At 48.5% G+C, this 56,912-nt stretch carries 58 protein-coding genes and 1 riboswitch (2 of these 59 cut by a window edge); of the genes, 30 read left to right on the forward strand and 28 right to left on the reverse strand.

The window, feature by feature from the left end:
- The 3 genes from AC0L4K_RS02620 to AC0L4K_RS02630 all read left to right on the forward strand — a co-directional run.
- Positions 1-379 carry the 3' portion of a Maf family protein gene (locus tag AC0L4K_RS02620; RefSeq protein WP_417224790.1) on the forward strand. Its footprint begins 251 nt before the window's first position, so the window shows 379 of its 630 coding nt (coding positions 252-630); the start codon falls outside the window, past its left edge; the stop codon is at positions 377-379.
- A gap of 182 nt (positions 380-561) precedes the next feature.
- A complete protein-coding gene (gene rng, locus AC0L4K_RS02625) occupies positions 562-2,043 on the forward strand; it encodes a ribonuclease G (RefSeq protein ID WP_417224788.1) in 1,482 nt (493 codons plus the stop codon).
- 2 nt (positions 2,044-2,045) lie between these two features.
- The gene (locus tag AC0L4K_RS02630; protein ID WP_473268085.1) at positions 2,046-6,110 is read left to right on the forward strand and encodes a YhdP family phospholipid transporter; all 4,065 of its coding nucleotides are present in this window, start codon (positions 2,046-2,048) and stop codon (positions 6,108-6,110) included.
- A 122-nt stretch (positions 6,111-6,232) separates the two neighbouring features.
- Here AC0L4K_RS02630 and yjgA read toward each other — a convergent pair whose 3' ends face one another.
- From yjgA to AC0L4K_RS02695, 13 genes are all read right to left on the reverse strand, one after another.
- Positions 6,233-6,763, reverse strand: coding sequence for a ribosome biogenesis factor YjgA (yjgA, locus tag AC0L4K_RS02635; RefSeq protein ID WP_417224784.1), 531 nt, complete (start codon positions 6,761-6,763; stop codon positions 6,233-6,235).
- Positions 6,764-6,786: 23 nt separating this feature from the next.
- The gene (mgtE, locus tag AC0L4K_RS02640; protein ID WP_417224782.1) at positions 6,787-8,136 is read right to left on the reverse strand and encodes a magnesium transporter; all 1,350 of its coding nucleotides are present in this window, start codon (positions 8,134-8,136) and stop codon (positions 6,787-6,789) included.
- 127 nt (positions 8,137-8,263) lie between these two features.
- The gene (locus AC0L4K_RS02645; protein ID WP_417224780.1) at positions 8,264-8,533 is read right to left on the reverse strand and encodes an HPr family phosphocarrier protein; all 270 of its coding nucleotides are present in this window, start codon (positions 8,531-8,533) and stop codon (positions 8,264-8,266) included.
- Positions 8,534-8,549: 16 nt separating this feature from the next.
- Positions 8,550-9,407, reverse strand: a complete 858-nt coding sequence (gene rapZ / locus AC0L4K_RS02650; RefSeq protein WP_417224778.1) for an RNase adapter RapZ — start codon at positions 9,405-9,407, stop codon at positions 8,550-8,552.
- A gap of 4 nt (positions 9,408-9,411) precedes the next feature.
- On the reverse strand, positions 9,412-9,855 hold the full coding sequence (ptsN, locus tag AC0L4K_RS02655) for a PTS IIA-like nitrogen regulatory protein PtsN (RefSeq protein WP_473269198.1): 444 nt from the start codon (positions 9,853-9,855) through the stop codon (positions 9,412-9,414).
- A gap of 24 nt (positions 9,856-9,879) precedes the next feature.
- Positions 9,880-10,170 (reverse strand): ribosome hibernation promoting factor, encoded by a 291-nt coding sequence (hpf, locus tag AC0L4K_RS02660; RefSeq protein WP_417224774.1) that lies wholly within the window; start codon positions 10,168-10,170, stop codon positions 9,880-9,882.
- Positions 10,171-10,230: 60 nt separating this feature from the next.
- A complete protein-coding gene (locus AC0L4K_RS02665; protein WP_473268086.1) occupies positions 10,231-11,742 on the reverse strand; it encodes an RNA polymerase factor sigma-54 in 1,512 nt (503 codons plus the stop codon).
- Between the two features lie 21 nt (positions 11,743-11,763).
- On the reverse strand, positions 11,764-12,489 hold the full coding sequence (lptB, locus tag AC0L4K_RS02670) for an LPS export ABC transporter ATP-binding protein (protein WP_417224769.1): 726 nt from the start codon (positions 12,487-12,489) through the stop codon (positions 11,764-11,766).
- Positions 12,489-13,037 carry a lipopolysaccharide transport periplasmic protein LptA gene (gene lptA / locus AC0L4K_RS02675; protein WP_417224766.1) on the reverse strand — a complete coding sequence of 183 codons (549 nt, stop codon included), beginning with the start codon at positions 13,035-13,037 and terminating at the stop codon, positions 12,489-12,491. Before lptA ends, lptB begins: the two co-directional genes overlap by 1 nt.
- Complete coding sequence (lptC, locus tag AC0L4K_RS02680) at positions 13,027-13,596, reverse strand: LPS export ABC transporter periplasmic protein LptC (protein ID WP_417224763.1); 570 nt, start codon at positions 13,594-13,596, stop codon at positions 13,027-13,029. Before lptC ends, lptA begins: the two co-directional genes overlap by 11 nt.
- On the reverse strand, positions 13,597-14,157 hold the full coding sequence (locus tag AC0L4K_RS02685; protein ID WP_417224760.1) for a KdsC family phosphatase: 561 nt from the start codon (positions 14,155-14,157) through the stop codon (positions 13,597-13,599).
- Positions 14,157-15,134, reverse strand: a complete 978-nt coding sequence (locus AC0L4K_RS02690) for a KpsF/GutQ family sugar-phosphate isomerase (RefSeq protein WP_417224758.1) — start codon at positions 15,132-15,134, stop codon at positions 14,157-14,159. The genes AC0L4K_RS02685 and AC0L4K_RS02690 overlap by 1 nt, the downstream gene beginning before the upstream one ends.
- 53 nt (positions 15,135-15,187) lie before the next feature.
- Positions 15,188-16,141: a calcium/sodium antiporter gene (locus AC0L4K_RS02695; protein WP_417224756.1), complete on the reverse strand. Its 954-nt coding sequence runs from the start codon at positions 16,139-16,141 to the stop codon at positions 15,188-15,190.
- A 272-nt stretch (positions 16,142-16,413) separates the two neighbouring features.
- Between AC0L4K_RS02695 and AC0L4K_RS02700 the strand changes: the two genes are divergently transcribed.
- The 9 genes from AC0L4K_RS02700 (at position 16,414) to hisD (ending at position 23,189) form a co-directional block, all read left to right on the forward strand.
- Positions 16,414-17,223 (forward strand): ATP-binding cassette domain-containing protein, encoded by an 810-nt coding sequence (locus AC0L4K_RS02700; protein ID WP_417224754.1) that lies wholly within the window; start codon positions 16,414-16,416, stop codon positions 17,221-17,223.
- Positions 17,223-18,014 carry a lipid asymmetry maintenance ABC transporter permease subunit MlaE gene (mlaE, locus tag AC0L4K_RS02705; RefSeq protein WP_417224752.1) on the forward strand — a complete coding sequence of 264 codons (792 nt, stop codon included), beginning with the start codon at positions 17,223-17,225 and terminating at the stop codon, positions 18,012-18,014. The genes AC0L4K_RS02700 and mlaE overlap by 1 nt, the downstream gene beginning before the upstream one ends.
- Positions 18,015-18,017: 3 nt before the next feature.
- Positions 18,018-18,479, forward strand: a complete 462-nt coding sequence (gene mlaD / locus AC0L4K_RS02710; protein ID WP_417224751.1) for an outer membrane lipid asymmetry maintenance protein MlaD — start codon at positions 18,018-18,020, stop codon at positions 18,477-18,479.
- A gap of 153 nt (positions 18,480-18,632) precedes the next feature.
- Positions 18,633-19,151 carry an MlaC/ttg2D family ABC transporter substrate-binding protein gene (locus AC0L4K_RS02715; protein ID WP_473268087.1) on the forward strand — a complete coding sequence of 173 codons (519 nt, stop codon included), beginning with the start codon at positions 18,633-18,635 and terminating at the stop codon, positions 19,149-19,151.
- A complete protein-coding gene (locus AC0L4K_RS02720; RefSeq protein WP_473268088.1) occupies positions 19,151-19,447 on the forward strand; it encodes an STAS domain-containing protein in 297 nt (98 codons plus the stop codon). Before AC0L4K_RS02715 ends, AC0L4K_RS02720 begins: the two co-directional genes overlap by 1 nt.
- Before the next feature lie 121 nt (positions 19,448-19,568).
- Complete coding sequence (locus AC0L4K_RS02725; RefSeq protein ID WP_417224745.1) at positions 19,569-19,808, forward strand: BolA family protein; 240 nt, start codon at positions 19,569-19,571, stop codon at positions 19,806-19,808.
- A gap of 22 nt (positions 19,809-19,830) precedes the next feature.
- Positions 19,831-21,120, forward strand: coding sequence for a UDP-N-acetylglucosamine 1-carboxyvinyltransferase (murA, locus tag AC0L4K_RS02730; RefSeq protein ID WP_417224743.1), 1,290 nt, complete (start codon positions 19,831-19,833; stop codon positions 21,118-21,120).
- A 108-nt stretch (positions 21,121-21,228) separates the two neighbouring features.
- Positions 21,229-21,879, forward strand: a complete 651-nt coding sequence (hisG, locus tag AC0L4K_RS02735) for an ATP phosphoribosyltransferase (protein ID WP_417224741.1) — start codon at positions 21,229-21,231, stop codon at positions 21,877-21,879.
- 2 nt (positions 21,880-21,881) lie between these two features.
- Positions 21,882-23,189: a histidinol dehydrogenase gene (hisD, locus tag AC0L4K_RS02740; protein WP_417224739.1), complete on the forward strand. Its 1,308-nt coding sequence runs from the start codon at positions 21,882-21,884 to the stop codon at positions 23,187-23,189.
- Between the two features lie 88 nt (positions 23,190-23,277).
- Here the strand turns inward: hisD and AC0L4K_RS02745 are convergent, their stop codons facing one another.
- Positions 23,278-24,468, reverse strand: coding sequence for a S1C family serine protease (locus AC0L4K_RS02745; RefSeq protein ID WP_473269199.1), 1,191 nt, complete (start codon positions 24,466-24,468; stop codon positions 23,278-23,280).
- A gap of 96 nt (positions 24,469-24,564) precedes the next feature.
- On the opposite strand from AC0L4K_RS02745, the gene AC0L4K_RS02750 reads away from it, so the two are divergent.
- Entirely contained in the window at positions 24,565-25,326 is a 762-nt protein-coding gene (locus AC0L4K_RS02750; RefSeq protein ID WP_473268089.1) for a Nif3-like dinuclear metal center hexameric protein, read from the forward strand.
- A gap of 68 nt (positions 25,327-25,394) precedes the next feature.
- Here AC0L4K_RS02750 and AC0L4K_RS02755 read toward each other — a convergent pair whose 3' ends face one another.
- The 4 genes from AC0L4K_RS02755 to AC0L4K_RS02770 form a co-directional block, all read right to left on the reverse strand.
- Entirely contained in the window at positions 25,395-25,988 is a 594-nt protein-coding gene (locus tag AC0L4K_RS02755; protein WP_417224736.1) for a Z-ring associated ZapG family protein, read from the reverse strand.
- A gap of 90 nt (positions 25,989-26,078) precedes the next feature.
- Positions 26,079-26,807: a FadR/GntR family transcriptional regulator gene (locus AC0L4K_RS02760; RefSeq protein ID WP_417224734.1), complete on the reverse strand. Its 729-nt coding sequence runs from the start codon at positions 26,805-26,807 to the stop codon at positions 26,079-26,081.
- A 371-nt stretch (positions 26,808-27,178) separates the two neighbouring features.
- A complete protein-coding gene (locus AC0L4K_RS02765) occupies positions 27,179-28,132 on the reverse strand; it encodes a c-type cytochrome (protein WP_417224733.1) in 954 nt (317 codons plus the stop codon).
- 17 nt (positions 28,133-28,149) lie between these two features.
- Complete coding sequence (locus AC0L4K_RS02770; RefSeq protein WP_473268091.1) at positions 28,150-28,794, reverse strand: c-type cytochrome; 645 nt, start codon at positions 28,792-28,794, stop codon at positions 28,150-28,152.
- Between the two features lie 387 nt (positions 28,795-29,181).
- Between AC0L4K_RS02770 and acuI the strand changes: the two genes are divergently transcribed.
- The gene (gene acuI / locus AC0L4K_RS02775) at positions 29,182-30,165 is read left to right on the forward strand and encodes an acrylyl-CoA reductase (NADPH) (protein ID WP_473268093.1); all 984 of its coding nucleotides are present in this window, start codon (positions 29,182-29,184) and stop codon (positions 30,163-30,165) included.
- 209 nt (positions 30,166-30,374) lie between these two features.
- Here acuI and AC0L4K_RS02780 read toward each other — a convergent pair whose 3' ends face one another.
- Entirely contained in the window at positions 30,375-32,231 is a 1,857-nt protein-coding gene (locus AC0L4K_RS02780) for a methyl-accepting chemotaxis protein (protein ID WP_473268094.1), read from the reverse strand.
- Positions 32,232-32,507: 276 nt separating this feature from the next.
- Positions 32,508-33,695, reverse strand: coding sequence for an NnrS family protein (locus tag AC0L4K_RS02785; RefSeq protein ID WP_473268095.1), 1,188 nt, complete (start codon positions 33,693-33,695; stop codon positions 32,508-32,510).
- Between the two features lie 222 nt (positions 33,696-33,917).
- Here AC0L4K_RS02785 and AC0L4K_RS02790 point away from each other — a divergent pair, with 222 nt between their 5' ends.
- Entirely contained in the window at positions 33,918-34,727 is an 810-nt protein-coding gene (locus AC0L4K_RS02790; RefSeq protein ID WP_473268096.1) for a cobalamin-binding protein, read from the forward strand.
- 82 nt (positions 34,728-34,809) lie between these two features.
- Here AC0L4K_RS02790 and AC0L4K_RS02795 read toward each other — a convergent pair whose 3' ends face one another.
- The 5 genes from AC0L4K_RS02795 to AC0L4K_RS02815 all read right to left on the reverse strand — a co-directional run bounded on the left by AC0L4K_RS02795 (position 34,810) and on the right by AC0L4K_RS02815 (position 39,761).
- Positions 34,810-35,082 (reverse strand): hypothetical protein, encoded by a 273-nt coding sequence (locus AC0L4K_RS02795; RefSeq protein ID WP_417224722.1) that lies wholly within the window; start codon positions 35,080-35,082, stop codon positions 34,810-34,812.
- A 66-nt stretch (positions 35,083-35,148) separates the two neighbouring features.
- Complete coding sequence (locus tag AC0L4K_RS02800; RefSeq protein ID WP_473268097.1) at positions 35,149-35,712, reverse strand: cob(I)yrinic acid a,c-diamide adenosyltransferase; 564 nt, start codon at positions 35,710-35,712, stop codon at positions 35,149-35,151.
- A gap of 71 nt (positions 35,713-35,783) precedes the next feature.
- Entirely contained in the window at positions 35,784-37,610 is a 1,827-nt protein-coding gene (locus AC0L4K_RS02805; protein ID WP_473268098.1) for a TonB-dependent receptor domain-containing protein, read from the reverse strand.
- A gap of 36 nt (positions 37,611-37,646) precedes the next feature.
- A riboswitch (cobalamin riboswitch) is annotated at positions 37,647-37,872 on the reverse strand.
- Positions 37,873-37,948: 76 nt separating this feature from the next.
- On the reverse strand, positions 37,949-38,806 hold the full coding sequence (gene ppk2 / locus AC0L4K_RS02810; protein ID WP_473268099.1) for a polyphosphate kinase 2: 858 nt from the start codon (positions 38,804-38,806) through the stop codon (positions 37,949-37,951).
- A 43-nt stretch (positions 38,807-38,849) separates the two neighbouring features.
- Complete coding sequence (locus AC0L4K_RS02815) at positions 38,850-39,761, reverse strand: ketopantoate reductase family protein (protein ID WP_417224715.1); 912 nt, start codon at positions 39,759-39,761, stop codon at positions 38,850-38,852.
- A 118-nt stretch (positions 39,762-39,879) separates the two neighbouring features.
- Here AC0L4K_RS02815 and AC0L4K_RS02820 point away from each other — a divergent pair, with 118 nt between their 5' ends.
- The 3 genes from AC0L4K_RS02820 (at position 39,880) to AC0L4K_RS02830 (ending at position 42,914) form a co-directional block, all read left to right on the forward strand.
- Positions 39,880-40,362: a YajQ family cyclic di-GMP-binding protein gene (locus AC0L4K_RS02820; protein WP_417224713.1), complete on the forward strand. Its 483-nt coding sequence runs from the start codon at positions 39,880-39,882 to the stop codon at positions 40,360-40,362.
- A gap of 87 nt (positions 40,363-40,449) precedes the next feature.
- Positions 40,450-41,730, forward strand: coding sequence for an AmpG family muropeptide MFS transporter (locus tag AC0L4K_RS02825; RefSeq protein ID WP_473268101.1), 1,281 nt, complete (start codon positions 40,450-40,452; stop codon positions 41,728-41,730).
- Between the two features lie 179 nt (positions 41,731-41,909).
- The gene (locus tag AC0L4K_RS02830; protein ID WP_473268102.1) at positions 41,910-42,914 is read left to right on the forward strand and encodes an adenosine deaminase; all 1,005 of its coding nucleotides are present in this window, start codon (positions 41,910-41,912) and stop codon (positions 42,912-42,914) included.
- A 20-nt stretch (positions 42,915-42,934) separates the two neighbouring features.
- On the opposite strand, the gene AC0L4K_RS02835 is transcribed toward AC0L4K_RS02830, so the two are convergent.
- Positions 42,935-43,786 (reverse strand): alpha/beta fold hydrolase, encoded by an 852-nt coding sequence (locus AC0L4K_RS02835; RefSeq protein WP_473268104.1) that lies wholly within the window; start codon positions 43,784-43,786, stop codon positions 42,935-42,937.
- A 199-nt stretch (positions 43,787-43,985) separates the two neighbouring features.
- The gene (locus AC0L4K_RS02840) at positions 43,986-44,747 is read right to left on the reverse strand and encodes an SDR family oxidoreductase (protein WP_417224668.1); all 762 of its coding nucleotides are present in this window, start codon (positions 44,745-44,747) and stop codon (positions 43,986-43,988) included.
- A 486-nt stretch (positions 44,748-45,233) separates the two neighbouring features.
- Between AC0L4K_RS02840 and AC0L4K_RS02845 the strand changes: the two genes are divergently transcribed.
- The 10 genes from AC0L4K_RS02845 to AC0L4K_RS02890 all read left to right on the forward strand — a co-directional run bounded on the left by AC0L4K_RS02845 (position 45,234) and on the right by AC0L4K_RS02890 (position 54,783).
- Entirely contained in the window at positions 45,234-45,716 is a 483-nt protein-coding gene (locus tag AC0L4K_RS02845) for an FxsA family protein (protein WP_417224666.1), read from the forward strand.
- 142 nt (positions 45,717-45,858) lie between these two features.
- Positions 45,859-46,152, forward strand: coding sequence for a co-chaperone GroES (locus tag AC0L4K_RS02850; protein ID WP_126158479.1), 294 nt, complete (start codon positions 45,859-45,861; stop codon positions 46,150-46,152).
- A 57-nt stretch (positions 46,153-46,209) separates the two neighbouring features.
- Entirely contained in the window at positions 46,210-47,856 is a 1,647-nt protein-coding gene (gene groL, locus AC0L4K_RS02855; RefSeq protein ID WP_473268105.1) for a chaperonin GroEL, read from the forward strand.
- 134 nt (positions 47,857-47,990) lie between these two features.
- Positions 47,991-48,866, forward strand: a complete 876-nt coding sequence (locus tag AC0L4K_RS02860; RefSeq protein ID WP_417224662.1) for a coiled-coil domain-containing protein — start codon at positions 47,991-47,993, stop codon at positions 48,864-48,866.
- A gap of 30 nt (positions 48,867-48,896) precedes the next feature.
- Positions 48,897-49,505 carry a glutathione S-transferase family protein gene (locus AC0L4K_RS02865; protein WP_473268106.1) on the forward strand — a complete coding sequence of 203 codons (609 nt, stop codon included), beginning with the start codon at positions 48,897-48,899 and terminating at the stop codon, positions 49,503-49,505.
- A gap of 100 nt (positions 49,506-49,605) precedes the next feature.
- On the forward strand, positions 49,606-50,166 hold the full coding sequence (gene thpR / locus AC0L4K_RS02870; protein ID WP_417224658.1) for an RNA 2',3'-cyclic phosphodiesterase: 561 nt from the start codon (positions 49,606-49,608) through the stop codon (positions 50,164-50,166).
- Positions 50,167-50,203: 37 nt separating this feature from the next.
- On the forward strand, positions 50,204-51,568 hold the full coding sequence (gene trhP / locus AC0L4K_RS02875; protein WP_473268107.1) for a prephenate-dependent tRNA uridine(34) hydroxylase TrhP: 1,365 nt from the start codon (positions 50,204-50,206) through the stop codon (positions 51,566-51,568).
- Between the two features lie 99 nt (positions 51,569-51,667).
- The gene (locus tag AC0L4K_RS02880) at positions 51,668-52,495 is read left to right on the forward strand and encodes a UbiA family prenyltransferase (protein WP_473268108.1); all 828 of its coding nucleotides are present in this window, start codon (positions 51,668-51,670) and stop codon (positions 52,493-52,495) included.
- A 233-nt stretch (positions 52,496-52,728) separates the two neighbouring features.
- Complete coding sequence (locus AC0L4K_RS02885; RefSeq protein WP_473268109.1) at positions 52,729-54,234, forward strand: fumarate hydratase; 1,506 nt, start codon at positions 52,729-52,731, stop codon at positions 54,232-54,234.
- A gap of 165 nt (positions 54,235-54,399) precedes the next feature.
- Positions 54,400-54,783, forward strand: a complete 384-nt coding sequence (locus AC0L4K_RS02890; protein WP_417224651.1) for a c-type cytochrome — start codon at positions 54,400-54,402, stop codon at positions 54,781-54,783.
- A gap of 66 nt (positions 54,784-54,849) precedes the next feature.
- Here AC0L4K_RS02890 and AC0L4K_RS02895 read toward each other — a convergent pair whose 3' ends face one another.
- Positions 54,850-55,179 carry a hypothetical protein gene (locus tag AC0L4K_RS02895; protein ID WP_417224649.1) on the reverse strand — a complete coding sequence of 110 codons (330 nt, stop codon included), beginning with the start codon at positions 55,177-55,179 and terminating at the stop codon, positions 54,850-54,852.
- Positions 55,180-55,824: 645 nt separating this feature from the next.
- Between AC0L4K_RS02895 and AC0L4K_RS02900 the strand changes: the two genes are divergently transcribed.
- Entirely contained in the window at positions 55,825-56,700 is an 876-nt protein-coding gene (locus AC0L4K_RS02900) for a PhnD/SsuA/transferrin family substrate-binding protein (protein WP_417224647.1), read from the forward strand.
- A gap of 20 nt (positions 56,701-56,720) precedes the next feature.
- On the forward strand, positions 56,721-56,912 hold the 5' end (the start) of the coding sequence (locus AC0L4K_RS02905) for an EAL domain-containing protein (protein WP_473268110.1). It continues 2,262 nt past the right edge of the window; the window shows 192 of its 2,454 coding nt (coding positions 1-192); it begins with the start codon at positions 56,721-56,723; its stop codon lies beyond the right edge, outside the window.

Consider the following 56,912-nt stretch of genomic DNA (forward strand, 5'->3'; position numbering starts at 1 on the left):
GCAGATTTTGGGTAAGCCTGCCAATAGAGAAGATGCGTTACGTATGCTACAGCAGCTTTCGGGTGCCGAGCATCAAGTAATGACCGCTGTTGCGGTGACAAATCGGGAACGAATTCTCTGTCAGGTAGTCACTACAGATGTACGCTTTCAAATATTAAGCCAAGCTCAATGTGAGCAGTATTGGGATACCGGTGAACCCTGCGATAAGGCAGGAGCCTATGGTATTCAGGGGTTAGGCGCGGTGTTTGTTGCTGCGATTAAGGGGAGTTACTCGGCCGTTGTTGGGTTGCCTTTGACAGAAACAGCCGCATTATTAGCTGCGTTTAGAATTCCGGTGTGGCAGCGCAGCAGTTTAGCGTCTAAAGATGAGTCACTTTAGGTGGGCTGCTGATGTTGATGGTTCGAGTTATTGATCGCTTTTACAACTTATAGCTTTTAGTATTTATATGATGATTTTATAAAGTGTACGGTACTTACCGCTCGAAAAGAGCGTCTATCGCGTTAACGTACCAAGACAGATAATACTACGGAGCCAACTTAACGGTCTCCTAGGGATGGATTATGAGTGAAGAGATTCTGATTAACTTTACCCCGATTGAGACCCGTGTTGCGGTTATCGAGAATGGTATGCCGCAGGAGATCTACGTCGAGCGAGCTGAACGACGTGGTATTGTTGGCAATATCTATAAGGGTAAAGTGGTACGTGTGTTGCCGGGGATGCAGGCAGCCTTTGTTGATATTGGCCTTGAACGGGCCGCGTTTATTCATGTAGATGAACTGCAGCACCCGGATGAAGAGAGTGGTACATCCGGTAAATCAAACCTGACTATTAATCGCTTGTTGCGTGAGGGGCAATCCCTAACGGTGCAAGTTACCAAAGACCCTCTGGGCACTAAAGGCGCTCGCCTGACCACCAACCTTTCTATTCCTTCTCGTTACTTGGTGTATATGCCGGGTAATGAGCATATCGGTATCTCTCAGCGAATCGAAGATAACGAAGAGCGAGAGCGGCTTCGCGCGGCGGTTGAAGAAGTGGTTGCCGGCATGGAAGATCAGAATGCCAAGGTGGGGGGCTTTATTTTACGTACCGTCTCTGAGGGCGTTTCAGAGCCAGAATTGAAGCAAGATATTCTTTTTCTATGCCGGTTATGGGAATCGATCGCCCGTAAAGTGGAAGAATTCGGCGCGCCATCCTGTATTTATGAAGACCTACCTTTGAATATGCGAGCCCTGCGGGATATGGCCCATGCCGGAATCGAGCGTATCCGGGTTGATTCCAAAGAGACCTTTCAACGTTCGCAGCAGTTTGCCGAAGCCTTAGTGCCGGAAATTAGCAGTATTCTTGAATACTACCCCGGTGAACGGCCTATTTTCGATCTCTACAATATCGAAGAGGAGATTCAAAAAGCGCTGGGGCGTAAAGTTGAGTTGAAGTCCGGTGGGTATCTAATTTTTGATCAAACTGAAGCGATGACCACGGTAGATATCAATACCGGGGCATATGTTGGGCATCGAAACTTAGAAGAAACGATTTTTAAAACCAATCTAGAAGCCGCCACGGCGATTGGTCGCCAGCTACGGCTGCGCAATCTAGGCGGCATCATTATTATCGACTTTATCGATATGCTGGATGAAGATCACCAACGCCAAGTGCTACGAACCTTAGAACGGGTGTTGGAAAAAGATCATGTTAAGTGCAAACTAACAGGTGTTTCTGAGTTGGGCTTAGTGGAAATGACCCGCAAACGCACCCGCGAGAGTTTAGAGCATATTCTCTGTGAACCTTGTGAGCATTGTCAGGGCCGGGGATCAGTAAAAACCCCTGAAACTGTCTGTTATGAGATTTTTCGGGAAATTCTGCGACAACATCGGGCCTATGATACCGATTCTTATCTGGTGTTGGCATCCGATCGTGTCGTGGCAATGTTGCTCGATGAGGCATCCGACCATGTGGCTGAACTGGAAGCCTTCATCGCAAAAACAATCCGTTTTCAGGTTGAGCCGATGTATGGTCCTGAACAGTATGATGTGGTGTTAAGATAATAGTGTCATCCATTGTTTGGCTATTAAAGGCGCTGAATCGCTGGTTAGGTTGGGTTGTTGTTATCTCAATACTGGCGATAGCCTTACTCACCGTGGTGGTGCGTTTGTTGCTGCCTGCGGTATGGGATTATCGAGCTGATATTGAACAATATCTGAGTGAACGCTTACGCACTGAAGTGACCATTCGAGCTATTAACGCCAGTTGGGAGGGTAAATTTCCCCGCTTGCTGTTACAAGATGTGGTGATTGCTGATCATCGCTCGCAGAATATTGGTCGGATAGAATTAGGTCAGCTGGTGTTGGGCTTTAACCCCGTTAGTAGCTTGTTACAGTGGCAACCGGTGTTAAGTAAAGTTGAGCTCTGGTCGCTGCATACCCAGGCGAAGCTGGTCAGTTGGCCCCACGCGGCAAAAACGAATACGACGGACGCTACCACAGAAACTTCATCGTCGGATCCATTAGCGACCCTATGGTTGCAACCTCATATATTTTTCTACGATACACAGATCGACCTAACCTTACCCTCTGGTAAGCAAATGTTGTTGCAGAGTGAACGGTTTAATCTAGAAAATAGCTCACATCAGCATCACTTCGCCGGTGAGCTACAGATAACCTATGAACAACGTGAAGCCGCGGCAACCTTAAGAATTGAATCCGATAGCCATCTTATTAATCCTGATACTAATTTTGATTTTTACCTTAAGTTAGCGGGCATCGATACACCGTTAATGGATGCCGCACGGGAGCTGTTCCCGGTTCCTGCGTCACTCGAGCAGTTGGAGTTAAATAGTGAGATCTGGGGTAATTGGTCACAAGGGCGGTTGACGCGGATATTTGGCGATGTGGCCGGAGGGCGGTTACAGTTGCAGACGGATCAGCCATCCTTGGCGGAGCTGTCTATTCAAGACTTAGCCACCGGTTTTGCTTTGCTTCAGCCAGAGAAAGGGCGTTATCAGCTGCAGATAAACAACTTTGCGGCACGTATTAATAATCAGCCACTGAGTCTGCCACAGCTGGTGATTAATCGTCAGCAAAACCGAGTCGAATCGGTCGCATTAAGTGAATTCAATGTAACGGAGATTGCCGCCTTTCTGGAAAATCAGCCGTTTGTACCGGAAGATCTGCGTAATGTGCTAACAACCATAGCGCCAAGCGGAATGATTCATCGTCTGCTACTGCAGTGGCCGCTGTCTTCATCGTCGTTAGCAGCATCAGAGGCTAAGGCTGAAGGGCAGATCGTTGCTACTGCTGTTACTGATATCGCTGTCGATAGCACCGCATCTGAAGCGGTCTCTACCGTAGTAGACTCTTCCCAACCGCTTGCTGAAACGGCCACGCCTGTGGTGTCCGATGATCAGTCTCAGGACTGGACGCAGTTGACGCTGCAAGGGGACTTGGAAGAGGTTGCATTTAAAGGTGCCTATGGGGCACCCGCGATGTCTGGTGTTAGCGGATTACTTCAGCTTCAGTATGGCGTCGATGGACTAGAGGGGCGCATCGACCTGCGCAGCGATCGACTCGGTTTGCACTTTCCTGATGTGTTTGATCAAGGCTGGCTCTTTAGTGAAGCCGAGGGTGTAACTCACTTTAGTCTGGCGCAGAATATTTTGCACCTTAGTAGTGAATACGTTGAGTTACATAAAGAGGGGATTAATGCGAGTGGGCGATGGAGTTTATATCTGCCACTGGACAGAGAGATACAGAGTGAGCTGACACTGCTAATTGGTGTAAAAGACTCCGATGGTCGTTTGGCGCCTGAATTGATTCCCGATCATGAAATTGATCCGGGTATTAAAGCCTGGGTTGCTCAATCGATTAAACAGGGGAGGCTGAATCAGGGGGGCTTTATGCTCCATACTGGCACCCGGAGTATCCCTTCTCGTCAGTCTCCCACGGTGCAGATGTTTATGGATATCGCCAGTGCCGAGGTGGATTATCAATCAGGTTGGCCGGCGGTAAAAGCGGCGGATGCCTCATTACTGTTACGTGATCAAGGGTTAGCGATTAGCGTTAGTCGCGGGCAAATGTACGATAGCCAGGTGGAGCATGGTTGGGTTTATCTGCCACCGGGTTCTCAAGATCTGCACATTATTGCGAGTATCAAAGGTGATAGTGCTGATATCGCGTCGACCCTGTTGAATAGTCCGGTGCTTGAGGGTGGCAATGCCGAGTTAAAAAACTGGGCCCTTAAAGGGCCAGCTCAGACCCGCTTGAAGTTGAAGATCCCGCTGAGTGGTGGTGATCCTGATGTTGATGTCAGTTCTGCATTCACAGCTCTACAGCTCGTTTCAAAGGTGCGCAACTTGGCTATCAGCCAGTTAGCTGGGCAGGTGAATTATCGTAACGATAAGGGCTTATATGCTAAGTCACTCGAGGGCATGTTTTTTGGTCAGCCATTAAAAGCCGACATCATCTCCAGTGGTCAGGGAGCGGCTGAGAAAATTACCGCTCGCTTAAAATCTGCTATCCGTTTGTCTGAGCTAAAGGACTGGACTGGGATTGAGATGTTAGCGTTGGCTGAAGGGGTGCAAACCTACGAAGCTGATCTGGATATCTGTTTACGCTCTGGTTGTTCGGGACTGACGCTGAAGTCTGATTTGCAGCAGACAAAATTAGATCTTATTGCGCCCTATGATAAGCCCGTAGGTAAGGCGTTGCCTTTACTGTTACACACTGACTTTGAATCGCCACAAACCGTGAATATTCGCGCGGGAGATGAGTTGAGTGCTTGGCTGCAGCTTGAGGGTGATCAGTTGAGTCGGGCTAATCTGGTACTGGGGGCCGCAGACGCGCGCCCGAGTGCCTTTGCAGGCTTGAAAGTGAGTGGTCAGCTTAAACAGCTAAATTATGAGCAGTTAATTGGTATGCTTGAACGGGCGGGTATCTTCGGTGATGCGGCAATTAACGCGAAGGACGGCAAGGGTTCTGAACAGCCAGTAATGCCCGTGCAGGCGGATATTGAGGTTGCCGCGCTAAGCTATGACTACCTGCAGATGAGTAACGCACGTATCTTGCTTGAACGACGTCGCGATGGCTGGGATGTTGGGGTATCGGGTGCTGATCTTAATCTGCAGGTGAACCTTCCTGATGACAGTGCTATTGCGCCGCAACTCCTATTTGCCAGCCTTAATCTTGATGGTCTGTTACCAGCGGATAGTGATCAACCGCCCGCGTTGATGCCGGATGACCAGCCATCTATGCCGGGCCGTTTGCAGCCTGGTGATGTGCCGGATCTTGATGTTGAGATTGGCGATCTCAGGGTTAAGGGTAAGCACTGGGGACAGTGGCATTTTAAAGTACGTAACCGCGAGCAGAGCATGTATATCGAGGATATCATTGCTCAACTACCCGACTTTAATGCCCGTGGTGATATTATCTGGCGTCCGGGAGAGGTTAGTCAGAGCGCATTAACTCTGAAGGTTGAAGCAAAAGATCTGAGCCGCACTTTAGAGAATGTTGGCTATGAAAAGGTGCTGCAAACGGAAAAGGTGACCGCTAATATGCAGTTACAATGGCCAGGCGCACCTTGGGAGTATGCTTTAGCCAGTGCTGATGGGGCGCTAACCTTCGATGTTCGTAATGGTCGGTTGATTGAAGCGGGGAGTGGCACGGGCCTTTTGCGAGTGTTTGGTATTCTTAATATGAATGCGCTAGGGCGGCGACTCAAGCTTAATTTTGCGGATCTATTCGCTAAAGGGGTTAGTTTTGATCGTATGCAGGGGGATTATCGGATAGTGGATGGTGTTGCTTCGACAAATACGCCTTTCGTTATGCGCGGCCCTTCGGTTGATATGGCGAGTAGTGGTGATATTGATCTGGTTAATGAGACCGTGAATCAGCAGATGGCGGTAACCTTGCCGGTGACCGATAATATTCCGTTAGCTGCCGTGTTATTAGGTGCGCCGCAGATTGCTGGATTAGCCTTTCTGTTGGATAAGTTGATTGGTGATGAGGTGAAAAAGGAGATTGCCACCGTCACCTATACGATGGAAGGGGACTGGAGCGACCCGAAAGTGGAATTGCTCCTGAGGCCTGATGCGAAACAGAAACAGGATGGTCTTAAATAAAGACTTTAACTCAAGATCTGAAGTAACGCTCTTAAGTAAAGCCTTACTGCGTTATTGCCCGCCGTGATCGAGGCCTCGCTTGTGAGTGACCTCGATCGAAAGCCTCGCTGAGCGGTGACAACTTATACGTCAGCTCGTTCGCGCAGGTATTTAAATAGCTTTTTCGCTGCGACTGGAGGCTTGCCAAGGCTGGCTTCTTTTTTGGCGTTGCGCAATAGCTGGCGCAGATGCTGAATATCAGCCCCGGCATCTTCGGTTAAATAAGCTTGCAGATCGGTGTTATCACCCAGTATTAATCGATCGCGCCAGCGTTCCAACTTATGAAAGATCTGTAAATGGGCTTGCTTGCCGGCATCGAACTGATCTACTGCTGTTTGTATTTCGTCGGCATCTTCGCCGCGCATCAGTCGGCCGATGTACTGCAATTGGCGTCGAGTGGCCTCAGAGCGTGGCTGAAGGCGCTGTGCCTCCTCTATTGCCACCCGCAAAGTATCACTCATAGGTACTTTGGCTAGTTGTTCTTTGTTCAGTTCAGGCAGTTTGGCACCCAGCTCTTGTAGGTGTTCCATCTCCCGCTTACGCTGGGATTTTGACACCCACTCTTCATCGAACTCAAGTTCGTCATCGGGGCGGAAATCGTCATTTTGACTCATAAAACTCTCTTGTGTAGGCCGTTCTAGCTATAAAAAAACGCAGCTAGACCGAGGAATGCAAAAAATCCGACTACATCAGTAATCGTGGTTAGTAACACACTGCCAGCTAATGCCGGATCAATACCCCAAGTTTTTAGGAGGATCGGCAATAGAGTACCTGCCAGTGCGGCTGCGAATAGGTTAATCATAATAGCACAGGCGATGATGATACCGATGGTTAGGTCTTCGAACCAGAGGATCGCGATGACCGCAACGACCACGGCCCAGAGTAGACCGTTCAATAGACCTACGATCATTTCACGATTCAGCAGCCAGCCCGCATTGGAGCGCTCTACATGGCCTAGTGCTTGGCCACGAATCATCAGGGTTAAGACCTGGCTACCGGCAATACCGCCCATACTGGCGACAATTGGCATTAATACGGCCAGCGCCACTACCTTGCCGATGGTTTCCTCGAACAGGCCGATGACCGCAGAGGCGAGAAAAGCGGTAATCAGATTAATACCTAGCCACACGGCACGGCGGCGGGTGGTTTTCATAATAGGCGCGAAGGTATCTTCATCTTCGTCCATACCCGCCATACTCATCAGCGAGTGGTCTGCATCTTCCCGGATAACATCGACCACGTCATCGATGGTGATACGTCCGAGTAGCTGATTGTCTTCGTCAACCACGGGTGCAGAGACCAAATCTTCCTGTTCGAATAGTTTGGCGACCAGTGTATCTTCCATATCCGCCGGGATAGGCGGTTTATCGGTGACCATCATCTCTCGTACGGTGCTGGATGGGTCGCTGACCAACATGCGCGTCAGAGGGAGGCTGCCGATATAGGTGTCTTTTCGGCTGACGACAAACAGGCTATCAGTCATATCCGGGAGTTCAGCGTGTCGTCGTAAATAACGCAGCGCCGCTTCAATCGTGATATCGGGCCGGATGGTGATGGTATCGGTGTTCATCAAACCGCCAGCGGTATCTTCCGGATAGGAGAGTACTTTTTCCAGTCGTTCGCGGTTTTGATGATCCATCGAGCGCAGCAGTTCGTGCATGACCGTTTCCGGTAGCTGCTGCATCATATCGGCTAGATCGTCGGGTTCGAGCGATTCAGAGATGGCTAGCACCTCTGAGGTATTCATCTTACTGAGGATCTCGGCTTTTACATCATCGCCGAGTTCCTGCAAAACATCCGCTTCGATGTCTTTATGGATCATGCTCCAAAGTAAGCGCCGTTCTTTAGGCGGTGACTTCTCGATTAGATGGGCGACTTCGGAGGGGCGTAGTGTTTTATTTAGGGTGTAACGTATCTGTCTGAAAGCACCTTCTTCAAGGGCTGTGTTCAGCTTATCCAGTTCACTTTCGTTTACATTGGCGTTCATGGCCGGACCCCGGTCAGACAGATAGAGACAGATTGCCTTGCAGTCAGTCAGTGATCACCGATAACTGCAGCATTAATCGTTGTGGGCATTATAGCGTATTGTTTTTAAACGAATAGAGGGAGGGCGGTTATTCTTCTTCATCAAACCGGTTGTTGATCAGTGCAACAATGGCATCCATCGCCTGTTGTTCGTCTTCACCGCTGGTAGAGATATTCAGCTCAGTGCCTTTACTGGCGGCTAACATCATGACCGACATAATGCTTTTGCCATCCACCTGTCGGCCATCTTTGGTGAGCTGGATATCGGCTGAGAAGGAGGTGGTTACATTGATCAGCTTTGCCGCCGCCCGGGCGTGCAGGCCCAGTTTGTTGATAATGGTGATCTTGGTTTCCAGCATTGATTAATACCTTTAATCAGTTCAGTTCGCGGTGGCGTATCTGGACATTATCCATAGTTGTTCGGAAATGACCAGCGAGACATTCGCTGATAAAAACAGAGCGGTGTTGACCTCCCGTACAGCCTATGCCAACACTGATATAACTGCGATTATTTTTTTCAAACAGTGGCAGCCACTTTTCTAGAAAAGCGGTGATGTCAGCGAGCATTTCTTGCACTTCAAGCTGTTGCTCGAGGAATTCTATGACCGGTTTGTCTTGGCCGCTATAACCTCGCAGGTGAGGCAGCCAGTATGGGTTAGGCAAACAGCGCACATCGAAGGTGAAGTCTACATCCAGCGGGATACCGTGCTTATAACCGAACGATTCGAATTGTAATGACAGTTCTTGCTCTTGTCGTTGGGCAATACGCAGTTTAATACTGTCTCTGAGTTCATAGAGTGACAGGTGGGTTGTATCAATACGGATATTGGCTAAATCGGATACCGGTTCGAGTAACTTTTTTTCATAGCTGATCGCCTGCTGTAAACCTTGGGAATCATTGGACAGGGGGTGCTTACGCCGAGTCGTACTGTAGCGTTTTAGCAGGGTTGTCTCTGAACTATCGAGGTAGAGTATTTCGCAGTCTAGTGCGTCTATTTCCCTCAGTTGTGTATAAATATCGGGAAACTGTTTCAGGTTGCTGTGTTGGTTACGGGCATCGATACTGACGGCAAGCTGATTAGGATGGTCTGGGTCGGATAAAATCTGATTGACCAAGTCAGGTAGCAGCGGGGCGGGAAGGTTGTCGATGCAGTAGAAGTTAACATCTTCCAGTGCTTGCAGGGCGGTTGATTTACCTGACCCTGAGCGGCCGCTGATGATAACTAGTTTCATCTGGCTAGACCTGCCTAGCTCCGGTGGCGACAGTGAAGAGTTCTTCAGCTGAGCCCGCGTTTCTAAGTTGCTGACGGAAGGATGCCTGACTGAATAGCTCGGCAAGATTACCCAGCGTTTGTAGATGTTGATCACAGGCTTCGGAGGGCACCACCAGAACGAAGAGTAAGTCGACCGGGCTGCCATCAATGGCATCGAAGTCGATCGGTTCTTTTAACTGAATAAGTAGCGCAGTGGCTTTCTCACACTCATCCAGACGACAATGGGGAATGGCCACGCCTTCACCGATGCCTGTACTGCCGAGTCTTTCACGGCCAAGTAGGCCAGCAAAGATCGTTTCAGTTTCAAGCTCAGGGTGCAGATCGGAAATCTGTTGGCTGGCAATTTCGAGGATACGTTTTTTACTACCCCCTCTAGAGCACAGAGTACTCCAGAGGGCGCTAATAATTCTGAAATTAGCATCGTATAATAGTTACTTGTGAGTTTTCATCTTTTCTTTGTGTTTAATGATCTGACGGTCAAGCTTGTCGATCAACCCATCGATGGCGGCGTACATATCTTCTTGTTCGTCGGAAGCAAACAGCTGACCACCGGCTACGTGAATTTCACCATCAGCTTTTTGGCGCGTCTTCTCAACGCTTAGAGTTACCTGTGCATTGGTGATGTTATCGAAATGCCGCTCCAGCTTCTCAAATTTATTCTGAACATACTCATTCAGGGAATCAGTCAATTCTACGTGGTGACCGGTAATATTGATCTGCATGGTAATCTCCTAGTGTTATTGTACCGGGTTGCCGCCCGGTTCCCATGATAAAAAAAGTCATTAAACTAAACGTTTTCGTTCATTAGAAGGTGGAATGCTAAGCGATTCTCTATATTTTGCAATGGTTCTTCGCGCAACATTGATACCTTGTTCCTCAAGCAGTTGGGCAATCTTGTTATCGCTTAAGGGTTTTGTTGGACTTTCAGCGACCACCAATTTCTTGATGAGCGCCCGAATAGCGGTCGATGAGCAGGTGCCACCGTTCACTGTAGTGACATGGCTGGAGAAAAAATACTTCAGCTCAAATATACCCCTTGGGGTATGCATATATTTCTGGGTGGTCACCCGAGAGATGGTCGATTCGTGCATTTCGACCGCCTCAGCGATATCGTGCAGCACCATCGGACGCATCGCCTCATCGCCATGCTCTAGAAAACCTTCTTGGCGGTGTACAATTTCACGGGTGACCTTCATTAAGGTATCGTTCCGGCTTAATAAGCTTTTGATAAACCAGCGAGCTTCTTGTAGATGGTTTTTCAGATAGGTGTTGTCAGGGCTGGTATCAGCGCGTCGGATCAAATCTGCATAGCCATCATTAATGCGTAGTTTAGGCGCAACTTCCGGATTCAGGCTTACCTGCCAGACACCTTTTTCTTTGTAAACCAGCACATCGGGAATAACATATTCCGATTGCGAGCTAGTGATCATTGAGCCGGGTTTAGGGTTCAGGGTGCGGATCAGGTTGATCGCCTGTAGTAACTGTGGCTCTCGCATCCGGGCTTTGCGCATCAGCTGTTTGTAGTCATGATTACCCAGTAAGTGGATATATTGAGTGACTAGTTTTAGCGCTTCGTTGCGATATTCGGTGTCATTGGGTAGTTGCTGTAGCTGAATGGCTAGGCACTCGCTTAGATCGCGTGCGGCTACGCCGGGTGGATCAAACTGTTGGATGCGTCGCAGTACCGCTTCGATTTCATCCAGTTCAATGCCGTTAAGTTGCTCATCATCCTGCTGATGGAAATATTCCAGGATTGAATCGAGTTCAACGTTGAGATAACCGTCAACATTAATGCCGTCAATAATATTGGTGGCGATCAGTTCGTCGATGGGACTCATCGGCGTGAGGTTTAATTGCCAGTTCAGGTGATCTTGCAGGGTTTCATCCGCAGTGTCATTCGACTCCATCTCCATATCGGAGAAATCATGGGATGATGAAGATGAACTAGAGACCGTCTGATAAGTGTCTTCCCAATTACTATCGGTCGATAGTTCATTGGGAATATCTTCATTCCAGTCGCTATCGGTGGCTTGAATCTCTTCAGACTCGGTGGTTTTGGCCGATGCTGAGACGGATTCATGATTGCTGACTTCTGCATCAGAGCTCGCTTGCTCGGCGGCATTATCTGAAGCGCTATCCTCTTCCGTTACTTCTAGCATCGGGTTCGATTCTAGTGCTTCCTGAATCTCCTGTTGCAGATCAAGCGTCGATAATTGCAGCAAGCGAATCGCCTGCTGTAATTGTGGGGTCATGGTCAGATGCTGACCCATTTTTAGTTGTAACGCTTGTTTCATAGAGAGTCGCTTATATACCTGTTACAGCTTGAATTGCTCACCGAGATAGGCTTCCCTGACCTGCTGGTTGGCAAGAATATCCTCTGGCGATCCTTCTGCAAGAATATAACCTTCACTGACGATGTAAGCTTGTTCGCAAATATCCAGTGTTTCGCGAACATTGTGATCGGTGATTAAGACGCCAATCCCCTTACTTTGTAAGTGCTTTACGGTTTGTTTTATATCACTGACTGAAATTGGGTCAACACCGGCAAAGGGCTCATCTAACAAGATAAAAGTGGGCTCAGTTGCCAGTGCGCGGGCAATTTCAACCCGTCGCCGTTCTCCACCGGAGAGGCTCATTCCCAAACTTTTCGTTAGATGGGAGATATGAAACTCTTCCAGTAGTTCGTCTAATTTTTGTTTACGCTCAGTCCGGCTCAACTCTTTACGGGTTTCCAGAATAGCCATCAGGTTATCATGGACGCTGAGTTTTCGGAAAATGGAGGCTTCTTGTGGCAGGTAACCAATACCTTTTCGCGCTCGGCCGTGCATCGGCTCTTTGGTTAAGTCCAATTGATCAATTTTGATCCGGCCTTTGTCGGCTTCCACTAGCCCAACAATCATGTAAAAACAGGTTGTCTTACCCGCCCCGTTAGGCCCCAATAAACCAACGATCTGGCCGCTATCGACGCTCATCGAGACATCTTTTACAACTGCGCGGCCTTTATAGCTCTTTGCTAGGTTGAGTGCTTCTAGTCGACTCATTAGTTGTTGAGTTCCCCAGTAGCTGTAGTTTCAGATTCATCCAACGGTGTTGCTTTAGGCTGAATGACAATCTGTACACGTTCGCCGTTAGCGCTCTCATCCCTGAATGCATTTACTGTGCTTTTCTTCATATTGTAAACAATTCGGTTACCGCTAAATACATCAGCCCCTTGCGAGACTTTTGCCTGGCCGGAGATGGTTAGCTCTTTTGTACGAATATTGTAATCGAGAACCTCACCGTATGCATGGGTTACCTCTTGGTCGGCGGCAGAGCGTTGTTGGAACTCGGCGGGGCGTCCTTTGGCAATAATCATGCTGATGGTGTTGTTGGTTTGTCTTAGTTCTATGCTATCACCGCTGACTTTCATGCTGCCCTGTGTCAACAATACATCGCCTTTGTAGAGAGTGATGCCGGTTTGATCATTACGCGTCGCGCTGTCTGCTGTGATGTGAATTGCTTTGTTGGCATCACCGGGTAGAGCCATTGCCACCGGTTGCCAGCTGAGCAGGACCACGCATAAGGCTTTGCTTATACGGTTAATTAACATGATATACCCCGGTAACGTCTGACAGGAGGTTAAGAATGCCACTGTCGGTGTCGATTGTCATGCCCACGCTGGTGGTTGTGCCCGAAGGGCTTGTGATAGTCACCAGCTTATCGGTCTTGGCAATATTGTCTTGTGGCTGAATAATTAATGTTTCGGTACGTAGGCTGTTTGCCACTGCCATATTAGGGTTGTCTTGAAATAATACCTCGCCTTCGAGAATAACGCTGTCATCGTTGTCGCTGATGAGTCCTCTGAGGCTGCTGATCTTACGCGTGGGCTGCTGAGTGTTGTATATTTGCATCTCAGGATTGGTCACTAATATCTGTTGTGAAGCCGGCTGATGTTCCAGCTGAGTTGAACTTAATTGCTGCTTTAGCTGACCGCTCGGCGCAAAGTCTCTGATCCGTCCATTGACGATATAATAATCGGATTGCTGATAGGCTGGATTCGGGGCCTTTTTCAGACTAACGGAGTGACGTTCAGTATCCATCCCCAAATAGATAACCGCAGGAATCAGAATAGCAGCGGCTGCAATTAGCCGGGCGCGTCCGGTCAGCATTTATAAATACTCGTTGAACAGGGCTTCCAGTTTGCCCTGGCCTGCCAGAATTGTTTCGCAAAACTCACGGCCCGCACCGTTGCCTGCAGTACGCTGGGTACACCAGTCGGCATGCGCGGCAACCAATGGATGACCACCATTGACGGTGGCGCCAAAGCTGACGGCGCGAATGGCAGCGAGATCGGGTAGGTCGTCACCGATATAAGCCGTTTGTTGTGCGCTAAAGCCGGTATCCTGCCAGAGTTCTTGCAAGGCGGTGAGTTTATCTTCCCGTCCCTGATAGAGGTAATCGATTCCCAAGGCTTCGGCTCGGCGTTCAACTTGAGGTGAACAGCGACCGGTAATGATGGCGGTTTTGATGTCACCTTGGGCGAGCAGTTTTATACCGAGCCCATCTAAGGTATTGAAATTCTTAACTTCGCTGCCATCGGCTAGGAAGTTGAGCTTGCCATCGGTGAGTACACCATCGACATCAAATACCACCAATTTGACCGTTTGTAACTTGCCAATCAATGCTTCATTAAGGTCGTTGGTGAGCTTTTTAACTACAGATGCTGGCATCAGATGACTCCCGCTTTGAGCATGTCGTGCATATTTAAGGCGCCGACTGGGCGACGGGCATCATCAAGTACGATCAAGGCGTTAATCTGTTTGTCCTGCATAATTTGCAGGGCTTCAGCCGCGAGTATATCGCTGGTCACGGTAGTGCATTCGGTGGTCATTACCTCGGTAATCGGAGTGCTTTTCATATCCACGTCATGATCAAGCGTACGACGTAGGTCACCATCGGTAAATACGCCTTGTAGAACGCCTGTATCGTCGACGACGGTGGTCATGCCCAGGTGTTTGTGGGTGACTTCCATCAGCGCTTCTTTGAGCATAGTAGAATGAGTGACTTTCGGGATGTCATCGCCACTGTGCATAATGTCGGATACTTTTAACAGCAGGCGTCGTCCTAAACTACCACCGGGGTGAGAGAAGGCAAAGTCTTCAGCACTGAAGCCTCTGGCTTCTAACAAGGCGATGGCCAGAGCATCACCGATGACCAGTGATGCGGTGGTGCTGGATGTCGGTGCCAGCCCCAGAGGACAGGCTTCTTGGCGGATGGCGACATTCAGGTTGGCATCGGCGCTGCGCGAGAGAGTTGATTCAGGGTTGCCAGTAATGCTGATCAGCGGTGCTTTCATCCGTTTGATGAGTGGCAATATCGATAGGACCTCGCTGGTTTCTCCCGAGTTCGATAGGGCGATAACCACATCCGCACGGGTAATCATACCTAGGTCGCCATGGCTGGCTTCACCGGGGTGTACAAAGAATGACGGTGTTCCTGTGGAGGCCAATGTCGCAGCAATTTTGTTGCCGATATGGCCGCTTTTACCCATGCCCGTGACGATGACCCGCCCTTGGCATGTCAGTGCTAGTCGGCAAGCTTTACTAAAATCATCATTAAGATGCTCTAGCAGATCATTAACGGCATCCCGCTCTAGCTCAATGGTACGCTTGGCGGAGGCTAAAAAATCCAGTTCTGTATTTATCATTGTTTATTCACAACTCTGTTTGCAGTCGTGAAGGCTGCAGTCCGATAGATGGGTTAAGCGCTCATATTGTATAGTAGTGCAAGATAACCTGCATAGGCTGCCAGTAGTATTCCGCCTTCGAAACGCGAGATTCGGGGTGGGCGCTGATAGATGGCTAATGCGACAAGTAGGAGTGTTAGGCCCAACATTGACCCATAGTCTCGCCAGAGCACCGCTGAATCCAGCTCAATTGGCGCGAGTAAACCGGGTACCGCCATTACCGCCGCTATATTAAATATATTAGAGCCAACAATATTTCCCAGTGCAATATCGGTATGGCCTTTTAGGGCGCTGGCTACCGAGGCTGCGAGTTCGGGTAGGCTGGTACCGATGGCGACAATGGTGAGGCCGATGATCAGGTCGCTTACACCTAAGGTGGTGGCTATTTCGGTGGCACCCCATACCAGTAGGCGAGAACTACCTGCCAGCAGTAATAGTCCTGTAATGAGCCAAAAGATGGCCCAGAGGGTGGAGAGTTCTGGTAACTCCTCCTCTTCATCATTAATTTCGTCATCGCTGGCGTTGCGCTGGAAACGGGTAAATAAGTACAGGCAGGCGACCAGTGATAAACACAGAATAATCGAATCGATATGGCCTAGATAGAGATCGTAGAGTACGGCGCCGGCCAATAACGTGATGGCTAATAATAGCGGAATCTCTTGTTTGAGCACTTTGGAGCGTACAGGCAACGGGGCAATCAGGGCGGTCATCCCCAGTACCAGACCAATATTGGCGATGTTGGAGCCCAGAGCGTTGCCGACGGCAAGGTCGCCGGCACCAGTGGTGGCTGCCATGATTGAAACCAAAATTTCGGGGGCCGAGGTGCCAAAAGAAACCACCGTCAGACCGATTAACATCGGTGACATGCCCATGTTTTTGGCAGTTCCGGCGGCACCGATAACGAAACGGTCGGCACTCCAGACTAAAATAATGAAACCTAAAAGTAGTGCAATAATGGGGTATAGCATCGGTTTAGTTGTTCAGCTGTGGTTAAAACGGAGGCCTATTTAATGAGTAATCGGATCTATGTGCAAGAGGTTGCTGCCGTTGAGAGCGATTTTATTCACGTTTATAGGCAAGGGTGTTACAATCTGCGCTCTTTTTTGATGGCAATGTCGTGGTGTCTACATCGCTGACTGTCCGCTTATTTGTAGTGGTTAGAGGAACTATTTGAGGCGGTGAACATCTCATTCCTGCTGAAACTCTTTATTTTATTGTCCTGACTTGAGTCACCGTTACTATGGATTTTTTCGACGATATCATCATTGATATTAAACAGCTTACCTTTAGCCGAGGTGATCGTTATATCTGTAAAAATATGGATATACGTATTCCCCGGGGGAAAGTGACGGCGATTATGGGGCCGAGCGGAACGGGTAAAACGACGCTACTTAAGCTGATCGGTGGTCAACTCAAGCCTGAAGCGGGTTCTATTTTGCTCGATGGCGATGATATTCCTCGCTTGGGGCGTAACGAGCTATTTAACGTGCGTGAAAAAATGGGCATGTTATTTCAAAGCGGTGCGTTGTTTACTGATATGACGGTGTTTGAAAATGTAGCCTTTCCACTGCGGGTGCATACCAAACTGCCGGAAGATATGATCCGCGATATCGTCTTGATGAAGTTGCAGGCGGTTGGATTGCGTGGCGCGGCAGAACTAATGCCGAGCGAACTGTCTGGCGGTATGGGGCGCCGAGTGGCTCTCGCTCGAGCCATTTCGCTCGACCCTGCCTTAGTTATGTACGATGAGCCGTTTACTGGACAAGACCCGATCGCGATGGGGGTGTTGGTTAACCTAATCAAGACCCTCAATCAGGCATTGGGGCATAGCAGTATTATTGTGTCTCATGATATTAAGGAAACCCTCAGTATCGCAGATTATATCTATATTATTGCCGATGGCGGGGTGATTGCTCATGGCACGCCTGAGCAGTTAGATCAAAATGATTCTGAGCAGGTTCGCCAGTTTATGAAAGGCTTACCTGATGGGCCTGTGCCGTTCCATTTTCCGGCCAGTGATTATGAGACTGAACTGATGGAGAGGCGTTAATGCAGTCAGTAACGGCAAACCTGGCGCAGCTAGGGCGCTCTACGATGGAGCGGGTGACGGCGATTGGCCGTGCAGGGCTGGTGTTGATCCATGCCGTGGTAGCGCGCCCTGATCCGCTGACGTCATTTCCTCTGCTGATTCGTCAGCTATATTCCGTCGGTGTGCTATCGATGGTCATTATCATAGTGTCGGGCCTGTTTATTGGTATGGTGCTGGCGCTACAGGGCTACACTATCTTAGTCGACTACGGCACAGAACAAGCGGTTGGGCAGATGGTCGCTTTAAGTCTGGTGCGGGAGTTAGCCCCCGTGGTGACCGCGCTGTTGTTTGCCGGTCGAGCCGGCTCAGCCTTGACCGCTGAAATTGGTTTGATGAAAGCCACTGAACAGTTGTCTAGCATGGAAATGATCGGTGTTGATCCTTTACGGCGGATTATTGCACCCCGTTTTTGGGCTGGACTGATCTGTTTGCCTATTCTGACCATGATTTTTAGTGCTGTCGGTATTTGGGGTGGACTGTTAGTTGGGGTTGATTGGTTGGGGGTGTATGAAGGGTCTTTTTGGGCCAACATGCAAAACTCAGTCGACTTTTTTGATGATGTAGTGAACGGATTGATTAAATCCCTCGTATTCGGGGTCGTGGTGACTTGGGTGGCTGTTTTTCAGGGGTATGATTCGGTGCCCACTTCTGAAGGTATTAGCCAGGCGACGACTAAAACGGTGGTGTATTCATCCCTCGCTGTCCTAGGGCTGGACTTTATTCTGACAGCTTTGATGTTTGGAGATTTGTAAGACATGCGTAATCGTGGAATTGAGCTGGGCGTGGGTGTTTTTATGTTAGTCGGGATTTTATCCCTGGCCATGCTGGCGATTAATGTCAGCGGTCTAACCCTTGCGAAGCAAGAGGGCTCATATAAAATTTATGCCCGCTTTGAAAATGTCGGCGGCCTTACTGCTCGCTCAAAAGTGACGATGTCCGGTGTGGCCATTGGTCAAGTCACCAGCATTAGCATCGATCGTCAAAAGTTGATGGCGATCGTCGAGATGGAGATTAATTCGGATGTCGATTATCTGACATCAGATAGCTCAGCTTCGATTTTGACGGCCGGGCTGCTGGGGGAAAAATATATCGGTATTACTACCGGTGCCGCTGACGATGAGATATTGAAAGAGGGTGACTTCATTGAAGACACTCAATCTTCGTTGGTGCTCGAAGAGTTGATTGGCAAATTTCTCTTTAATCAGGCCTCTGAGTAATTGTGATTAAGTATTGCCACCTAACTATAGGAATCGTAAAAATGAAATATATTAACCGTTGGCTGGTACTGCTGACGCTGATGTTTACCTCGGTTGCCGTACAGGCATCGTGGGACAGAAGCGCGAGCGACTATTGAACAAGCTTCATCTCAGATGATGAAAGTGCTGGAGAATAAGGCGCTAAAAGCACCAGAGCAAAGCGAAGCGCTGATTGCTGAGATTGAAACCATTCTTAACCCTGTGGTGGATTTTGACTATGCATCGAAGCGGGTTATGGGCAAATACTACAACCGTGTTGATGAGCAGCAACAGCAGCGTTTTTCCAATGTATTTAAAGATACGATGGTGCGCACCTATGCAAAATCACTGACCGGCTTTGATATCGTTAGATATGAAGTGGCGCCGGAAGGTCATCCAAGCCCTGATGCAGACAAACAAGTGGTTAGCGTGCATGTGTTTGCTTCGAATGGCCAGCAGTACACCTTGGTGTATTACATGCTAAAGCAAGATAGCGGCTGGAAATTGGTGAATGTATTGGTCGATGGCATTAACTTACGACTGAATTTTAAAAACCAGTTTGCCGATATGGTGTCCCGTACCAATGGTGATGTTAAACAGGTGATCACTGACTGGAAAGCAGCGATTGCCAGTAACGGTAGTAAGGATAGTTAATGGCCTCTCAGGTTGAAATTAGTGCCGATGCAATCCTGTTAAAAGGTGATTTACTGTTTAGTACGATCATCGCGGTGCGAGCGGCGCTTGAAAAGGCCTTTGATCAGGCTGGTCAAACGGTGGTCATCGATTTTGCCGGTGTCGGGCGGGTCGATAGTTCGGCAGTATCGCTCTGGCTCTGTTTAGAGCGTAAAAGCCGAATTTTACAGCGGTCTTTAACCGCACGAAATATTCCTGCTGAATTGAGTGCTATTGTGCGGTTGGTCGGGCTAGAGGATTCTGCTCTTCATCCATAACGACAGGCTTTAGCATACATTGTTATACGATGGCTGTTTAACTACAGTCGTCGCCTTTTGTCACACTTTCCGCTATCATTGCCAACCTATTATTTTCCCCCAATTCTCATTGGTGTCATGCATGCAAATCGAAGATGTAAAACGTATTCTGGAAGAAAAACTAGAAGGCTGTGAAGTATTCCCTGAAGGCGAAGGTTGTAATTTTCAGGTCACCGTTGTTGGTGATATCTTTGAAGGTCAGCGCCCAGTAAAAAAACAACAGATGGTCTATGGCTGTCTTTCCGATCAGATCGCTGATGGTAGTATCCATGCTCTGACCATTAGAACCTTTACTCGTGCCCAGTGGGCAGAACAGAACTGAAGCGCAGAGAGACCCTATTTTAATGGATAAACTGATCATTACCGGTGGAAGCCGCTTAGAAGGTGAAGTACGCATTTCTGGAGCGAAAAACTCCGCTTTGCCTATTTTGGCCGCTACACTGTTAGCTGACGAACCGGTTACTATCAGTAATCTGCCGCATCTACACGATATCACCACCATGCTGGAGTTACTCCGGCAGATGGGCGTTGATTTGACAGTGGATGAAAAGCTCAATGTCGAAATCGATGCAACAACATTAAATTCAACGATTGCACCTTATGACTTGGTGAAAACCATGCGGGCTTCGATTTTGGTGTTGGGGCCTTTGTTAGCACATTTTGGCCATGCCGAAGTGTCACTGCCGGGCGGTTGTGCTATCGGTAGTCGTCCGGTGGATCTGCACTTGAAAGGGCTTGAGGCGCTAGGCGCCGAAATCACCGTTGAAGAAGGCTTTATTCGGGCCACCTGTGATGGCCGTCTGAAAGGTGGGCGGGTCTTTTTTGATATCGTCACGGTAACGGGCACCGAAAATATCCTGATGGCGGCATCGCTGGCCGAAGGGCAATCCATTATTGAAAATGCCGCCCGCGAGCCTGAAATCGTCGACTTAGCTGAGTTTTTGATCGCCATGGGTGCCGATATTACCGGCCATGGTACCGATACCATTATCGTTAATGGCGTGGCCTCGCTGAAAAGCTGCACCTTCCCGGTGATTGCCGATCGGATTGAAACCGGCACTTACCTAGTGGCCGCCGCAGCAACCCGCGGTAAGGTTAAAGTGAAAAGTACACGCCCCGATATTCTCGATGCGGTGTTACAAAAACTGATTGAAGCCGGTGCTGAGATTGAGTGTGGTTCGGATTGGATCAGTCTGGATATGAAAGGCAAACGGCCTAAAGCGGTTAATTTAACCACTGCACCTTATCCGGCTTTCCCGACCGATATGCAAGCCCAGTTTGCCGCCTTGAATGTGATTGCCGAAGGCGTTGGCGTGATCAAGGAAACGGTGTTTGAAAACCGTTTTATGCATATGCAAGAGATGCAGCGCATGGGGGCGAAGATTACCATTGATGGTAATACTGCGATTACGGAAGGGCGTGAAGTGCTCACCGGGGCTCCTGTTATGGCAACCGACCTTCGGGCTTCTGCAAGCTTGGTGATTGCGGCGATGGTCGCCACGGGTGATACAGTTATCGATCGTATCTATCATATCGACCGTGGTTATGAGTGTATTGAAGAGAAACTCCAGTTGCTGGGGGCAACCATTAAACGGGTGCCAGGCAATCGGAACGCAGCGCCAACCGAGAGTTAATATAGCGCTGAACTGAGTCCTTAATGTGTTTATCCCTTAACGGACTTTAGCATTAACAGAACAGGCGGTGTCTGTACTGAATTTTTAAGTGGTAACGAAATAGCAACTATGAAACAGAACCTGACCATTGCGCTATCTAAAGGGCGTATTCTAAAAGATACGCTGCCGCTTCTTGAAGCAGCTAACATTATTCCGGCTGAGGATATTTTCAGCAGCCGTAAGCTGATTTTCGATACCAACCATGACAATATTAAATTGGTTGTTATCCGTGCCACTGATGTCCCTACCTATGTTGAACACGGTGGCGCTGATATGGGAGTTGCGGGTAAAGATGTGTTGTTGGAATACGGCTCTAAAGATCTATATGAACCGTTAGATCTGGATATTGCTAAGTGCCAATTGATGGTTGCCGGCATGAAAGATGCGACTGACGTTGAAGGCCGCATGAAAGTCGCTACGAAATTTGTCAATATCACCAAAGAGTATTTTGCCCGTCAGGGGCGTCAGGTTGATATTATTAAACTGTATGGCGCGATGGAGTTGGCTCCCATCATGGGGTTAGCGGATCGCATTGTTGATATTGTTGATACGGGTAATACGTTGCGGGCGAATGGTTTAGTGCCGATGGAAGACATCTGCTATATCAGCTCACGTTTAGTGGTGGGTAAAGCGGCTTTGAAAATGAAGCATCGGCAGATACAACCGATTATTGAGCAATTAGCCGCCGCAGTAGAAGCACGAAAAGATAGGTCGGAATAACCATGACCCAACCAAATATTTTAAGATTAGACAGTCAGCAGGCTGATTTCAGCGAACAGTTGGATAAATTGTTAGCTTGGGAGTCGGTTTCTAATAAAGACGTTAACCGAACGGTTGAGGATATTCTTGAGCGCGTTAAGGCCGAAGGCGATAGTGCGGTAGTTGAATACACCAATCGTTTCGATCGGCTGAGTGTTAGCACTATGGCCGAACTTGAGTTTACTCAAGATGATTTAAATCAGGCATTGGCAGGTTTGCCAGCCGACCAGAATAAAGCGCTCCGTGTGGCTGCTCAGCGGGTGCGTGATTATCACGAACGCCAGAAGGGTGAGTCATGGGAGTATCAGGAAGCTGATGGTACCCTGTTGGGTCAAAAAATCACGCCGATGGATAAGGCCGGTTTGTATGTCCCTGGTGGTAAAGCATCTTACCCATCATCGGTGTTGATGAATGCGATTCCGGCCCATGTTGCCGGTGTTGAAGAGCTGATTATGGTGGTGCCAACGCCGGATGGTGAAGTTAATCAGTTGGTGCTAGCGGCAGCTGCATTGGCAGGTGTTAGTCGCGCCTTTGCTATTGGTGGTGCGCAAGCGATTGCGGCGCTAGCCTATGGTACTGAAACGATTCCTAAAGTGGATAAGATCGTAGGCCCAGGTAATATCTTTGTCGCTACGGCAAAACGCGCAGTGTATGGCACCGTAGGGATCGATATGATCGCGGGACCATCTGAAATTTTGGTGATTTGCGATGGCGGTACTGATCCTGATTGGATCGCGATGGATCTATTCTCACAGGCTGAGCACGATGAAGATGCGCAACCGATTCTGATCAGTCCCGATGCGGACTTTCTAGATAAAGTGAGTGCCAGTATCGAGAAGCTGCTGCCAACCATGGAGCGCAAAGCGATTATCGGTCGCTCTCTAGCTGATCGTGCAGCGCTAATTAAAGTGGCGGATCTTGCCGAAGCGGCCAAGGTTAACAACCGAATTGCTCCGGAGCACCTAGAGTTGTCTGTTGAAGACCCTAAGGCGCTGTTACCGTTGATTAAGCATGCGGGTGCGATCTTTATGGGACGGTACACCGCTGAGGCATTAGGCGACTACTGTGCTGGGCCTAACCATGTGTTACCCACCTCCGGTACTGCGCGTTTCTCATCACCTTTAGGGGTGTATGATTTCCAGAAACGTTCATCGCTGATTATGTTTTCCGAGGATGGGGCTTCAGAAATGGGCAAAGTTGCTTCTGTTTTAGCACGAGGTGAAAGCCTGACCGCTCATGCTCGTTCTGCTGAATATCGTATTAAAGAGTAAAGCCTGAGTTTTGTTGAAATAGCTTCACTTAATATCACGTTATAAAAAAAGCCCATTATGGGCTTTTTTTGTGCACGGCGATTATTTATTACGGCGTAGGGGTTTCGCTGTTGTCTGTTTTCTCAGCAGGAATCTCTTTTATGGGGTTCTCAATCGCAGGGCGTTCAGCGACAGTTACTTCTAGTTCAATGACCTCGCCATTACGCCAAACTTTCACCGGCAACACGGTGCCCGGTATCATGCGAGCCACGCTGTACATGGAGTTAAAGCTATTGACGATCTTCTTACCGTTGATCTCCAACAGAATATCCCCGGGTAATAAACCCGCTTGATGTGCCGGCCCATCACGGAAAATACCGGCAATAATGAGGCCCTTGGTATCTTTTAGTCCAAATGACTCTGCCAGCCCTGGAGTTATCTCCTGTGCCTCAACGCCGACCCAGCCACGTATTACTCGACCATGTTCTATGAGGTCTTGCATGACTTGCTGGGCCTGATCGGAAGGGATGGCAAAACCTATGCCCTGAGAGCCGCCGGAGCGGGTAAAGATCGCAGTATTGATACCAATCAGGTTGCCTTCGGCATTGATTAGAGCGCCACCGGAGTTGCCTGGGTTGATCGCTGCATCAGTCTGAATAAAGTCTTCATAGGTGTTTAGCCCCAGTTGGTTGCGGCCGGTGGCGCTGATAATACCCATGGTTACGGTTTGGCCAACGCCAAAGGGGTTGCCGATAGCCAGCGCGACATCGCCGACGCGCAAGTTAGCAGAAGAACTGACGGTGATGCTAGGTAGATCGGTGAGGTTGATTTTAAGTACGGCTAGGTCGGTATCCGGATCGTTGCCAACTACCGTAGCGGTAGCTTCTCTACCATCTTGCAGTGCTACGACAATACTATCTGCACCGGAAATAACATGATTATTGGTGGCGATATAACCCTCAGGGCTAAGAATTACGCCGGAACCGAGGCTAGATTGTATGCGCTCTTTATGGCCCGCTTTAGCATCATAATATTTACGGATATTGGGGTCGTTATAGATCTGTTGATTGGTACTAGGGATTACCGTGCGTGTATAGATGTTGACGACGCTGGAAGCAGCATGATCCACTGCATCGGCGTAGGAATAGGGGCCTAGAACCTTGCTTGAAGGCGCTCCTGCCTGACGTATCTGAACGGTGCTGGTTTGGGGAGCAAACATGTCAGGTAGGTAGATCAGCAGCGCCACGGCGGCGAGGATTCCTGACAGGGTAGGCCAGACCAGAAAAGCAAAACGTTGAATCAATTAGAGATGCCTTTATAAACAGTGATAAAGTTATTCAGCTATTTTAGAATTATACGGATAATAAAACCTTTTTGGGAAGATTAAGACAAGATTATGGCGGTATCACTGAAACAGTTGGTTAATTATTGTAATTCTTTGTTGAGTCCTGAAAAATACCGGGATTACTGCCCTAATGGTTTGCAGGTTGAAGGGCGTCATGAAGTTGGTCGGATTATTTCCGGTGTGACTGCGAGCCAGGCGCTACTTGATCGAGCGGTAGAGCTGCAAGCCGATCTTATTTTGGTACATCATGGTTATTTTTGGAAAGGTGAGGCTGAGGCCATAACCGGTATTAAGAAGCGCCGGCTGCAAACGTTATTAGCCAATGATATCAGTTTGCTGGCCTATCATCTGCCGTTGGATGGTCATCCACAGTTGGGTAATAATGCCTGTTTGGCTGAACAATTAGGCTTACAGGTTGATGGCGGATTGGAACCTGATAATCCATTGAGCATTGGCTTAACCGGACGTTTGGTACAGCCATTAACGGCGTTGGAGTTTCGTCAGCAGATTGCGGCTGCGCTTGGGCGCGAAGTACTGCATATTGAGGGTGGTCCGGAACGGATTGAAACCGTTGGTTGGTGTACCGGGGCGGCTCAGGGGTATATCGATCAGGCGGCGGCCCTAGGTCTAGATGCTTATCTTTCTGGCGAGATATCCGAACCGACGGTGCATAATGCGAGAGAGTTAGGTATTCACTATTTTGCGGCGGGGCATCATGCCACAGAGCGCTATGGTGTTCAGGCGTTGGCAAGCCGGCTGGCACAGGAGTTTGATCTTGAGCATGAGTTTATTGATATTCATAACCCGGTATAACTAGAGCCAAAGTGCAAACATTAAAAAACCGGCATATTTGCCGGTTTTTAGGATTAAATATTAGATCGTTAGTTAGCAGAGTGTTTTGTTCCTTTGTCGCTGACATGAGTGCCGGGAATTTGATCCTTTAGCAGTGGTGGAATAACTTCCTCCAATGCTTCCTCTTCGCTGTCGGCTTTTTTCTTCAAACCATATTTGTCTGACAGCATACCCTCTTCATCGGGCTTTTTAGGTGCATAGTCACGGGGAGGTTCGACGACTTCAGGCTCATCGACTGCGGGTTCTGTTACGACTGCCGCCGGTTCAATATCGCCTTTAGTTTCAACGGCTTCGGCCAGCGGTTGTTCCTCAATTTGTGGCTTGCCATCGCTGCTCAGTTTATCTGGTGAGTGTACGCCCATGCAGAGCGTTTCTGAACCTTGAGCCAGATGTTGGTGCACCTGCTTATAGCTTTCAGTCAGATTATTGACCAGTTCTGCGGTTTTCTCGAAGTGACCGTTCACCTTCTCTTTATAGTCACTTAGGTCGCGTTGCGCCTCATTGAGCTGATTAGTCAGTTTCTTCTGACTGGAAGTGTCGCCGGAACGCCCCATCAGGTAGCCGATGAGTGCTCCTGCTAACAGGGTGACAATACCAATAATCCAGACGCTATTCTCTTCCACATTAACTCCTTAAATGCACTGATTTATAGCTGAAGAATACCGCAATTACCGGATAAATCCTATGCTATTTTCGCCTGATTATGACCTCTGTTAGGTTGGCTTTTTGGCTTTCCATTGCTGTGCTTGACTGGATTTCTCCGTCAGGTAGGCCACCTGTTCTGCTAACACGGCACAGGCTTGGTCGGCATCATGTTGGCTGAGTGCCTGCAAAATGCGCTCATGTTGATCGATGATGACGGAGCGCTCGCGAAAGCGAAAGGTGACCATATTGCTAATCGGTTGTAACGCCTCGATCACACTGAACATAATAAAGCTCAGCAGAGGGTTACCTGAAGCCTCGGCTATCTGGCGATGAAAGCGTACATCGGAAGCGCAAAACTGTTCAGGTGTGAGAGCGTCATCCTGTTGTTCCGTCAGTTCTCGCTCAAGCGCCTCGAGTTGTATGCTGTTGATACGGGGCGCAGCGAGCTGTAAGCAGTTTGTTTCTAAGAGTAAGCGAGTCTGATTGATATCGTCCATGGAAAAGGCATCCATACCAACCAATAAAGTGGTGGCGCTGGTTAAGGCGTCACTGAGGTCGGTTGTCGATGGACGATTGATAAAGGTGCCGCCGGTGGGGCCGCGCCGGGATCGAACGAGGTTCTGGGCGGCTAAACGTTTCAATGCTTCACGAATCGTCGGACGAGAGACTTTATAGCGCAGCGCTAGCTCACCTTCTGTAGGTAAGCGATCATCGGCTTTTAAAGAGCCATCCATAATGGCTTGGCGGATCTGCTGTGCAATCTGGCTGGATAAGCTGGGGGTGATGTCTAAACTCACAGAGTCTCTCCTACTGTTGGTGCCAGAATTAAATGCGATACCACCGTTGAACTACCAATGGGTGTGAAATCGATCTAGATAAGTCGTGTGGGAGAATTCAATAGTGAATAGAATTGCTCCTTGTAATCCGAGTTGGCCTGTTAAACCAATAAGTAAGCCTGAATAATCAATCAGTTATTATTGATGAACGGTTATTTTATCGCATAACGAAGTGCTGAAACAAGCACAGGGCTGAACCTGAGCTGATGCGCCAAGAGTGAATCACTTTTGGTGTTGGATTTAGATTCGCAGAGACGGAAACTATAGGAGGGCGCTGAGTTCGTCAGCGGGCAAAGGTGACCTGAGTTTTGTCACCTTTGCCGAGCGGTGGGTTATTTTGCTCCTTGGCCTATGCGTTGCTGGTCAACTTCTTTATTGTAAAAACACTGATGTTGGTGGAAGGTTTCTGCCGTTTGTTCAAGGTTTCCCTCATAACGAGGATCTTGTGGTCGTTCATGGCTATTCATAAAGGCGGCGACATCCCAAGCTTGCTGATCGGTTAAGCTATTGGGTTTACCAAGCGGCATATTTGCTTTAATAAAGCCTGCTGCCGTATTGATGCGATGCATACCCGCTCCCCAGTTAAAAGAATCTTTACCCCATAGAGGCGGAAAGGCATAACGACCATCGACCTGTGTTCCAGCGCCGTTTTCGCCATGACAGATAGCACAGTTATCTTGATAGATGGTCTTTCCTCGACTAACGCTGGGTGTTTCGGCTGCTTTTGCGAGTTTAGGATAGCCACGTCCAGGTAACGCTTGTCCGGTTGGTGCGCCGGTTGATAGCCAGTAGTGATAGGTTACCAAGGCGGTCAGTTCTTTGCTACCAAACGGTGGTGGAGTACCGTTCATACTGTAGGTAAAGCAACCCTGAATACGTTCATCGATAGTATTAACGTGATCATTTTTCTTGCGATACGCCGGATACATAGGAAATGCACCCCAGAGTGGTGCTGCATTGGCTTGTCGGCCTTTATTTAGGTGACAGTTCGCACAATTCAGCTCATTACCAACATATTGGCCGCGCAATTGTTGTGTATTGGTAAATAACGACAGGCCATAACGTACCGCTTCACCAAAGGCATTATTGGGTATATCAGCCTCATTTGGCGGAGTAAAGCTCGCCGGGCCTTTAGGCGCTGCGGGTAATTCAACTTGGTAATCCTTTTCTTCGGCAAGGGCCGGATTGAATAGCAATGAGCTGAGTAATACTGCACCTAAGAGGCGGGATGCTAGCCGTCCGTTGTGACCTTGTAGCGGTCTACTGTTTGTCTTCGTTAGCCACATAAAAACCCCCAGCGTTGTTAATTGTCAGTTGCAGTTAGATTAGCCAGATAGGCGCTCACTGCTTTTATCTCAGTCTCGCTGAGGCGTTGCGCTATGCCTACCATCAGTTGATTGGGATCGTTACTTCGCTGTCCAGAACGCCAGCTATTAAGTTGTTGCTCTATATAGGACGCATGCTGACCGGCTAAAGCTGGAAAGTGCGTGCCAATACCCTTAGCTTGGGCGCCATGACAGGAAAAACAGGCGGGCACATCATTTGTCCAATTACCATTTTGAGCGAGTTGTTGGCCGGCTGAGATGAGTGATTCATCAACGACGGTTGGCTTCATACCTGGTGTCGATTGCTGGGCAAAATAGTTAGAAACGGCGCTTACCTCATCGGCTGAAAGTGCTGTCGCGATGGGCGTCATTATTGGGTTGTGACGTTGTGCGGTGGTGAAGTCATGTAGCTGCTTTTGCATATAGGCAGAGTTTAACCCCGCTAGATGTGGAAATCCGGCTTGAGCTTGACCTGCACCATTGGCACCGTGGCAGATAGAACATGCCATAGCGCCGCTGCTATTACCCTGCATTACGATGGTTTTCCCTAGTTCGCTAGCAAGTGTTATGGGGGTGAATGCCACCAATATCATCAGCACAATGCTTTTGTTTTGTGTCAACATCCGCTTGCTCTCCAGTTATTGCGTTATCCTGACTTAATTGTAGTATAAGTTTGAAGATTGCATGGGCAGAAGGGCTTCTTAAATAGATGTTTTAGATTGGCGGTTATGGCGCTGCTCGTTTATTAAAATAGGCGAAAAAATATTGCCTTGATTATCTTGATATTAGACTAAAGGCTGATTTGTATGACAAATAGAAATAGGGTATAAATTTGCCATCTATTCATTTGTAAGACAAATAGAGATGCGGATTACCTGTTGTGCTGACTGATGTGAAGCATCATCGAGAGAGGTTTATGCCCCTTCATCGTGCTGATAGCTAACGAGCAAGTCTCCTATCGAGTCTACATCGAATCACGAATCGAAAAACCGTTTAAAGTGAGGTGAACTATGTTTAATGCTCTGGTATTGGAACAGGAAGAGGGGAAAACACTCTCTTCGGTCAAAACACTGGAATTGAGTGACCTGCCGGATGAAGATGTGCTGGTGGAGGTTAGTTATTCCTCACTTAACTATAAAGACGGTTTGGCGGTAACGGGCACGGGCAAAATTGTGCATAAGTTCCCAATGGTACCGGGGATTGATCTTGCTGGCGTGGTTAAAGAATCTCGTAGCCCTGACTATCAGCCCGGTGATCAGGTGATTATGACCGGCTGGAGTGTGGGTGAGCGATATTGGGGCGGTTATAGCCAGTATGCTCGAATGAAGCCCGAATGGTTGGTTAAAATGCCTGAGGGGATGGATGCCGCTAAGGCGATGTCGATCGGTACCGCAGGGCTGACGGCGATGCTCTGTGTGATGGCGCTAGAAGAGGGCGGTATTACTCCGGATCGTGGAACTGTGGTCGTCACGGGGGCTGCGGGTGGTGTTGGTAGTGTTGCGGTCGCTATTCTGAGTCAGTTGGGCTATACCGTTGCGGCAGTTACGGGGCGTGAGTCGACCCATGAATATCTGCGTGGATTAGGTGCCAGTGAGTTACTTCCTCGTAGTGAAATGGCGGAACCGGCTCGGCCTCTTGAAAAGCAGCGTTGGGCCGGTGGTATCGATACGGTGGGTGACACCATGTTGGCTCGAGTATTGGCTGAGACCGATTACCGCGGCACAGTAGCGGCCTGTGGTCTGGCGGGTGGTTATAAGCTGCCGACCACGGTGATGCCCTTTATTTTACGTAATGTGCGCTTGCAGGGGGTGGACTCGGTGATGTGTCCTGTGGATATCCGTACAACCGCTTGGAATCGTTTACTTACGGATCTGCCTGATAATGCACTGGGTGAGATCGCCAATGTGATCGGCTTGTCTGACGTGCCTCAGGCCGCGGCGGATATCGTTGCGGGTAAAATACAGGGGCGTACTTTGGTTGATCCGAATAAATAAAAGCGCCATCTAACTTGGGTTAGGTCCTTTTGACGACCTGACCTTTCGGTGGAAAATGGACATCTATGCCGCACTTGGCATAACCAAAGGAGACCTTGCTGTCTCCTTTTTCGTTTTATTTGCCTGTTTACACTGCCTGTTTTTTAGGGAGCCTCTCCGGTTGCCTTATGATCCTATCGGATACTAATGTTACTCAAAAGGTCGCTATATTATTGCTGCTTCAGCGGTTTAGGTTCCAGATTAAATTTGTGGCAGTGAGCTTCATAACGTTTTTTCAGCTCAGGCTCACCTAAGAGATTGCCGGGTTCGTCACAGTAGGAGCCGCTGCCATCGAGGGCTTTGCCTTGCCATTTCTGTTCAATCGCTGTGCGCTCGCTCTGCTGCTTAAACCAATGGATGAAACGGTTGGCTTGGGCTAATAAGCGATAGCTGGAGGCGCTACTATTAACAACCATGGTGTAGAAAAAAGGCCGAGGAGCTAAGTTGCCGGGTATGATCTCAATCTTATCGAACCAAGGGCTGGCAGGGTTTTTACACGCCCAGTAATAAATTGGCAGATCAATCCCAAAGGCATCAACGATACCATCGGCCAGACAGTGGTGAATGCGAGATTGGTCGGAGTATGCGATCAGGTTATTGAGGGTAATATTGCCACCAGACTTTTTCTCGTTACTACTCCAGCGAATGCCAAGGTCTTCTAAGATCATTAAGGCCGCAGGGTCGTTGATCACGCCGACAACTTTATCCTGTAGATCGTGGATTGAATTGATTCTCTTGTCCCCTTTGCGGCGGGCTAACACCCAAGGCAGATAGGTATAAGCATCGGAGTAGGCAACATTGTCATATTCAGCCGAAGGCGGTAATGCGCTGATGACGATATCGGCGGGTGGTTGGCCAAATTTCTTGCCTGACGTTAGCAATTCTGTGCACATATCCCAAGGGGCTTCGATAAATTCACACTCAACGCCCAGATAGCGGGCAAATGCTAACGCGTAATCGACATCGAGGCCCTTGAGTGGCTCACCCAGTTTTTCGCGGAATGACAAGCCGACAAAGTTAGGTTCAATGGCAACGCGCAATTTACCACGACGCAGTACATCGTCTAGTTGATCGTGCCCAGCATCGGCGACCAGATGGAGTTTATTTAGTGTGTGATTGATCGCTTGGGAGGCTAAATGGATATCTGCACTGTGTATATCAACTTTATCTAACCCTTGAGACATCTCTTCGACAACATGATTAATCAACTGGTTTTTGTTGCTGATTCGTTGCATTGAGCCATTGCTCATCTCGAGGGTTTCAAAGATGACCGCGGTATTCTCCATGACGGCGCTCAGTTGTGTGGCGATGGAGTTAAATAGTTCGGTTAATTGCTCTGTGGCTGATTGAGTAACATTGACGAAATTATCGAGTTTTTTGGTATTGGCTAAGCTGATATTACTTAGCTCAGTGTTAACTTGGGAGAAGTCGAGTTGCTTGGCGGCTTGATGTGCTTGCTCTGTGGTGACGTTAGCGAGGCGTCTGACTTCATCGGCCACAACGGCAAATCCTCGGCCATGTTCACCCGCTCGGGCGGCCTCAATAGACGCGTTGAGTGCTAACAGATTAACCCCTTTGCCTATTTTAAGAATACCGTTAAGTACCTCGCTCACATTGCTGGATTTATCCGCAAGGGAGCGGCTTATCTCATCCAGTGATTGGTTAATCGAGCTGTTTACGTCCTGTACTTCTGTTTCAATTTGCTGCTGCAGTGAGCTGACTGTGGCGTTAGAGCTGTTTAAATAGTCGTTAGCGACGTTTAACTCGGTATCTAGTTTTGCAGCCCGTTGATTAATCTCTGAAAGAAAGTTTTCCTGAGCCTCTAACGCTCTGAAAACTTGGCGAGAGAGCTGTGCTGTTTGGCTGCTAATTAGCTGCAATGCACGATAGAAGCGCTTTTCATCGTCAGAGAAGTATGGAACATCGATAGTCTGGGTTGGGGGATCGATAATAGGCGTATGAAGATCCGAAGCGGTACTGTTTGATGTGCCAAAGAGTTTATTCAATAGTGTCATTGCTAATTCCATCAGGAGTACCTAATAAGCACTATCTACAAGCAAGTCTTGTTCCACATGAATATAAAATTCATATTAGGAATAATTTTAGTGTATTACCATGGTTTTATACTGTGACTGAATGGTTCTGGCGCTATTGAAGAGTATGCCGTCGTGATAAGTCATCGAAGATACGATGTTGTAAGTTATTTTGCACCATCTTTGAGCCCGCTGGCACATAAACGTGCAGCGGGCGGCAGAGTTAGCTTTTTCGTTGAATACTGATTATGGGGCTGGTTATATGGCAGTTTAGCCAAACTGCCCATCGAGCCTTGGTTTCAATAGTATCGGGGTATAAGGAATCAGGAGCAGCAGCCAAGATAGCACCCATAGACCGCCAGAGATATGCACACCCATCATATGCAACTCTGGAATCATGGGCATAAAGACCCGAACAACACCGGCGATAATCATCAAGATAAAAGCGACGATCGTTATCTTCGCAAGCTTTAGTGGCCGGGCAGTGTGTCCGAGCGATACGCGGGCCATCATGCCAATCGTCATCGAGCCGATGGCACCGGCAGCAAAGGCATGGATTGCTAGATAAGGGGATAGTGAGATGAATCCCGTTAGCGCATCCAGCGCAAACCCTAGGGGTATAAACAGATAGGCTAGGTGCAGAATCCAGATCAATGGGTTACGTATCATGCGTAACTTGAACCAACCGATCAGTCGTACTAGGTGTAGGACTGCGTTAAGGGCCGCTAAAATAGATGTAACGAGGATAAGTTGAAAGACATCGGCCAGTAGCCAAGCCGCGGCTAAAGGGATAACTGCATGCTCAAGCCAAGTATAGCGTTTCGCTTCAAATGCGAGGGCGCGCTCGGTAAAGAATGGAATAACCCGTCCACCTAGTACCACGATAACCATGATGATCAGGCCCAATTCTAGTTGCAAACCAGTCGCCAGTGTCGTTTCAGTGATGCCGAGTAGTTGCAGATGGATCAACAGGTTAGCAATGGTCATCGCCAACAGAATCACGGTAAAGACAAGGTTGCGATAATTACCTGAGCGGATAATGGGGATGCCAATCGATAATGCGATCATGGGTAAAAACAACAGATCGGTTAGTGCGATTAACAGATCCGGTAGCGGTGTGACAAATTCCGCTATGATGGGTAGTAAACGGCCAGCGAGCCAGAGCAAAAATAATCCGGCAAGCTTTGCACCGAACGGTGTCTGTATCGAAGTCCAGTTGCGAACGGCGGTTAACAGAAAGCCAGCGATCACGGCCACGGCATAACCAAACAGCATTTCGTGGCCATGCCATATCTGGCTAAGCAGATAATAGCTGTAAGTCGTTTGGCCTTTTCCTAATAGCATTAGCCAGTGGATCATCAACAGCATGCTGGACAGTGCGGCGAATAAAAAGAAGGGGCGAAAGCCTAGGTTGAACAGCGCCAACCCGTTACCCTGACGTGGTTCTTGAATTTGCATAAAATTTACACCCTGACGATCTGTTCAAAGAACAAAATCATAAAATATTGTTAAATTTCAATGGCTACAATGATATTTTTCACCGTCGGCTAGGGTAGAATCGAGGTTCTGTTTGACTCACTCTACTTCCGGCGATTCGTTATGCGGCTAAAGTTACCCGTTTTAATCTTATTTGTATGCAGCCAGTGTTTATTCACTTTGGTAGCGCAAGCAGGCATTAGTGTGACAGATAATCATGGTCGGGTGATTGATATTGCTCAACCGGCTAAACGGGTTATCGCGTTAGCCCCACATATTACCGAAAACTTATTCGCTATTGGCGCAGGTGATCGTGTCGTTGGGGTGGTGAGCCACAGTGATTACCCACCCCAAGCGCTGGATATTCCCATCGTAGGGGATGCACAAGGTTTTAATTTAGAAGCGATTATTGCCCTGCAGCCGGATCTGGTGGTGGCTTGGGCGGGAGGGAATCCGCTTTTGCCGCTGCAGCGGTTAGAGCGGTTAGGTATTCCTGTGTATTACTCAGATCCTAAAGTGTTTAGTGATATTGCTCATAACCTGCGAGCGCTTGGGCGGTTGCTACAACGACCAGAGGCGGAACCGCTGGCTAGCGAGTTTGAACGGCGCTTACAACAATTGCAGCACAGCTATGCCTCGCGGACAAAGATACGGGTTTTCTATCAACTCTGGCATCAGCCACTGATGACGCTGAATAAGAGCCAGATGATCAGTCAGGCTATCGATCTGTGTGGCGGTGAAAACCTGTTTGCTGATCATCGAGAAGCGGTTCCTCATCTGGGCATAGAATCTGTCTTACAAACCGATCCACAGGTCATCTTAACCGGTGAAAATGTGCCTGACGGTTGGGAGCAACAATGGTTGGCTTGGCCTAAATTGGCGGCGAGCCGTTATCAGCAGTTTTATCGTTTGAATGAAGACCTGTTATACCGGCCAACGATGCGTTTGTTGGACGGTACGCAACAGATGTGTAATGTGATTCAGCAAGCTCGGTTGAAAATAGATCAAGACTAAAGCTGGCTGAATCGTTATCTTTACTAGGCATTAATAACAGGGCTTGCTAAGCCTTATGGTGCAAACCGCTGCCTTACAGGTCTTATTCGGTTAATCCTTTAAAAAACGATTTAGTGTCCTTGGCTGCTTCTTTGGTGGCATCCCAAGCCGTTTCTGCGCCAGCTTTAGTGCTGCAGGCTGCCCGTTCGGCAACACACTTGGATTTACAGCCGGTGGCCGCCGCTTCATCGGTGATGTGTTTAACTTCGCACTTTGTTTCACACCAGTTTTGATCATCGGCGCAATCCGCTTGTGCCAGCGGGGCTAACATCATGGCTGAAAGGGCAAGGGTCAGTGGGGCGATTGAACGCAACATATAGGTCTCTCTCAACAGTTGTCAGGTTTCATTTTAGGTTTAGTAAAGCTAAAGCGTCTATGGCGGTTATTTAGCCGGCTTACGTGGCTGCCATAACACTTCTTCTCCGCCATGCTGGCGGGCTAGTAGACGAGCGGCGACGAATAGCAAATCAGAAAGCCGGTTCAGATACTTCGCACTAATCTGATTGACCGTTTCCTGCTGCGCCAGTTCCACTATACGTCTTTCGGCCCGTCGGCATACGCTTCGTGCTTGATGACACAGTGCTGCTGCGCGGTTGCCGCCGGGGAGGATAAACTCCTTTAGCGGTGGCAGAGTGCTGTTCATCGCATCGATCTGTTGTTCCATCTCGGTGATCACCGCATCATTGATTACAGTGTAACCCGGGTCGGCAACGGCTAACTCGCCACCGAGGTCAAACAGATCATTTTGGCACTGTAACAAACGTTGCCTTAACGGTTCCTGAGCGGGTAGCTCAGCAATCAATACGCCCAGTAGGCAGTTCAGCTCGTCGGTATCGCCTAGGGTTTCGATACGCGGGTGGCACTTATCCACTTTATGACCATTGGCCAGTGACGTGGTGCCTTTGTCGCCGGTACGGGTGTAGATTTTAGTCAGACGGTTTGCCATATTAACTCCCAATAAAAAGGCCGGGTGCTATAGCCCGGCCTCTGGTGTTCAGCGATAAATGTGCTTAGTGATTAGAAACTGTAACGGGCCGACGCAGTGACTAAGCGATCCTGGGTATTATACCCGGGATTGGTTTGATATACCTTGTCAAACAGGTTTTCTACCCGTGCACCTAACAGCCATTCTGGGGTGATTTGATATTGCGCGAACAAATTAACTGTCGTGAATGCTGGGAGTGAAGCGCTGTTATCCAAAGTGGTGTAGCGTTTGCCTTCCCAGAGTAATTCGCTACCACCTGACCAGTTGTTTTTAGCATATTGGATCTGCCATTTAACAGTGTCTTTTGGCCGGAAGCGTAGCTGTTTTTTGCTGTTAGCATCAATCGCGTAGACATATTGATAGCTCAGTTTATGATTCCAGTTGCCATAGCTAATTTGATAGCTAGCATCGGCACCTTCAATTTCCGCTTCAGCGGTATTGACCATGGTTGACCAGGTGTCATTAATTTCGATCAGGTTATCAATCTCTGTTTTATACAGGCTGACTTCCCAGCGATTCTGTTTATTACCCGAGAAGGTGATTTCAGCGGTGTGAGATTCTTCAGGTTCTAGATCTGGGTTGCCCTGATAACCCCATTGTGAAGGGTAGTAAAGGTCATCAAAAGTCGGAGCTTTATACGCGGTGCCATAGCTTAATGCGACGGTCAATGGCTCAAACTGATAGGCATAACCTAGACTGAAAGTAGAATTATCGCCAAACTGTTCATCGTCGGTATAACGGCCGCTTGCTTCAACTTGATAGCGCTCCCCTTGATGCAATAAACCAATAAAAGCGGCTTTGGTTTCACGACTCGTCTCGCTGTAGTTTTCGCTGCTATCACCTAAGTCGTCATCGAGGTAATCGATACCGGCTGAGAGGGTACTATTATTGATGAAAAAGCTGTTGAGCCAGTTTATTTGAGTTCTTTCAGTCACATAGCGAGAGCCATTTTTACGGCTGATACCATTGCCGTAAGTCAGGTTATCATCTCTGACAAAGGCGGTTGTGACACTGCTTTCAAAACGCTCGCCGGTGTAACTCACTTGGGCTGAATAGAGTTCGTTTTCAAAATCGGACTCATTGCCGCCATAAGACGTATCAAACTCACTGTTGCCTTGCCATTTAGCGGCTTGCAGGGTGAGATCGAACTGTTCGCTTAGTTGTTGGTTTACCGTGATGTTCGCGGATAGGTTACGATAACCATCTTTATCTGTCTCGGTGTCATCTTTTACATCGATACCATCATCTTGATCGCTGGATACCGATAATAAGATGCTGCCGGTATCACTGTATTGTTTAGAGATATTTCCGGCAATTTTCTGGGTACCTTGGTCGCCAAGAGTAACAGCAACCGAGCCAGTTGCGTCTCCAGTCGGTTGTTTGGTGAAAATTTGAACAATGCCGCCAATGGCATCAGAGCCATAAAGCGCAGAACGTGGCCCTCTGACAAACTCAATTCTTTCAATTTGATCAATTGGGATTAGTTCTAAGCGTGTGCCGGCGGCAGAGGGTGTACCAATGCGAATACCATTGAGCAGAACTAACGTATGATCTGACTCTGTACCACGAGTATACATGGCAGCAGCCTGTCCGCGGGCACCACTGCTGGTGAAGTTAACGCCGGGCAACAGGTTGATGGCCGCTTTAGCTGAGCTAACTTGAGAACGCTGTATATCTTCTGCGGTAATAACCGAGACGGAAGCAATGGTTTCTGTAATCGGTTGCTCAATGCGGTTGGCAGATACAACGATCGTTTCCAGTGTTTGAGGATCGGAGGTGTTGTTTTCTTGTGCTACAGCGGCAGCAGAAATCAGTGAAGTACCCAGCAGTACGGCCTGATAAAGGGGGAGTCTGTTCATTGTATTTCCTGTTTAGCGCACCCACCGTGCACTTAAATAGTGGACTGACTACTGGCCGGTCTCCGGGCTTGTAACTTGATCGGTGATGAGCCGATCATCGAACAACAACTGACACCTTCCCATCACAGTGGCTATATCAGTTTTGCAGTTACTTACCGTTGCGGGGGCAGCGCTGGACTTGCTCTGTTGAGGAGCGCACCAGTCTTCCCGATTAACCCTTACTGTAGAATCAGCGTTGGGCACCAGTAGAACGAGGCGCTACTCTATGTTGCAGTTGCGCTCTGGTCAAATGAAAATCAGTCAGGCATCAATGAATCAGGGTCATCTGACCCTCTTTTTTAATCAATCTCCGGGATATGTTTATGACTAAACTGGGGTGTGCGATCCATCGCATCGGCGACGATGTTACTGTCGGGTTTGAGGTCTTTTTTATCTTTTTTGTCCTTGTAGGGCAGGGCGTTAAGAACAATCTTCATAACGCTTAAACGGGCCCGTTTTTTATCATCAGACATGATGGTGGTCCAAGGGGCGTGCTCCGTATGGGTATAGTGATACATCGCCTCTTTCGCTTTGGTGTAATCTGCCCAGCGTTCAACGGAGGCGATATCCATAGGACTGAGTTTCCACTGCTTCAAAGGGTCTTCTCGGCGCTCTTCAAAACGACGAAACTGTTCCCGCTGGTTAACTGAGAACCAAAATTTAAATAGCCATACACCACTTTCAACCAGCATCTGTTCTAGCATCGGTGTGTGTTTGAGAAATAACTTATATTCCTCTTCGGTACAGAACTCCATGACTCGCTCAACACCTGCGCGGTTATACCAAGATCGGTCGAATAGGACGATTTCACCAGCGTTGGGAAGTTCTTGCATATAGCGCTGGTAATACCATTGGCCTTGTTCAACGCTAGAGGGTTTGTCGAGTGCGACGATACGGGCGCCCCGTGGATTCAGGTGTTCGGTGAACCGCTGAATCGCGCCACCCTTGCCAGCGGCATCGCGGCCTTCAAAAATGATAATCACTTTTTGGCCGGTTTTTTTAATCCAGTTCTGCATCTGTAGCAGTTCTATTTGTAACCTTTTCTTCTCTTTTTCATAATCTTCACGGGACATCTTTGTGTCGTAGGGGTAATCCTCCCCTAGGCCCAGTGATTGGCGTGTTTCAGATGCGCTCATATCCTGCTTTTTCTTGGCCATGCTAATATCCTTTGTAAATCCCGTTATGTTTAAAAAGCTGTGTTTAGTTTGCGGCGGCTTCGCTGAGGCCGCGAATGGCTTCCAATACAAGCTGGTTCGCTGGAACAGGGATGCTGGCCTGATCGGCAATAGCGCAGAAATAACCGGTAATGGTTTCAATCTCACTTGGCCGCTGATGGCTGATATCCTGCTGCATGGAGGAGTAGTTTTCCCCCGTTAATTCGGCCACATCCCAAGCTTGTTCCATCAACTTACGTTCAAATAGCGTGATTCCCAATGCATGGGCAACATCATCCACCTCTTTGCAGAGCTGGGCCATCGCGGCTCGCCGGTCGGTGTACTTGATTAATTCGCCGTTACGGCAGTTATACAGCGCAGTCAGGGGGTTAATGGCGCAATTAATGGCTAGTTTGCGCCATAGAACGCTCTGGATATCGGTCGCTAAGCTGAGTTGATCATCCGCGGCGGTCAGTGCTTGATAGAGTTGCTCGTTACCGGTGTCCGATAGACGACCTATCTGAGTGGCGCCGATACCGGCTCTGATCAGCTGCCAGGGGCGTTCAAAATAGGCACCGTCGGTAGTGCTGCCAGCCCATATTTCTAGCTGCGGATGGTTCGCGGCCAACTGCTGTTGTGGCCCCATGCCGTTGTGGAGCAATAGGATTCGGCTGCTATCACTCAGGCGTGACTGAATTGAGGCGAATGCGGCCGTGACAGCAAATGATTTTGTGGTGACCAGCAGGTGAGTGATAGATTCATCGTTATCCGCCAGTGCTGCCGGGGGATTGAAGTGTTCAGTGTTTGTCTCATCGGTGAGTGTAAAGCCACCTACTTGACGATAGTGCGCTAGTTTTTCAGGGGTATGCAGAATCAACGAGACTTGGTGGCCCGCCTTTTCTAGCTTGCTTGCCCAAAGTAACCCGATAGCGCCAGCGCCCAGAATATGCCAGTGCATAGGTCAGAATCCTGTACTGAATTGGGGTATGTGTCTGACCATCATAACGGTATGATAGGCAGGATCAAACGAATTTGCCGCCAGCGGAGCGGTCGCAGTATTTTAAGGAGTATTTTGGATGCCATCATTTGATATTGTTTCTGAACTGGATATGCATGAAGTGACGAATGCTGTCGACCAGGCGAATCGGGAACTGGGCACTCGCTATGATTTTAATAAAGTTGATGCCAAATTTGAACTCGCCGGTGAGGTGATTACCTTGCAGGCCGAAGTGGATTTCCAGTTGCAACAGATGATGGAAATTCTGCGCAACAAGCTGGTGGGACGTAAGATAGACACGAAGAGTCTGGATATCGGTGAGGCGCAAACGGTTAACATGCGTGCCCGCCAACTGGTTACGCTAAAGCAGGGACTCGATCAGCCGTTGAGTAAAAAAATTATCAAGATGATCAAAGATAAAAAACTGAAAGTACAGGCTCAGGTTCAGGGTGATCAGGTGCGGGTGACCGGCAAGAAGCGTGATGATCTGCAAGGTGTGATGGCGATGTTGCGAGAGGCTGATCTCGAGCTGCCGCTGCAATATACCAACTTCCGGGATTAATCTTTCCTATACACGGCAGCGTTCAGCTGCCGTTACTTTATATCGGCTAGGCTGACACAGGTTTAGACTTCATTCCAAGGATTTTAAGTGGACCCGGTAAACGCGACTGAGAACAAACAACACTGGTCGGATGCGGTTTTAAACCGTCGTACCCTGATCTGTATTTTTACCGGGTTTTCTTCCGGTATGCCTCTTTATGTATTGTTTCAATTACTGCCGGCCTATCTGCGTGCGGAAGGAGTTGGGCTGAAAGAGATCGGTTTATTTGCTTTGGTGACCTTCCCCTACACATGGAAGTTTATGTGGGCACCACTGATGGATCGGTATATTCCGCCTTTTCTTGGCCGTCGCCGGGGGTGGATGTTGTTGATGCAGTTGGCGTTGCTCGGCTCGATTGCCTGTTTGGGGCTGTTTGACCCGGGCATGTCGATCATGACTATTGCCTACCTCGCCACTGCTGTTGCTCTGTTCAGCGCCAGTCAGGATATTGTCTTGGATGCTTATCGCCGGGAGTTATTGCCGGAGCAGGAGTTAGGCTGGGGCAATTCGGTGCATGTGCAGGCTTATCGAATCTCAGGAATAGTACCAGGTGCTTTGGGGCTTATTCTCGCGGATATCATGCCCTGGAGTAGCGTTTTTATGATCGTCGCGGGCTTTATGATACTGGGTGTGTTGATGACTCTCATCGTCAAAGAGCCTATTACCGCCCCCCGGGCACCGAAAACCCTAAAAGAAGCGGTGGTCGAACCCTTTAATGAGTTTATTACTCGGTTGGGCTGGACCGGCGCACTGCAGATTCTCTGTTTTATGTTTCTATATAAGTTAGGCGACAATATGGCTACCGCGTTGTCGACGCCGTTTTATATTGATATGGGCTTCAGCCTGACGGAAATAGGGGTTATCGCCAAAGCATCAGCGTTATGGGCATCCGTGGTTGGGGGGATTCTTGGTGGCTTATGGATGATTAAGCTGGGTATCAACCGGGCACTGTGGATTTTTGGGGTTGTTCAGGTTGTGACGATTCTTGGTTTTGCACTGCTGGCCGAATTAGGTCCGGATAAATTGGTACTCGCGGTGGTGATTAGCTTTGAGTATCTCGGTGTGGGCCTCGGCACGGCGGCGTTTACCGCGTTTATCGCTCGTACGACCAGTATCACCTTTGCGGCCACCCAATTTGCGCTGTTTACCGCGTTAGCCGCCTTACCTCGTACGTTTGTAAATGCCCTGACGGGTTATATTGTCGATGCTGTTGGTTGGAATATGTTCTTTTATCTCTGTGCGTTGTTGGCGATACCGGGGATGCTGTTATTACTCAAAGTTGCACCTTGGCATGAAGTTACAGCGAAACCGAATAGCGTACCGGAATAAACTGAAAGCAACGTATTAAAGTGCGACTATTATTGAAAAGCGACCAAGTTTAATTTTTACTTTGATTATAAGTTGACAGTTATATGCGTCCTCAAGATCGCGTAACACGAATAAGATAGAGTTTGAAAAGCACTTAACACTCCGTTGTTAAGTGCTGAGACAAGCCAAGGGAGTGATGGATGGATCAGTTTTTGAATGCCTTACCCAAGGCTGAGTTACACCTTCATCTAGAAGGTTCATTAGAGCCTGAGTTGATGTTCGCACTGGCAGAGCGTAACGGTATTGCATTGCCATACTCATCAGTCGAACAGCTAAGTAACGCCTATAATTTTGGCAACCTGCAGGATTTTCTTGATCTCTATTATCAAGGGGCTGCAGTGCTACAAACCGAGCAAGATTTCTATGATCTAACCTGGGCCTATATTCAGCAATGTCAGGCGCAGCATGTTATCCATATTGAACCGTTTTTTGATCCCCAAACTCACACCGCTAGAGGCATTGCGTTTGACGCGGTGATTAACGGTATCAGCCGGGCTCTAGAGGACGCTGAGCGTGAGTATGGTATTAGTTATGGTTTGATTATGTGTTTTCTCCGCCATCTGAGCGAAGCAGATGCGTTTGAGACGCTGCAGCAGGCAACCCCTTTTCTGGATAAGATCATCGCGGTTGGTTTGGATAGTTCGGAGCTTGGCCATCCGCCGGCTAAGTTTGCCCGAGTGTTTGCCAAGGCGCGTGAGCTGGGATTACTGGCGGTTGCCCATGCTGGCGAAGAAGGCCCGGCACAGAATGTTATTGATGCTCTGGATATACTTAAAGTAGACCGTATTGATCATGGTGTCCGAGCGATTGATGATACCGCCTTGATGCAGCGTTTAGCCGAGGAAGATATTGCATTGACCGTTTGTCCATTGTCGAATACTCGGCTGCGAGTTTTTGACGATATGGGCGAACACAATATCCTGCAGATGCTAGCGCAGGGCGTTAAGGTCACCGTTAATTCTGATGACCCTGCCTATTTTGGTGGCTATCTCACCGAGAACTTCATGGCCCTCGAAAAAAGCTTAGGTATGACCCGTGAGCAAGCGATACAGCTAGCGCGTAATAGTTTTGAATATAGTTTTGCCACACCTGAGCGAAAGGTCGAACTGCTTGAGCGTTTAGAACGTTTTTCGACGGCCAAGTGACTATGCCGTCGGGGTACGCTTTAAGCTGTCGCTGTTAATAAAAAACCTAAGATAGCGTCTCTGTCCCGAATCAGGTGACGAGCTTCTGGTTGGTAAATCACCTGAATATCGGGGAGGTTCGCTTCTAACCGTGTTTGAGTGACTGCAGAATTGAGTAGTACGTCTTTACCCGCAACGATCGCCAGCGTCGGGGCTTTGATGGTTTGTAGGGCTTGATCATTAAAGATAGGTAGCTTATCCATACGGGGGATAACATGTTGGCTGATCAGCGTAAAATACTGCTGAAATTTCAGCGTTGTCGCCGATGGGTTTTTCTCTTCAGGGCCGAAGATCATCTCATGTACTTTCCGTTTGCCCCATTTGCCCAGCAACATCAGTGGTAGGGCTTTGAGAAGAAATTTCCGTTGTGGGCCAACGCCGCCGGGCACTAACAGGGCGAGTCGATTGACGTTTTCTGGTCGGCGATTAGCGTAGTCCAGTGCCAGCCAGCCACCGAGTGATTCACCCACGATGGCAACATTAGACAACGATAACCCTTGCATCACCTCATCTAACCATAAAGCGTAAGCATCACCGGCCATAGGTAGACGAACCTGTGCGCTTAAGCCTGGCTCGCCAATCATATCGATCGCATAGATGCGAAAATGCTTCGACCATTCCTCTATATTCGGTAACCAAGCGGTGGCGTTAGACATTGCCCCGTGCAGGAGCAATAGCGGCGGCAGTATCGCGTCACCACAGGCCAACACATGGGTATCCCCGTGGTGGGTTGGCAAGGTTAGCGATTCAAAAGCAACCGGCCAGAGTTTAAGCACCTCGTTATAGCATTGTTTGACCGCGTGCTCACCGTCGGTTGATTTGTATATTGTCATGGTTGGTCTCTACTGATATCAAATGCGTTTAAGTTGCAGCTTACAGGGTAATGATATGGGTTACTGTAAAAAGTCATCGGGTATTTTCAATACTCGAAAATATCAGGGGCTGAATTGATTACGTGTAGAATGGGGAGAGGCTATCAAAGAAAAAGCCAGCATCGCTGCTGGCTTTTGTTAACGCAGTATACGGCGTCTATTAGAGACGTAGTGCGCCGTCAACCTCGATGCAACGACCGTTTACATAGTCGTTCTGCAGGATGAAGGCAACGGTATTAGCGATCTCTTGTGGCTTACCTAGACGTTTAGCTGGGATAGTCGATTCGACTTTTGCCAGTGCTTCAGGTTTCATGCTCAATACCATTTCGGTACCGATAAAGCCTGGTGCAATAGAAGCCGCACGGATGCCGTAGCGGGCCAGTTCTTTTGCCCAAGTAACAGCCATCGCTTGTACACCGGCTTTAGTAGCCGTGTAGTTCGTCTGGCCCATGTTGCCGTGGCGTGAGATAGATGAGATGTTGATGATGCAGCCTTCGTTACCCAGTTCAATCATCTTGATTGCGGCTTCACGACCACACAGGAATGTACCGGTCAGGTTAACATCCATTACGAGGTTCCAGTTGTCCAAGCTCATTTTGCTGACAACTTTACCTTCTTTAACCTTGATAAACAGGCCATCACGGGTGATACCCGCATTGTTTACCAGTCCATTGATAGCACCAAAGTCGGCGGCAACATCATTGAACAGTTTAACAACAGAATCTTCGTCAGATACGTTGGCAATATAGCCTCGAGCTTCTACACCGAACTCCATGCACAGACCAATAGTTTCATCTAGACCTTCCTGATCGAGATCGGCGAGGGCAAGTTTTGCGCCTTTTTCTGCGAGTTCCAGTGCCATTGCACGACCCAGACCGCGGCCGCCGCCGGTAATAACAATTACTTTATCTTTCAGTTCCATCAGTTTTACTACCTTATCTTCTATATTTTATTTTCTTTTTTATTATGGCTATTTTGTGCGATGCAAAATGCTTTGGTAAGAACTTATAACGCTTCTGCAAAAAAGTCTACTGATTAAACGGTCAATTGCTTAAAGTGCATAATAAACAATGACTTGTGATGTTAATTTATTGTCCTTTTTTGCCGATTTGTCAGCTTGACAAGTTGTAAAGTATGCAGGTTTAGGTGCGTTTTGATATAGTTTTTTAGTCGTAATGCTGCGAATGCGATTGGTTTTTATGGGGTTGAAAAAACCACAAGAGTCCCTAACTATATTGAATGTTCAGTGTTTTTTCTGATTGCCCTATATGTTGTGCAAAATTTCTATCGGGGCTATTTATTTATCTGTGATGGGCTGTTGAGGGATCGTGGAAAGTAAGTTCAAGATGTCCTCAAGGGGATAAGGCTTACTTTTCTTTTCTCTTAGCGGACACAGGATTGGAGCATTATGCGCTTTCTTCTACTGCTTTTTATTATTATCCCGGTGATTGAAATCACGGTGCTGATTAATGTCGGTCAGGCGATCGGAGCCTGGTATACGGTTGGCTTGGTGTTGTTGTCTGCGTTTATCGGGGTAAACATGCTGCGCTATCAGGGGTTGTCTACGCTCGCTCGGGCGCAGGAACGGATGAATACTGGGCAGGTACCCGGTAATGAAATGGTTGAAGGGATTGTGCTGGCGGTGGGTGGGGCTTTATTGCTGACACCGGGGTTTGTTACCGACGTGATTGGCTTTTTGTGTTTGATTCCCTTCACCCGTCAGTGGCTTGTGCGTCAGGCCATGAGTCGTTTTACCATTGTGGCGATGTCGCACCGGCAGGAAAATCCTGACATGGGCGATTCACTGCACCATCGTCAGTATCCGCCACATCATTCGGATGCGGGTAAGCCCGGCGATATTATTGATGGTGATTTTCGTCGCGAAGACTAAAAATATTTTTACTCTGGGTGTTGAAATGTCTTTTGGCGCCCCCACTTAGTGTGTCATCCAAGGATTTGTAGCAACGCTTTGTTGCTGCACTTTATAAAACAAAACTGACTTTTTTTGATCAACGGATCAGGAGAGAGATTCAATGAAAATTCGTCCGCTTCACGACCGTGTGGTTGTTCGCCGTAAAGAAGAAGAAGCAACTACTGCCAGTGGTATTGTGCTGCCAGGTTCTGCTGCTGAAAAGCCTAACCAGGGTGAAGTTCTTGCTGTAGGGACTGGTCGTATTACCAGTACCGGTGAGATCCAGGCTCTGGATGTTAAGGTTGGCGACACTGTGCTGTTTGGTCAGTACGCAGGTTCTAACACCGTTAAAGTTGATGGTGAAGAACTGCTGATCATGAACGAAAGCGATATTTACGGTGTACTGGAAAGCTGAGTTAAAGCTTCTGGTAAGAATTTCTAATTGAATTTTTTAGACACAGGATTTTTAAAAATGGCTAAAGAAGTACTGTTTGGTAACGATGCTCGCGTACGTATGCTAGCGGGTGTAAACATTCTGGCTGATGCAGTTAAAACCACATTAGGACCTAAAGGTCGTAACGTTGTTTTGGACAAAGCATTCGGCGCTCCTACTGTCACTAAAGACGGCGTATCTGTTGCGAAAGAGATCGAGCTGAAAGATAAGTTCGAAAACATGGGCGCACAGATGGTTAAGGAAGTTGCTTCCCAGGCCAACGATGTTGCCGGTGACGGCACCACCACTGCAACCGTACTGGCTCAGGCTATTGTTAACGAAGGCCTGAAGTCTGTTGCTGCTGGCATGAACCCAATGGATCTGAAGCGCGGCATCGATAAAGCGTCCGCTGCGGTAGTTGAGCAGCTGCGACTGATGTCTGTTCCTTGTGCTGATGGTAAAGCGATCGCTCAGGTCGGTACTATCTCTGCTAACTCTGACGCCCACGTGGGTGACATCATCGCTGAAGCGATGGAAAAAGTTGGTAAAGAAGGTGTTATTACCGTTGAAGAAGGTTCCGGTCTGGAAAACGAACTGGACGTCGTTGAAGGTATGCAGTTCGATCGTGGCTACCTGTCTCCTTACTTCATCAACAACCAAGAAAGCATGAGTGTTGAGCTGGAAAGCCCATACATGCTGATTGTTGATAAAAAAGTATCTAACATCCGTGACCTGCTGCCGATTCTGGAGCAAGTGGCTAAAACTTCTCGTCCGCTGCTGATTATTGCTGAAGATGTTGAAGGCGAAGCGTTGGCAACACTGGTTGTTAACAACATGCGCGGTATCGTTAAAGTAGCTGCGGTTAAAGCGCCTGGTTTCGGCGATCGTCGTAAAGCGATGCTGGAAGATATTGCTATCTTGACCGGCGGTACTGTGATCTCTGAAGAGGTTGGTCTGAGTCTGGATACTGCAACGCTTGAGCAACTGGGTCAGGCTAAGCGCGTCACAATCACTAAAGAAAGCACCACTGTTGTTGACGGTGTTGGCGATCATGCTGGCATTGAAGCGCGTGTTTCTCAAATTCGTGCGCAGATGGAAGAAACATCTTCTGACTACGACCGTGAAAAACTGCAAGAGCGTGTGGCCAAATTGGCCGGCGGTGTTGCTGTCATCAAAGTCGGTGCTGCTACCGAAGTTGAGATGAAAGAGAAGAAAGCTCGCGTTGAAGATGCGCTGCATGCAACTCGTGCTGCCGTTGAAGAAGGCGTAGTACCTGGGGGCGGTGTTGCACTGATCCGCGCAATGGACAATGTTGGCGCGCTGCAAGGCGACAACCATGATCAGACTGTTGGTATCGAGCTAGCTTTCCGTGCTCTCGAAGCGCCACTGCGTCAGATCGTTGGTAACGCGGGTGAAGAAGGTTCAGTGATCGTTGCTAACATTCGTGAAAAAGGTACAGGTAACTTCGGTTACAATGCTGCTACCGGTGAATACGGCGATATGATCGAGATGGGTATTCTTGATCCAGCTAAAGTAACTCGTTCTGCACTGCAAGCTGCAGCATCCGTTGCTGGTCTGATGATTACCACTGAAGCGATGATTGCTGATGAGCCATCTGAAGGCGGCGCTGGTATGCCTGATATGGGCGGCATGGGCGGCATGGGTGGTATGGGCGGAATGATGTAATTTTCCCCCACTTAAGCCTCGCTTAGAAGAAAGCCCCGTGTTCTGCACGGGGCTTTTCTTTTGGCAAAAAAACGGCTGAATAGTGTAATATCGACAGATCTGAACTGAAAAATTGGTCTTATAGAGAGTTTTACATGCGTGATCAGGATAAAGATCTGGAGTTACCGAGTTTTGGTCCGGCGGAGCGAGAACTGAATATCAACCCGGGCGTTCATCCGGCGGCATCGCCGCAGCATCGTGAGACAAAAGGGTCGGGGGCTCTGGGCTATTTTATTATGTTGCTGCTCGTGATCGCGGTAGGTGGGCTAGGATACTGGAGCTTTCTGCAGCATCAACAGTTGTTGGCACTTGAGGCTGAACGGGTCAGCGTTGATCAAAAAATAGTCGAACTACAGAAGTTATTTTTGGTGGCGGGTAATAGCGCGGCGCAAACCGGTGAAACCTTACAGAGTCAGGTGGAGAAACAAGCCACGACGACACAGCAGAAATTTACTCAACTGACGGGTGATGTTGCGAAGACACAGGATGAGATCGCCAAGTTGTGGGTGATTGCTCATCAACGTAATACCCCCAAAATTGCCGAATTAGAGACCCAGCTTAAGGCCGCGTTGACTCAGGTTGAGACGCAAACTAAAGCGGTCAGCGATACGGCTGCGCATCTGGCTAAGTTAGATAAACAGTTGAAGGCGGTTGAGGCGAAAGAGAGTGATAATCAGAAGCAGGTTGCGGCTATCAAGCAGAGCGTCGCTTCATTGAGTACCGAGTTTCAGATACTGTCAGAGTCGCTCGAGCGTCAGCAGGCCGAGCAGGGCAAGAGTTTATCCGCTTTGGCTCAACAGGTTAGTGGGTTGAAGAGCAATCAAGGCAGTGCGGCTGGGCTTGAACGACGGGTCCGGATAAATGAGCAAGCGGTTAAAGCGATCGATGGTTCGCGTTTACAGTTGAATAATGAGTTACTGCAGATCCGCCAGAAACTGAATAACTTACAGTTGAAGGTTGAGAAACTGTAAGTCTTGCACCGCTAAGCATAGGAAAAAGTGATGATTAAAGTTTACGGGGGTGTTTATTCCCGCGCCTGCATGGTGATGTGCACACTCGAGACGTTAGGGCTGGAGTATGAGCATATCGCCATGATGCCGCGCAGCGAGCCAACCCAGAGTGCCGATTACCTTGCATTAAACCCCACTGGAAAGCTGCCAACCTTAGTCGATGGCGATTTGGTTCTGTGGGAAAGCCAGGCGATTTTGTTTTATTTAGCGCGTAAATATGGCGCGGGTTTGTTGTGGGTTGATACCCTAGAACAGGAAGCCGACCTTTATCGCTGGAGTCTTTATATTAGCAACCAGCTTGAAGTGCCGGCATTAGCGTTATTGTTGGCGGTGAAGTATGCCCAAGGCGAACCCGATCAGCAGGTGATTGATGCTCAGGCAGTGTTACTTAAACGATTTTTACCCACCTTAGAAAGCCATCTGCAGGGCAAAGATTACCTTGTTGGCGATAAACTGACGGTGGCCGACTTTCATGGTGCGGCGGTATTGGCGTGGCCAAAGATGGCAGGATTTGATTATTCGGCGTATCCTGCGGTGGTTCGTTGGATTGAACACATACAGGGATTACCCGTACAACAAAAAGTGATGCAACGCGCCTAAGTTAAAAAATGCCGTTTTTTTATACAGGTTAGTGATTGCGATCCCGATGTTGTAAGGGCAAAATAGTCAGTCATTTTTTGACGAGGAAGACAGCGCTTTAATGGAAATTCGTGCATTTTTTGCGCTGGCCCTGCCGGGTTCTGTGGCTCGATGGTTGGCAGATTACGCTGATACCCTGTGTCAGTATGACAAGCAGATTGAAGTAAATTGGGTCGATGCGGAGTTTTATCATCTGACGCTTTGTTTCCTCGGTGAGATCTCATTAGTGCAGATCGATCAGTTGGAAGGCATCGCCCGGAGTAAATTAGCCGAGGTGCGTTCATTTCAGGTGCATATCGATACTGCCGGCTATTACGCGGTGAGCCAGCAGCTCTCGGTGATTGCTGCGATGGGCGAGGAAGATGAAGAACTGAATAGTCTGAACCGAGCGATGATGGAGATCGCTTTGGAAGCGGGTATTGAGTTTAAAGAGGAAGATTTTAAGCCACATATCACTCTTGGACGCTTACCCGCTAAAAATAAGTTTGTACCGCCACCAGAGTGGCCGTCATTGGATCTTTTTAGTCTGGCTGATTCGGTGATCCTGTTTCAGAGTAGACCGGGCGAACGGGGCTCTATTTATACGCCGCTGTTTGAAATTCCCCTGCAGGACATGGCCTAAGCCAGCTGCAAAATCTAAATTATCAACGTAGTGAATCATGTTTAAACCAGAACTCCTCTCGCCAGCAGGAACGCTGCGCAATATGAAGTATGCCTTTGCTTACGGCGCCGACGCGGTTTATGCCGGTCAGCCTCGTTATAGTCTGCGGGTGCGTAATAACGATTTTAATCTGGATAACCTGCGTGAGGGGATTGAAATCGCTCACGGGCAGGGTAAAAAACTGTATGTGGCCAGTAACATTATGCCCCATAACAGTAAGTTGAAAACCTACATTGATGATCTGCGCCCGGTGATAGAGATGGGACCGGATGCATTGATTATGTCTGATCCCGGTTTGATTTTGATGGTCAAAGAGCAATGGCCGGATGTGCCTATCCATCTGTCTGTGCAGAGTAATACCATGAACTGGGCCAGTGTTAAGTTTTGGCATCAGGCGGGTATTGAACGGATTATTATGTCCCGTGAACTATCCCTCGATGAGATTGCTGAGATTCGCGAGAAGTGTCCTGAGATCGAACTGGAAGTATTTGTTCACGGTTCACTCTGTATTGCCTATTCTGGCCGCTGTTTGTTATCCGGTTATATCAATCATCGTGATCCAAACCAAGGTACCTGCACGAACTCCTGTCGCTGGAAATACGATGCACATGAAGCCACCCAAGGCGATAATGGCGATTTGATCCCGGTGCAGAATTTTGATCCGAACGAAGCGCCAGTACAGCCGGCGCTGGGTGAAGGTGAACCGACCAACAAAATGTACCTGCTGCAGGAAGAAACTCGTCCCGGTGAGTTTATGCCTGCGTTTGAAGATGAACACGGCACCTATATCATGAACTCGAAAGACCTGCGGGCAATTCAGCATGTCCACAGACTGACGGAGATGGGGATACACTCGCTTAAAATCGAAGGACGGACTAAGTCCCATTATTATGTGGCGCGTACCGCGCAGGCCTACCGTAAGGCGATTGATGATGCCGTTGCGGGCCGTCCGTTTGATATGGGCTTGATGGATACCTTAGAGAACCTAGCGAACCGGGGTTATACCGAAGGCTTTTATCGTCGCCATGTGCACGATGAATATCAGAACTATGAAACCGGCAACTCCGTGGGTGTGCACCAGCAGTTTGTTGGTGAGGTGATTGGTCAAGATAAGCAAAAGGGTACGCTGGATATCGAAGTGAAGAACCGCTTTATGGTGGGTGACACACTGGAATTGATGACCCCCTCGGGTAATCGCAAATTCAAATTGGAACACCTCGAAAACCTTAAGGGTGAAGTGCGGGATTGCGCGCCGGGTTCTGGCCATAAAGTGCGTTTGCCCTTGGATATCGATGTCGATCTGGAGTATGCATTGTTAATGCGGGATCTACCGAATGCACCTAAGTTTGAAAGTGGTCAGTAAATAACGGCACCGCGATATGAAAAGGTATCTAGAGATACCTTTTTTTTACATTATTTTTTATAGCATTGATGATCGTTTATTCGAGTACGGTTGGGGTTGATGAAATACGATAAGTACTCACTGGGTCGAGCATTGCGCCCTTTTTCTTTTTCGGTGGCACTGATTACTTGTTTAGTCGGTATTGTGAGTGCGGCGGATACCGCTGGATTTAGTTTTCCGGTGGCCTCTCTTATTCTTTTAGGGGCATTGTTGCTGCAAGCCTCCGTTAACCTGATTAATGATCATGCTGATCTGCAGTACCTGACGGATAGGGTTGTGCGCGCAAAGATCGTGCGCAATTTTAGGCTAGGATTAGGCTGTCTACTAGTGGCGGCTGCGGTGGGCATCTATCTGATTAGTTATGCGGGGCTGGGCTTATTAGCGTTGCTCTTGGTTGGTTTAGCGGGAGCGCTGGGCTATACCGTCGAGCCGATTAACTTTAAGCGCCGCGGACTGGCGGTGGTGTTAGTGTTTTGGCTGATGGGTGTGCTGATGGTGTGCGGCAGTTACTATATTCTCGCCGGTGAGATCAATTGGCTGATCTTTTGGCGTTCGGTGCCGGTCAGCTTGATCAGTTCGCTGTTGTTGCTGGCCAATGAGATCCGGGATGTCATCAGTGATGAGCAAGAGGGTATTCGTACTTTAACGGTTCGATTGGGCCTGCACCGTGCGCGAGTGTTATATCTGACGTTGCTGGCGAGTGTGATGGTTATCGCGACTGTGCTCTGGAGCTTGGGGGCGATATCGGGTTTCTGGTGGTTGGCGAGTTTACCGATGATCTGGCTATTATATAAACAGCAACAAGATGATGCCGGTCGAGCTTCCCTACCTCCGGCCAGCGGACGGTTTTTTATGCTATTTGGATTGTTGTATTGCCTGAGTCTGTAAACCGCACGATTTTGTCAATTCGGTAGGTTTGCTGTGCGCTGTTTTATACTAAGGCCGGGCACCGCCTGTGGATTAAATTAGTGTATAATTCCGCAGCAACTTTATAGAACGATGTACAGAACAACGAATAAAAAGCTGGTGTTTAGTGTTATCCACCGACTTTACTCAACACTGTTAAGGGTTACGCAGAGAGCCCTCAACCTCGACAAGAGCCTGAAATTGCGGAGTCAATAATGAGCGTAATTCGCCAAGACGATTTCATCAGTAGCATTGCAGATTCGCTGCAGTTTATCTCCTACTACCACCCGATTGATTTTATTCAAGGCGTGCATGAAGCCTATCTGAAGGAACAGAACCCAGCGGCGAAAGACGCGATGGCTCAAATCCTGATTAACTCCCGTATGTGTGCCGAAGGCAAACGTCCTATCTGTCAGGATACCGGTATTGTGACGGTGTTCCTGAAAGTCGGCATGAACGTGACCTGGGACGCGCAGATGAACGTTACCGATATGGTTAACGAAGGTGTTCGTCGTGCTTACACGCATCCAGATAACGTACTGCGTGCCTCTATTTTGGCCGATCCTGCCGGTAAGCGTCAGAATACTAAAGACAACACGCCAGCGGTGATTCATTACGAAATCGTTGAAGGTGATGAAGTTGAAGTGCATGTGGCAGCGAAAGGCGGCGGTTCGGAAAACAAATCTAAGATGGTGATGCTGAACCCATCGGACAGTATTGTTGATTGGATCGTGAAAACTGTACCTACCATGGGCGCTGGCTGGTGTCCGCCGGGCATGCTGGGTATTGGTATTGGCGGCACCGCTGAAAAAGCGGCGGTGATGGCGAAAGAATCTCTGATGGATCCTATCGATATCCATGAGCTGCGTGAACGTGGCCCGCAAAACCGTGTCGAAGAGCTACGTTTGGAAATCATGGATGCCGTTAACGGCCTCGGTATTGGTGCTCAAGGACTCGGTGGTCTGACAACCGTATTGGATGTGAAGATCATGGATTATCCAACCCACGCGGCATCATTACCGGTGTGTATGATCCCGAACTGTGCGGCGACTCGTCATACGCACTTTAAACTCAACGGCGATGGCCCAGCGGTACTCACGCCACCAAGCCTTGATCAATGGCCTGAAGTGACCTTCGAAGTGGGTTCTAACACCCGTCGCGTCGATCTTGATACCGTGACGCCTGAAGATGTCTTGAGTTGGGAGCCCGGTGAAACGGTGCTGTTGAACGGTAAAATGCTGACCGGCCGTGATGCTGCGCATAAGCGTATGGTCGAGATGCTTAACAACGGTGAAACTCTGCCGGTTGATCTGAAAGGCCGCTTTATCTATTACGTGGGTCCTGTTGACCCCGTACGTGACGAAATTGTAGGGCCTGCAGGTCCGACAACGGCGACGCGGATGGATAAATTCACTCGTCAGATTATCGAAAGCACTGGGCTGCTGGGTATGATTGGTAAATCCGAGCGTGGTCCGGTGGCTATTGATGCTATTCGTGATAACAAAGCGGTTTATCTGATGGCCGTTGGCGGTGCTGCTTATTTGGTGTCTAAAGCGATCACCAGTGCTAAGGTGCTGGCATTCCCTGAGATGGGTATGGAAGCGATCTATGAGTTCGAAGTGAAAGATATGCCGGTTACTGTCGCTGTAGACTCGAACGGTATTTCGGTTCACAACACAGGCCCTGCTAAGTGGAAGAAGATCATCGCCGAACAGGTCTGATCTTTAATCTGCATGATGAAACGCGGCTTCGGCCGCGTTTTTTGTATCTGTCAGGTGGCAAAGTAGGCCGTTAGTCGCTAAAAAAGGGCACACAAGTAGTAGGTTATTACGGGCTCTCCAATCGTATAATTTTCAGACCCGTATAAATTACGATGAGAGTACCTGATGATGAAGAAAGTAATACTTAAGTTGCTATCTGCCGCCGCTATGGCCGGTGTGATGGTCTCTTCTGTGCAGGCAGATGAAGCGGCAATGGCTGCTGCCGGTGCAGAGGTTTTTAAACGCTGTCAGGCTTGTCACTCTGCTGACAGTAGCAAGAATGCTTTTGGCCCGAGCTTGACCGGCGTGGTAGGTAGACAGGCAGCATCGTTGCCCCGTTTTGCTTACTCAGAAGCGTTGCAAAAGTCTGGTATCACCTGGACCGAAAGCAATCTGCGACAGTGGGTGGCTGACAATACAAAATTGGTACCGGGCACACGCATGCGGCATGTGTCTATTACCGATCTGGCCGAGCAGGATTATCTGATCGCCTATCTGAAGACGTTATAGTCATCAGTACAGCGGGAGCGATTCCCGCTGTTTTTTATCATTTAAATCGATCCGTTTCGGTACGTGTTAGGCGCACTTGGTCGATTGGCTCAGGCGGTTTTTTATCGCCATATAACGTGGCATCGGGCCGACATCTTCGTACACGGGATCACCTTCCTCCATTCGTATAATTTTAGTACCCGCCCGGTATGGCATCTTTTCTTCGGCATCGAGTAACACTGTGTGTAGTAGCTCGGCAACCAGTTCTTCTTCAGATAGGTGAAACAGCTCAGCTAAGGCCTGTACTTTAAGTTTGTCCTCTTCGTTGATTGCAAAATTACAATCAACTCGTTTACGCTTTTCAGTCGATTGTTCTTCCAATGTATTGAGAAGATTGGCCACATGGTTATTGGGCATAGTCTGGTTCCCCTGTTAATACTGTCCTATATACCATAGTTGACAGAAATAGTTGGGTAAATGCTGAATTCAAAAATCAACGTATTACCGGTATTGGTTGTCATTACTATATAGCGGCATTATGACTTTAAACTGAATATGCGATGGGTCGAAAACGGCAAGCGGCTGAAGTTCGAGTGCTAGATTCGACTGATAATCTGACTTAGGTGTTGTCGTTGATCGTTAATACACCATTTTAAGTAGTAAGTTTTGTCGCGCGCTAGCTGACGATAGAATATCTCGATAAGTTCGCTTAACCATTTTATTTTGATCTATTAACGCTTTGTTTTTTATCTGTTTTTAAATAAAAAGACGGTCTGGTATCGCTTACTCGGTTGAGTTTTTGGCGTGTTGCACTTGGCTATTAGGCAACAGATTTCTCTTAATAAGAAGGTCTTAGGCCTCTGCTGGCTCATGACTGGCGTGGCGGGTGTAGAAATAAAAACATATGGTATAGGCAGAAGGGGAATATCAGTGCTGCTGATAAGGGACGCAAATTGCATTTGCACTGTATTGACCTAAGTTTAAGTTGTTCTCTCATTTTCATCGTTTATTCAGTGTCATTGTGGTGCAGGTATAGGGAGCTTTAATCTGAACAGGTGCGAGATGAATATATCCCAACGGACTATTTTTAAGTGTTTGAGTTTCGCCCTGTTGCTTGGGCCATTCTGCTGGGCCACACCGGCCTCTGCTGAGATCAAATTGAGTTTCGGTGTTTATACTGCAGATAAACCCACGGTTGTAGTAAAGACATTCAAGCCATTGCTTAAGTTGTTGGAACGCTCTGTGGCGAAGACGCTCGGTGAGCCGGTGAAAATTAAACTGCAAGTCGCCAGCACCTATGCCGGTGGTATTGATGATATCAGTACGGGAAAAGTTGATTTTTCGCGTCTAGGTCCTGCCTCCTATATCAAGGCCAAGAGTTTACAACCCGATATTCACATTCTTGCGCTCGAAGCTAAAAACGGGCAAAAGCTTTTTCGTGGCGTGATCGCGGTGGCGGAAAATAGCTCGATCAAAGATGTCGCCGATCTAAAAGGCAAGCGTTTTGCTTTTGGTGATGAACGCTCCACCATTGGTCGCTATCTGGTGCAGTTGTATCTCTTTGAAAAACAGTTACAGGCGGCTGATCTTGCGTACTATGAGTATCTCGGGCGGCACGATAAAGTCGGTGCGGCGGTCGCCTCCGGGCAATTCGATGCGGGAGCGTTGAAACAAAGTACCTATAAGCGTCTAGTCGATAACGGTGCGGCATTGCGGGTTTTAGCCACCTTTCATAATGTGACTAAACCCTGGATAGCACGCGCGGGCCTTGATGAGCGAATAGTGTCTGCGCTTAAAGCGAGCTTACTTGAGATCTCAGATCCTATGGCGCTCGAAGCGCTACAAAAAGATGGTTTTGTTGATGGAAATGATACCGATTATGCGATTATAAGGAGAGCTATTGACCAAAATCCACGTTTTTTTAATCAGTCTTACTGACCTGCGAATGGGCTGTTAGCATGGGCTTTTTAGAGGCTAAGTCTCAGCAGGAGGCTGTTGCCACTCAGCAAAGGTTGCTGCCTCAAGGGATGTCGGAGAAAGTTGCTATCTTTCTTAAACGGCCGCCGTTATGGATCAAAATTATGTTGTCGCTGTTGCTGACATTGATCTTGGTGGTATTGGCGGTTGGTGAGCTTATGCGTCTACAGCTT

The organism is Amphritea sp. GJ51-11 (assembly GCF_055808735.1).

Excerpts from the sequence above, each read along its gene's own strand:
- rng (WP_417224788.1), top strand. The coding sequence starts at position 562 with ATGAGTGAAGAGATTCTGATTAACTTTACCCCGATTGAGACCCGTGTT.
- yjgA (WP_417224784.1), bottom strand. The coding sequence starts at position 6,763 with ATGAGTCAAAATGACGATTTCCGCCCCGATGACGAACTTGAGTTCGAT.
- mgtE (WP_417224782.1), bottom strand. The coding sequence starts at position 8,136 with ATGAACGCCAATGTAAACGAAAGTGAACTGGATAAGCTGAACACAGCC.
- AC0L4K_RS02645 (WP_417224780.1), bottom strand. The coding sequence starts at position 8,533 with ATGCTGGAAACCAAGATCACCATTATCAACAAACTGGGCCTGCACGCC.
- rapZ (WP_417224778.1), bottom strand. The coding sequence starts at position 9,407 with ATGAAACTAGTTATCATCAGCGGCCGCTCAGGGTCAGGTAAATCAACC.
- hpf (WP_417224774.1), bottom strand. The coding sequence starts at position 10,170 with ATGCAGATCAATATTACCGGTCACCACGTAGAATTGACTGATTCCCTG.
- AC0L4K_RS02665 (WP_473268086.1), bottom strand. The coding sequence starts at position 11,742 with ATGAAACAAGCGTTACAACTAAAAATGGGTCAGCATCTGACCATGACC.
- lptB (WP_417224769.1), bottom strand. The coding sequence starts at position 12,489 with ATGAGTCGACTAGAAGCACTCAACCTAGCAAAGAGCTATAAAGGCCGC.
- lptA (WP_417224766.1), bottom strand. The coding sequence starts at position 13,037 with ATGTTAATTAACCGTATAAGCAAAGCCTTATGCGTGGTCCTGCTCAGC.
- lptC (WP_417224763.1), bottom strand. The coding sequence starts at position 13,596 with ATGCTGACCGGACGCGCCCGGCTAATTGCAGCCGCTGCTATTCTGATT.
- AC0L4K_RS02685 (WP_417224760.1), bottom strand. The coding sequence starts at position 14,157 with ATGCCAGCATCTGTAGTTAAAAAGCTCACCAACGACCTTAATGAAGCA.
- AC0L4K_RS02690 (WP_417224758.1), bottom strand. The coding sequence starts at position 15,134 with ATGATAAATACAGAACTGGATTTTTTAGCCTCCGCCAAGCGTACCATT.
- AC0L4K_RS02695 (WP_417224756.1), bottom strand. The coding sequence starts at position 16,141 with ATGCTATACCCCATTATTGCACTACTTTTAGGTTTCATTATTTTAGTC.
- AC0L4K_RS02700 (WP_417224754.1), top strand. The coding sequence starts at position 16,414 with ATGGATTTTTTCGACGATATCATCATTGATATTAAACAGCTTACCTTT.
- mlaE (WP_417224752.1), top strand. The coding sequence starts at position 17,223 with ATGCAGTCAGTAACGGCAAACCTGGCGCAGCTAGGGCGCTCTACGATG.
- mlaD (WP_417224751.1), top strand. The coding sequence starts at position 18,018 with ATGCGTAATCGTGGAATTGAGCTGGGCGTGGGTGTTTTTATGTTAGTC.
- AC0L4K_RS02715 (WP_473268087.1), top strand. The coding sequence starts at position 18,633 with ATGATGAAAGTGCTGGAGAATAAGGCGCTAAAAGCACCAGAGCAAAGC.
- AC0L4K_RS02720 (WP_473268088.1), top strand. The coding sequence starts at position 19,151 with ATGGCCTCTCAGGTTGAAATTAGTGCCGATGCAATCCTGTTAAAAGGT.
- AC0L4K_RS02725 (WP_417224745.1), top strand. The coding sequence starts at position 19,569 with ATGCAAATCGAAGATGTAAAACGTATTCTGGAAGAAAAACTAGAAGGC.
- murA (WP_417224743.1), top strand. The coding sequence starts at position 19,831 with ATGGATAAACTGATCATTACCGGTGGAAGCCGCTTAGAAGGTGAAGTA.
- hisG (WP_417224741.1), top strand. The coding sequence starts at position 21,229 with ATGAAACAGAACCTGACCATTGCGCTATCTAAAGGGCGTATTCTAAAA.
- hisD (WP_417224739.1), top strand. The coding sequence starts at position 21,882 with ATGACCCAACCAAATATTTTAAGATTAGACAGTCAGCAGGCTGATTTC.
- AC0L4K_RS02750 (WP_473268089.1), top strand. The coding sequence starts at position 24,565 with ATGGCGGTATCACTGAAACAGTTGGTTAATTATTGTAATTCTTTGTTG.
- AC0L4K_RS02765 (WP_417224733.1), bottom strand. The coding sequence starts at position 28,132 with ATGTGGCTAACGAAGACAAACAGTAGACCGCTACAAGGTCACAACGGA.
- AC0L4K_RS02770 (WP_473268091.1), bottom strand. The coding sequence starts at position 28,794 with ATGTTGACACAAAACAAAAGCATTGTGCTGATGATATTGGTGGCATTC.
- acuI (WP_473268093.1), top strand. The coding sequence starts at position 29,182 with ATGTTTAATGCTCTGGTATTGGAACAGGAAGAGGGGAAAACACTCTCT.
- AC0L4K_RS02780 (WP_473268094.1), bottom strand. The coding sequence starts at position 32,231 with ATGGAATTAGCAATGACACTATTGAATAAACTCTTTGGCACATCAAAC.
- AC0L4K_RS02785 (WP_473268095.1), bottom strand. The coding sequence starts at position 33,695 with ATGCAAATTCAAGAACCACGTCAGGGTAACGGGTTGGCGCTGTTCAAC.
- AC0L4K_RS02795 (WP_417224722.1), bottom strand. The coding sequence starts at position 35,082 with ATGTTGCGTTCAATCGCCCCACTGACCCTTGCCCTTTCAGCCATGATG.
- AC0L4K_RS02800 (WP_473268097.1), bottom strand. The coding sequence starts at position 35,712 with ATGGCAAACCGTCTGACTAAAATCTACACCCGTACCGGCGACAAAGGC.
- AC0L4K_RS02805 (WP_473268098.1), bottom strand. The coding sequence starts at position 37,610 with ATGAACAGACTCCCCCTTTATCAGGCCGTACTGCTGGGTACTTCACTG.
- ppk2 (WP_473268099.1), bottom strand. The coding sequence starts at position 38,806 with ATGGCCAAGAAAAAGCAGGATATGAGCGCATCTGAAACACGCCAATCA.
- AC0L4K_RS02815 (WP_417224715.1), bottom strand. The coding sequence starts at position 39,761 with ATGCACTGGCATATTCTGGGCGCTGGCGCTATCGGGTTACTTTGGGCA.
- AC0L4K_RS02820 (WP_417224713.1), top strand. The coding sequence starts at position 39,880 with ATGCCATCATTTGATATTGTTTCTGAACTGGATATGCATGAAGTGACG.
- AC0L4K_RS02830 (WP_473268102.1), top strand. The coding sequence starts at position 41,910 with ATGGATCAGTTTTTGAATGCCTTACCCAAGGCTGAGTTACACCTTCAT.
- AC0L4K_RS02835 (WP_473268104.1), bottom strand. The coding sequence starts at position 43,786 with ATGACAATATACAAATCAACCGACGGTGAGCACGCGGTCAAACAATGC.
- AC0L4K_RS02840 (WP_417224668.1), bottom strand. The coding sequence starts at position 44,747 with ATGGAACTGAAAGATAAAGTAATTGTTATTACCGGCGGCGGCCGCGGT.
- AC0L4K_RS02845 (WP_417224666.1), top strand. The coding sequence starts at position 45,234 with ATGCGCTTTCTTCTACTGCTTTTTATTATTATCCCGGTGATTGAAATC.
- AC0L4K_RS02850 (WP_126158479.1), top strand. The coding sequence starts at position 45,859 with ATGAAAATTCGTCCGCTTCACGACCGTGTGGTTGTTCGCCGTAAAGAA.
- groL (WP_473268105.1), top strand. The coding sequence starts at position 46,210 with ATGGCTAAAGAAGTACTGTTTGGTAACGATGCTCGCGTACGTATGCTA.
- AC0L4K_RS02860 (WP_417224662.1), top strand. The coding sequence starts at position 47,991 with ATGCGTGATCAGGATAAAGATCTGGAGTTACCGAGTTTTGGTCCGGCG.
- AC0L4K_RS02865 (WP_473268106.1), top strand. The coding sequence starts at position 48,897 with ATGATTAAAGTTTACGGGGGTGTTTATTCCCGCGCCTGCATGGTGATG.
- thpR (WP_417224658.1), top strand. The coding sequence starts at position 49,606 with ATGGAAATTCGTGCATTTTTTGCGCTGGCCCTGCCGGGTTCTGTGGCT.
- trhP (WP_473268107.1), top strand. The coding sequence starts at position 50,204 with ATGTTTAAACCAGAACTCCTCTCGCCAGCAGGAACGCTGCGCAATATG.
- AC0L4K_RS02880 (WP_473268108.1), top strand. The coding sequence starts at position 51,668 with ATGAAATACGATAAGTACTCACTGGGTCGAGCATTGCGCCCTTTTTCT.
- AC0L4K_RS02885 (WP_473268109.1), top strand. The coding sequence starts at position 52,729 with ATGAGCGTAATTCGCCAAGACGATTTCATCAGTAGCATTGCAGATTCG.
- AC0L4K_RS02890 (WP_417224651.1), top strand. The coding sequence starts at position 54,400 with ATGATGAAGAAAGTAATACTTAAGTTGCTATCTGCCGCCGCTATGGCC.
- AC0L4K_RS02895 (WP_417224649.1), bottom strand. The coding sequence starts at position 55,179 with ATGCCCAATAACCATGTGGCCAATCTTCTCAATACATTGGAAGAACAA.
- AC0L4K_RS02900 (WP_417224647.1), top strand. The coding sequence starts at position 55,825 with ATGAATATATCCCAACGGACTATTTTTAAGTGTTTGAGTTTCGCCCTG.